Annotated in this window: 55 protein-coding genes (2 of these 55 running past the window's edge); 26 read left to right on the top strand and 29 right to left on the bottom strand. The window is 68.5% G+C overall.

The features are described 5' to 3' along the window. From BN1186_RS09235 to BN1186_RS09250, 4 genes are all read right to left on the bottom strand, one after another. Positions 1-41, bottom strand: partial view of a GntR family transcriptional regulator gene (locus tag BN1186_RS09235; protein ID WP_040283725.1) — the 5' end (the start) only. The gene continues 331 nt to the left of window position 1, outside the view; only the first 41 of its 372 coding nucleotides appear in the window; the start codon lies at positions 39-41; its stop codon lies beyond the left edge, outside the window. Beyond that, a complete protein-coding gene (locus tag BN1186_RS09240) occupies positions 38-748 on the bottom strand; it encodes a type 1 glutamine amidotransferase domain-containing protein (RefSeq protein WP_040283726.1) in 711 nt (236 codons plus the stop codon). Before BN1186_RS09240 ends, BN1186_RS09235 begins: the two co-directional genes overlap by 4 nt. Positions 749-838: 90 nt before the next feature. Next, positions 839-1,897: an Ltp family lipoprotein gene (locus BN1186_RS09245; protein WP_052459991.1), complete on the bottom strand. Its 1,059-nt coding sequence runs from the start codon at positions 1,895-1,897 to the stop codon at positions 839-841. Positions 1,898-2,253: 356 nt separating this feature from the next. After that, the gene (locus BN1186_RS09250) at positions 2,254-2,766 is read right to left on the bottom strand and encodes a GNAT family N-acetyltransferase (protein WP_040283727.1); all 513 of its coding nucleotides are present in this window, start codon (positions 2,764-2,766) and stop codon (positions 2,254-2,256) included. Positions 2,767-2,772: 6 nt separating this feature from the next. On the opposite strand from BN1186_RS09250, the gene BN1186_RS09255 reads away from it, so the two are divergent. From BN1186_RS09255 to BN1186_RS09300, 10 genes are all read left to right on the top strand, one after another. After that, positions 2,773-3,081, top strand: coding sequence for an ACT domain-containing protein (locus tag BN1186_RS09255; protein WP_139651040.1), 309 nt, complete (start codon positions 2,773-2,775; stop codon positions 3,079-3,081). A 25-nt stretch (positions 3,082-3,106) separates the two neighbouring features. After that, positions 3,107-3,478 (top strand): nuclear transport factor 2 family protein, encoded by a 372-nt coding sequence (locus tag BN1186_RS09260; RefSeq protein WP_040283728.1) that lies wholly within the window; start codon positions 3,107-3,109, stop codon positions 3,476-3,478. A gap of 32 nt (positions 3,479-3,510) precedes the next feature. Beyond that, entirely contained in the window at positions 3,511-3,828 is a 318-nt protein-coding gene (locus BN1186_RS09265; RefSeq protein ID WP_052459993.1) for a P-loop NTPase family protein, read from the top strand. A gap of 27 nt (positions 3,829-3,855) precedes the next feature. Beyond that, positions 3,856-4,452: an alpha/beta hydrolase family protein gene (locus tag BN1186_RS09270; RefSeq protein WP_040283996.1), complete on the top strand. Its 597-nt coding sequence runs from the start codon at positions 3,856-3,858 to the stop codon at positions 4,450-4,452. Positions 4,453-4,508: 56 nt separating this feature from the next. Then, positions 4,509-4,784 (top strand): hypothetical protein, encoded by a 276-nt coding sequence (locus BN1186_RS09275; protein ID WP_040283729.1) that lies wholly within the window; start codon positions 4,509-4,511, stop codon positions 4,782-4,784. Next, positions 4,781-6,514 carry a thiamine pyrophosphate-binding protein gene (locus tag BN1186_RS09280; protein WP_082031219.1) on the top strand — a complete coding sequence of 578 codons (1,734 nt, stop codon included), beginning with the start codon at positions 4,781-4,783 and terminating at the stop codon, positions 6,512-6,514. The genes BN1186_RS09275 and BN1186_RS09280 overlap by 4 nt, the downstream gene beginning before the upstream one ends. A 158-nt stretch (positions 6,515-6,672) precedes the next feature. Then, positions 6,673-8,196: a hypothetical protein gene (locus tag BN1186_RS09285; RefSeq protein WP_040283730.1), complete on the top strand. Its 1,524-nt coding sequence runs from the start codon at positions 6,673-6,675 to the stop codon at positions 8,194-8,196. A 9-nt stretch (positions 8,197-8,205) separates the two neighbouring features. Then, the gene (locus BN1186_RS09290; protein ID WP_040283731.1) at positions 8,206-8,844 is read left to right on the top strand and encodes an NUDIX hydrolase N-terminal domain-containing protein; all 639 of its coding nucleotides are present in this window, start codon (positions 8,206-8,208) and stop codon (positions 8,842-8,844) included. Between the two features lie 104 nt (positions 8,845-8,948). Continuing rightward, entirely contained in the window at positions 8,949-9,515 is a 567-nt protein-coding gene (locus BN1186_RS09295) for a DUF2332 family protein (RefSeq protein WP_040283732.1), read from the top strand. Continuing rightward, positions 9,512-9,742, top strand: coding sequence for a hypothetical protein (locus tag BN1186_RS09300; RefSeq protein ID WP_139650995.1), 231 nt, complete (start codon positions 9,512-9,514; stop codon positions 9,740-9,742). Before BN1186_RS09295 ends, BN1186_RS09300 begins: the two co-directional genes overlap by 4 nt. 85 nt (positions 9,743-9,827) lie before the next feature. Here BN1186_RS09300 and BN1186_RS09305 read toward each other — a convergent pair whose 3' ends face one another. The 3 genes from BN1186_RS09305 to BN1186_RS09315 form a co-directional block, all read right to left on the bottom strand. Further along, the gene (locus BN1186_RS09305) at positions 9,828-10,664 is read right to left on the bottom strand and encodes an ERCC4 domain-containing protein (protein WP_218975443.1); all 837 of its coding nucleotides are present in this window, start codon (positions 10,662-10,664) and stop codon (positions 9,828-9,830) included. 133 nt (positions 10,665-10,797) lie between these two features. Continuing rightward, a complete protein-coding gene (gene scpC / locus BN1186_RS09310; RefSeq protein WP_040283733.1) occupies positions 10,798-12,294 on the bottom strand; it encodes a succinyl-CoA:acetate CoA-transferase ScpC in 1,497 nt (498 codons plus the stop codon). A 91-nt stretch (positions 12,295-12,385) separates the two neighbouring features. Continuing rightward, a complete protein-coding gene (locus BN1186_RS09315; protein WP_218975444.1) occupies positions 12,386-13,660 on the bottom strand; it encodes an MFS transporter in 1,275 nt (424 codons plus the stop codon). A gap of 237 nt (positions 13,661-13,897) precedes the next feature. On the opposite strand from BN1186_RS09315, the gene BN1186_RS09320 reads away from it, so the two are divergent. Further along, positions 13,898-14,335: an Hsp20/alpha crystallin family protein gene (locus tag BN1186_RS09320; protein WP_040283734.1), complete on the top strand. Its 438-nt coding sequence runs from the start codon at positions 13,898-13,900 to the stop codon at positions 14,333-14,335. Positions 14,336-14,450: 115 nt separating this feature from the next. Beyond that, complete coding sequence (locus BN1186_RS09325) at positions 14,451-15,011, top strand: protein-L-isoaspartate O-methyltransferase family protein (protein ID WP_040283735.1); 561 nt, start codon at positions 14,451-14,453, stop codon at positions 15,009-15,011. A gap of 4 nt (positions 15,012-15,015) precedes the next feature. Here the strand turns inward: BN1186_RS09325 and BN1186_RS09330 are convergent, their stop codons facing one another. Further along, a complete protein-coding gene (locus tag BN1186_RS09330) occupies positions 15,016-15,951 on the bottom strand; it encodes a sugar-binding transcriptional regulator (protein WP_040283736.1) in 936 nt (311 codons plus the stop codon). Between the two features lie 196 nt (positions 15,952-16,147). On the opposite strand from BN1186_RS09330, the gene BN1186_RS09335 reads away from it, so the two are divergent. Continuing rightward, on the top strand, positions 16,148-17,758 hold the full coding sequence (locus tag BN1186_RS09335) for an alcohol dehydrogenase catalytic domain-containing protein (protein WP_040283737.1): 1,611 nt from the start codon (positions 16,148-16,150) through the stop codon (positions 17,756-17,758). A 516-nt stretch (positions 17,759-18,274) separates the two neighbouring features. Here BN1186_RS09335 and BN1186_RS09340 read toward each other — a convergent pair. Continuing rightward, positions 18,275-18,640, bottom strand: coding sequence for an RNA-binding S4 domain-containing protein (locus BN1186_RS09340; RefSeq protein ID WP_040283738.1), 366 nt, complete (start codon positions 18,638-18,640; stop codon positions 18,275-18,277). A 34-nt stretch (positions 18,641-18,674) separates the two neighbouring features. Here BN1186_RS09340 and BN1186_RS09345 point away from each other — a divergent pair, with 34 nt between their 5' ends. After that, the gene (locus BN1186_RS09345) at positions 18,675-19,373 is read left to right on the top strand and encodes an SDR family NAD(P)-dependent oxidoreductase (RefSeq protein WP_052459994.1); all 699 of its coding nucleotides are present in this window, start codon (positions 18,675-18,677) and stop codon (positions 19,371-19,373) included. A gap of 99 nt (positions 19,374-19,472) precedes the next feature. Here the strand turns inward: BN1186_RS09345 and BN1186_RS09350 are convergent, their stop codons facing one another. Together BN1186_RS09350 and BN1186_RS09355 are read right to left on the bottom strand one after the other, a co-directional pair. Further along, complete coding sequence (locus BN1186_RS09350; protein WP_040283739.1) at positions 19,473-19,802, bottom strand: hypothetical protein; 330 nt, start codon at positions 19,800-19,802, stop codon at positions 19,473-19,475. A gap of 166 nt (positions 19,803-19,968) precedes the next feature. Continuing rightward, complete coding sequence (locus BN1186_RS09355) at positions 19,969-20,871, bottom strand: oxygenase MpaB family protein (protein WP_052459995.1); 903 nt, start codon at positions 20,869-20,871, stop codon at positions 19,969-19,971. Positions 20,872-20,957: 86 nt separating this feature from the next. Between BN1186_RS09355 and BN1186_RS09360 the strand changes: the two genes are divergently transcribed. The 5 genes from BN1186_RS09360 to galE all read left to right on the top strand — a co-directional run bounded on the left by BN1186_RS09360 (position 20,958) and on the right by galE (position 27,068). After that, on the top strand, positions 20,958-21,434 hold the full coding sequence (locus tag BN1186_RS09360) for a cupin domain-containing protein (protein ID WP_040283740.1): 477 nt from the start codon (positions 20,958-20,960) through the stop codon (positions 21,432-21,434). A gap of 1,212 nt (positions 21,435-22,646) precedes the next feature. Then, the gene (locus BN1186_RS09365) at positions 22,647-23,108 is read left to right on the top strand and encodes a MarR family winged helix-turn-helix transcriptional regulator (RefSeq protein ID WP_218975445.1); all 462 of its coding nucleotides are present in this window, start codon (positions 22,647-22,649) and stop codon (positions 23,106-23,108) included. Next, positions 23,101-24,399, top strand: coding sequence for an MFS transporter (locus tag BN1186_RS09370; protein ID WP_052459996.1), 1,299 nt, complete (start codon positions 23,101-23,103; stop codon positions 24,397-24,399). The genes BN1186_RS09365 and BN1186_RS09370 overlap by 8 nt, the downstream gene beginning before the upstream one ends. A gap of 38 nt (positions 24,400-24,437) precedes the next feature. Further along, on the top strand, positions 24,438-25,817 hold the full coding sequence (locus tag BN1186_RS09375) for an L-serine ammonia-lyase (RefSeq protein ID WP_040284003.1): 1,380 nt from the start codon (positions 24,438-24,440) through the stop codon (positions 25,815-25,817). Positions 25,818-26,051: 234 nt separating this feature from the next. Further along, positions 26,052-27,068, top strand: a complete 1,017-nt coding sequence (gene galE / locus BN1186_RS09380; protein ID WP_040283742.1) for a UDP-glucose 4-epimerase GalE — start codon at positions 26,052-26,054, stop codon at positions 27,066-27,068. Between the two features lie 75 nt (positions 27,069-27,143). On the opposite strand, the gene BN1186_RS09385 is transcribed toward galE, so the two are convergent. Then, a complete protein-coding gene (locus BN1186_RS09385) occupies positions 27,144-28,025 on the bottom strand; it encodes a hypothetical protein (RefSeq protein ID WP_040283743.1) in 882 nt (293 codons plus the stop codon). A 172-nt stretch (positions 28,026-28,197) separates the two neighbouring features. Here BN1186_RS09385 and BN1186_RS09390 point away from each other — a divergent pair, with 172 nt between their 5' ends. Further along, on the top strand, positions 28,198-29,388 hold the full coding sequence (locus BN1186_RS09390; protein ID WP_052459997.1) for a leucine-rich repeat domain-containing protein: 1,191 nt from the start codon (positions 28,198-28,200) through the stop codon (positions 29,386-29,388). 35 nt (positions 29,389-29,423) lie between these two features. Here BN1186_RS09390 and BN1186_RS09395 read toward each other — a convergent pair whose 3' ends face one another. Both BN1186_RS09395 and BN1186_RS09400 read right to left on the bottom strand, forming a co-directional pair. Then, a complete protein-coding gene (locus BN1186_RS09395; RefSeq protein ID WP_040283744.1) occupies positions 29,424-30,596 on the bottom strand; it encodes a glycoside hydrolase 5 family protein in 1,173 nt (390 codons plus the stop codon). Then, positions 30,593-33,613 carry an alpha-mannosidase gene (locus BN1186_RS09400; RefSeq protein ID WP_040283745.1) on the bottom strand — a complete coding sequence of 1,007 codons (3,021 nt, stop codon included), beginning with the start codon at positions 33,611-33,613 and terminating at the stop codon, positions 30,593-30,595. The genes BN1186_RS09395 and BN1186_RS09400 overlap by 4 nt, the downstream gene beginning before the upstream one ends. A 114-nt stretch (positions 33,614-33,727) precedes the next feature. Between BN1186_RS09400 and BN1186_RS09405 the strand changes: the two genes are divergently transcribed. Continuing rightward, a complete protein-coding gene (locus tag BN1186_RS09405; RefSeq protein WP_040283746.1) occupies positions 33,728-34,735 on the top strand; it encodes a LacI family DNA-binding transcriptional regulator in 1,008 nt (335 codons plus the stop codon). 6 nt (positions 34,736-34,741) lie between these two features. Here the strand turns inward: BN1186_RS09405 and BN1186_RS09410 are convergent, their stop codons facing one another. From BN1186_RS09410 to BN1186_RS09420, 3 genes are read right to left on the bottom strand one after another with little or no spacing between them, the layout of a single operon-like run. Continuing rightward, a complete protein-coding gene (locus tag BN1186_RS09410; protein ID WP_040283747.1) occupies positions 34,742-35,617 on the bottom strand; it encodes a carbohydrate ABC transporter permease in 876 nt (291 codons plus the stop codon). Further along, positions 35,614-36,516 carry an ABC transporter permease subunit gene (locus BN1186_RS09415; RefSeq protein WP_040283748.1) on the bottom strand — a complete coding sequence of 301 codons (903 nt, stop codon included), beginning with the start codon at positions 36,514-36,516 and terminating at the stop codon, positions 35,614-35,616. The genes BN1186_RS09410 and BN1186_RS09415 overlap by 4 nt, the downstream gene beginning before the upstream one ends. An 18-nt stretch (positions 36,517-36,534) precedes the next feature. Continuing rightward, a complete protein-coding gene (locus BN1186_RS09420) occupies positions 36,535-37,857 on the bottom strand; it encodes an ABC transporter substrate-binding protein (RefSeq protein WP_040283749.1) in 1,323 nt (440 codons plus the stop codon). Positions 37,858-38,111: 254 nt separating this feature from the next. On the opposite strand from BN1186_RS09420, the gene BN1186_RS15515 reads away from it, so the two are divergent. Beyond that, positions 38,112-43,970: a family 20 glycosylhydrolase gene (locus BN1186_RS15515; RefSeq protein ID WP_082031223.1), complete on the top strand. Its 5,859-nt coding sequence runs from the start codon at positions 38,112-38,114 to the stop codon at positions 43,968-43,970. Positions 43,971-45,040: 1,070 nt separating this feature from the next. Here BN1186_RS15515 and BN1186_RS09445 read toward each other — a convergent pair. Beyond that, entirely contained in the window at positions 45,041-46,687 is a 1,647-nt protein-coding gene (locus BN1186_RS09445; protein WP_180349053.1) for a beta-N-acetylhexosaminidase, read from the bottom strand. Positions 46,688-46,733: 46 nt separating this feature from the next. Further along, positions 46,734-46,913, bottom strand: coding sequence for a hypothetical protein (locus BN1186_RS15520; protein WP_040283751.1), 180 nt, complete (start codon positions 46,911-46,913; stop codon positions 46,734-46,736). Positions 46,914-46,948: 35 nt separating this feature from the next. Here BN1186_RS15520 and BN1186_RS09450 point away from each other — a divergent pair, with 35 nt between their 5' ends. Further along, the gene (locus BN1186_RS09450) at positions 46,949-48,001 is read left to right on the top strand and encodes an adenosine deaminase (protein WP_040283752.1); all 1,053 of its coding nucleotides are present in this window, start codon (positions 46,949-46,951) and stop codon (positions 47,999-48,001) included. 111 nt (positions 48,002-48,112) lie between these two features. On the opposite strand, the gene rplI is transcribed toward BN1186_RS09450, so the two are convergent. The 9 genes from rplI to BN1186_RS16275 all read right to left on the bottom strand — a co-directional run bounded on the left by rplI (position 48,113) and on the right by BN1186_RS16275 (position 52,353). Next, complete coding sequence (gene rplI, locus BN1186_RS09455) at positions 48,113-48,559, bottom strand: 50S ribosomal protein L9 (RefSeq protein WP_040284006.1); 447 nt, start codon at positions 48,557-48,559, stop codon at positions 48,113-48,115. A gap of 22 nt (positions 48,560-48,581) precedes the next feature. After that, positions 48,582-48,821 (bottom strand): 30S ribosomal protein S18, encoded by a 240-nt coding sequence (gene rpsR, locus BN1186_RS09460; RefSeq protein WP_040283753.1) that lies wholly within the window; start codon positions 48,819-48,821, stop codon positions 48,582-48,584. 84 nt (positions 48,822-48,905) lie between these two features. Then, complete coding sequence (locus BN1186_RS09465) at positions 48,906-49,448, bottom strand: single-stranded DNA-binding protein (protein ID WP_040284007.1); 543 nt, start codon at positions 49,446-49,448, stop codon at positions 48,906-48,908. A gap of 147 nt (positions 49,449-49,595) precedes the next feature. After that, positions 49,596-49,883 carry a 30S ribosomal protein S6 gene (rpsF, locus tag BN1186_RS09470; protein WP_040283754.1) on the bottom strand — a complete coding sequence of 96 codons (288 nt, stop codon included), beginning with the start codon at positions 49,881-49,883 and terminating at the stop codon, positions 49,596-49,598. Positions 49,884-50,016: 133 nt separating this feature from the next. Next, positions 50,017-50,397: a rhodanese-like domain-containing protein gene (locus tag BN1186_RS09475; RefSeq protein WP_040283755.1), complete on the bottom strand. Its 381-nt coding sequence runs from the start codon at positions 50,395-50,397 to the stop codon at positions 50,017-50,019. A 51-nt stretch (positions 50,398-50,448) separates the two neighbouring features. Further along, positions 50,449-51,213 carry a hypothetical protein gene (locus BN1186_RS09480; protein ID WP_040283756.1) on the bottom strand — a complete coding sequence of 255 codons (765 nt, stop codon included), beginning with the start codon at positions 51,211-51,213 and terminating at the stop codon, positions 50,449-50,451. A gap of 180 nt (positions 51,214-51,393) precedes the next feature. Further along, entirely contained in the window at positions 51,394-51,720 is a 327-nt protein-coding gene (locus BN1186_RS09485) for a hypothetical protein (RefSeq protein WP_040283757.1), read from the bottom strand. Further along, positions 51,720-52,139 carry a hypothetical protein gene (locus BN1186_RS09490; protein ID WP_040283758.1) on the bottom strand — a complete coding sequence of 140 codons (420 nt, stop codon included), beginning with the start codon at positions 52,137-52,139 and terminating at the stop codon, positions 51,720-51,722. Before BN1186_RS09490 ends, BN1186_RS09485 begins: the two co-directional genes overlap by 1 nt. A 91-nt stretch (positions 52,140-52,230) precedes the next feature. Next, positions 52,231-52,353 carry a hypothetical protein gene (locus BN1186_RS16275; protein ID WP_281278459.1) on the bottom strand — a complete coding sequence of 41 codons (123 nt, stop codon included), beginning with the start codon at positions 52,351-52,353 and terminating at the stop codon, positions 52,231-52,233. Between the two features lie 201 nt (positions 52,354-52,554). Here BN1186_RS16275 and BN1186_RS09495 point away from each other — a divergent pair, with 201 nt between their 5' ends. Beyond that, a complete protein-coding gene (locus tag BN1186_RS09495) occupies positions 52,555-54,255 on the top strand; it encodes a fumarate hydratase (protein ID WP_040283759.1) in 1,701 nt (566 codons plus the stop codon). A gap of 446 nt (positions 54,256-54,701) precedes the next feature. Here BN1186_RS09495 and BN1186_RS09500 read toward each other — a convergent pair whose 3' ends face one another. After that, complete coding sequence (locus BN1186_RS09500) at positions 54,702-55,382, bottom strand: tyrosine-protein phosphatase (RefSeq protein WP_180349054.1); 681 nt, start codon at positions 55,380-55,382, stop codon at positions 54,702-54,704. A gap of 90 nt (positions 55,383-55,472) precedes the next feature. On the opposite strand from BN1186_RS09500, the gene BN1186_RS15525 reads away from it, so the two are divergent. Together BN1186_RS15525 and BN1186_RS09510 are read left to right on the top strand one after the other, a co-directional pair. After that, positions 55,473-55,778: a hypothetical protein gene (locus BN1186_RS15525; RefSeq protein ID WP_040283761.1), complete on the top strand. Its 306-nt coding sequence runs from the start codon at positions 55,473-55,475 to the stop codon at positions 55,776-55,778. An 18-nt stretch (positions 55,779-55,796) separates the two neighbouring features. After that, positions 55,797-56,554 carry the 5' portion of a 3' terminal RNA ribose 2'-O-methyltransferase Hen1 gene (locus BN1186_RS09510; RefSeq protein ID WP_074436989.1) on the top strand. The gene runs 784 nt beyond the window's last position, so the window shows 758 of its 1,542 coding nt (coding positions 1-758); the start codon lies at positions 55,797-55,799; the stop codon falls past the right edge of the window.

Consider the following 56,554-nt stretch of genomic DNA (forward strand, 5'->3'; position numbering starts at 1 on the left):
AACGGCGGCTCGCCGGAGACCGCATCGATGGCGAACGTCACTTCCGGCGGCCCAGCAGCTTCGCGACGGCCTTGCCGACGCCCTCGGCGCTCATCGGGTTCTGGCCTGTGACGAGGTTGCCGTCGCGCACCACCTTCTCCGCCATGGGGCGAAGCGCCTTGGTGTACCTCGCGCCCTCCTCCTTCAGCGCCTCGTCGAGCCGGAACGGCACGGCCTTGTCGCGGCCGGCCAGCTTCTCCTCGGGCCACGAGAAGCCCGTGAGTTTCCGGCCCTCCACCAACGCGGAGCCGTCCGAGAGCGTCACGCCCAGGAAGCCCGCCGGGCCGTGGCAGACGGCCGAGACCAGGCCGTCGGCCTCGAAGGTCTGGGCGAGGATGTCGGCTAGGACGGGGTTGTGTGGGAAGTCGAACATGGTGCCGTGGCCGCCGGTCAGGTAGACGGCATCCCACTCGTCGGGCGCGATCCCATCGAGCGGCACCGTGTCGTCGAGGAACGACATGAACGACGGATCCTCGTAGCGCTTCTTCGTGCCACCCATGGCGAGCATCAGGGTGCTGAGGCTCTCCGGGTCGAGCGGCACCTGGCCCCCGTCGACGCTGGCGATGGTGAGCTGGTGGCCCTCCTTCTCCAGCACGTCCCAGAAGTGGGTGAGTTCCCCGAGCCACAGGCCCGTGCGGTAGCCGGCCCGTTCGTAGGACGGGGTGCTCGTCGTGACGATCAGCACGCGTGCAGGTGTGGTTCTGGCCATGGCGCCTCCATATTTCGTGTTGCCCCCACTGTGCCACCTCCGGCGCTGGTCACGGCGCTTCGGCGCCTGACCGGCAGGCGCCGTCGCGGCTCACAACCCGACGGCGGTGACCCCGGCCTCGGCCTCCTCCGGCGTGAAACCGTCGTACTCCAGCTGACCGAGCAGTTCCTCGCGGGTAAACTCCCTGAACTCCATGTAGTTCTCCGCCCGGCGTGCGGCCTGCTGGCTCCAGTCCACCTCAATGTTGTCTGCGCCGTAGGCGGCCTCCTCCGGCGTGAAGCCGGTGCTCTCGAGGAGGCGGGCCAGCGCCGACTTCGAATCGGCCGTGATCTCGATGAAGCTCTCGGCCTTCTTGACGGCCTGCGCGTTCCAGTCGATATCCATGCTGTCCACCGCGGCGGTGGCCTCTTCGGTGGTGAAGCCATCGTACTCGAGTTGGTCGATCAGCCCTGACTTCGAGAAAGACGTGAACTCCAGGTAGGACTCGGCCTTCTCCACCGCCTCGGCCACGCCTCCCGCAGCCTCACTCGCAGGGGGCTCCTCCGACGGCTGCGCGACCGGCTCCGTGGTCTCGACGGGGGGCTCAGTCTCCGTGGGGACGACACCCGGTTCGGTGGTCACCGGGGGATCGACGTCCTCGCTGGGCGGCGGGGCGGGCTCCGTCGATTCGACGGTGATGCTGGGCGACGGCGACACCGGCGGCTCGGCGACCTGGCCGCTGTCATCCCGCAACAGGAACCACCACACGCCGAACCCGATGAGCGCCACCAGGGCGATGATCAGCGGAATGAACACGGCCTTCTTCGCATACCAGGGGGTGGGGTTCTCGTGGGGGCCTGCGCCGTAGCCCTGCTGACCCTGGTAGCCGTAGCCACTCTGCTGGCCGTAACCCTGCTGGCTCTGCTGACCGTAGCCCTGCTGGCCATAACTCTGCTGGCCCTGCCCGTATCCCTGGCCCTGCTGGCCAGGCGCCTGGTAGTGGGGATACCCCTGCTGTCCCTGGCTCTGCCCCGAAGGCTGGCTGTTGGCGGAGCGCTGCGAGCCGGGCTGGCCGCCTCCCTGCCTGATCTGGTCGGTCCACTGCCGGCCGTCCCAGTAGCGCTGGCTTCCGTCGGGCTGGGGGTACCAGCCAGCAGGATGTTCGGTCATCGCTCTCCCCGTTCTCGTGATCCCGGCCCCGCTCCGCGTGCAGTCCAGACTCATCGCAGAGTAACAGCTAGCCCCGGCCAGTTCGGGCTTCTCTCGGCGCTCAGGCATCAATTGGCACCGGGGGTCTCCGGCCCGCGCCGGACGGCTGCCTATCTCCCGGGGAACCCGGCGATGAGGAGGGCTGATGCGCATAGCGTTCGTGCGGCCCGGCATGACCAGCCGCCCCACGGATCAAGGTGTGGTCCATCGGATACGGGTCGCGGCTGTACGACGTCACCTTCGACGAGCGGTGCCTCCAGTTGGACGGCCGCCCGGTCGCCTTGGATGTCGCCTATCTGTGAGGGCGCCGGTCTGTCTCATGCTGCTCCTCCTGCTGTTCGGCTGTAGACGACCACGGGGTGGCCGCACTTGTCGCGGGTGGCTCGTTCGAGGCTCATGCCGATGCGCTCGGCCACGCCGCGGGAGGCGGCGTTGTCGGGGTGGATGATGGCCACGACTTGGTGCGCGCCCACCTTGTCGAACGCGTGCTCGACGCAGGCCCGCGCCGCCTCGGTGGCATAGCCGCGGCGCTGCTGGGCCGGGCACACGTGGTAGCCGACCTCGAGGCGCTGTTCGTCGCCGAGGGGCTGCCAGGTGAGGCCGCAGTCGCCGACGAATTCGCCGTCGTGGGTCTCGATGATCCACAGCGCATGCCCGTGTTCGGCGTAGCCGCGACGCGACCAGTCGATCCAGCGTTGCGCCTCCTCGCGCGTCTTGGGGCGGGGGTAGTAGCGCATCACCTCCGGGTCGCCCAGGAGCGCGGCCATCCGGTCCAGATCCCCGTCGGTCATCTCCCGGAAGCGGAGCCGCAGGGTGGGTTCTGGAAGCACGCAGCCATCTTAGGAGACGAGTCCGGCGCCACTCCGCTCGCCACGGTGGCTGAGGAGGAGAGCCTCACCGTTGTCCTCCCCGTGGCGCAGGCCGAAGAGCTGGGCCTCGCCGTCGAGGCGGTGTTCACCTGCATCACTCTGGGGGTGCACTCCGCGCTGGATTCCGTGGGGCTGACTGCAACCGTCTCCACTGCACTGGCTGAGCGGGGGCTCTTGTGCAACGTGATCGCCGGCTACCACCATGACCACCTCCTGGTGCCCGCCCACCAGGCGGAGACGGCGCTCGGCCTCCTCGAGGGCCTCGCGCAACGCTGAGCCCCCAGCCGGTAACGTCTGCCCCATGACGAGCCTCGACCTCCATCGTCTCCTTGCCATCGAGAACTGCGGCTGGCACGCCCTCACAGAAGGAACCGGAAGCGACTTCTACGATGCCCTCATGGCCGACGACTGCGTGATGGTCCTCGCCGGAGGCATGGTGCTCGAGCGGGACGAGGTGCTCATCTCCATGGCTGCGGCAGAGCCGTGGGCCCGCTACGACATCCGCAACCCAGAGGTGATCGAGCTGGGAACCGACACCGCCGCGTTGGTGTACCGTGTCAGCGCGATGCGCCCCGGCGAGGACACCTTCCGCGCCATCAACACCAGCACCTACCGGCTGGTGCGCGGGCACCCCAGGCTGGTGCTCTACCAACAGACGCACATCACGCAGTGACGTGGCTATAGCCAGCGTCAACGACCTCCGCAGTGCCCGCCGCATCCTCATCCACCACGGGCTCCGAAAAATCCACCGCCGCAGAGCAACTGGTGGCGACGCTCGGCCTGCCGGTGCACCTCGTCGATGAGGAGATCGGCTGGGTGCCCGGCTGGGTGCAGCGCCCCGTCGAGGACATGCGCAGGATCGCCGCCGGAACCGTGGAGGAGCCGGAATGGGTGTTCGACTCGGCCCACGGTTTCCTTCCGCGACCTGATCGAGCCGCGCGCCGACGTGATCGTCGGGCTGGTCCGGCAACACCGCCGTGGTGCGGGTGGGCGAAAAGCTGGGCTGGCGCCCCCGCCTCCTGAGCGGGGCGACCCGGCATGATGGCGACCATGCGAACCGTCACCATCGAGACCAGCCGCGGGCCGGCGACCGTGGACCTGCGCACGGCCGAGCCCAGCCGCGCGCTCCTCGTGCTCGGCCCGGGCGCGAGCGGCAAGCCGTTCGACGACCTGTTCGACGTGGCCGCCGCCGCGCAGGCCGCAGGGATCACCGTCGCCATCGTCACCCCTCCCTACGCCGTTGCCGGGCGCAAGGTGCCGCCGCGCGGACCCGCCACCGACGAGGCGTGGGTGGAGGTCATCGACGCGTTGCGTAAGGAGTTCGGGGACCAACCGCTGATCACCGGCGGGCGTTCCTTCGGCAGCAGGGTCGCCTGCCGCACCTCCGCGGAGACCGGCAGCGTCGGCGTGCTGTGCCTCGCTTTCCCGCTGCACCCGCCCGGCAAGCCGGAGCAGACGCGGCTCGAGGACCTTGAGGCCGCCACCGTGCCCACCCTCGTGGTCCAGGGCCGCTCGGATCCGTTCGGGCTCCCACCCGAGGCGACTCACCGGCAGGTGCTCGTCGTCGACGGCGATCACGGCCTGAAGAAGGAACACGACCGCATCGCGGCGGCCGCCGTGGAGTGGATCGACGACCTGCTCGGCTGAGCACCATCACCCGGAAGGGGCTTGCGAAGGCGGCTCGCATCCTGTGAAGGTGGACTATGAGCACTGACGATTTCGCCCCTGAAAACTTCGTTGACCCCGCGGAGGGCAATGAGCTGGACGCGCAGGAGATCGAGGACACCATCCTGGACAACGACGAGGTTTTGCAGGAAGACCTCGGCACCCAGGACCTCATCGACGACGGCGCGGATCCCGCGGACATGACGCCAGATGACCTGCAGGTCGCCGTCGACCGCACGCTCCACGTCGACGAACCGGGCGAGGAGACCATCGCCCAGCGCATGGCGCAGGAAGAGCCAGACGTCCAGGCATGAGCAAGCAGAAGCCCAGGGGCAAGGAGGACAAGAAGGCGGCCGAGGAGCACCTCACCACGGAGACTCAGACCACCACCACCGAGGACCTGGCCCGCGACCCACGCACCGGCGGCGACATCCTCGTCGAGATCATGCGGCAGGCCGGCGTGGACGTGGCGTTCGGCGTGATCAGCATCCACAACCTGCCCCTGGTGGAGGCGGTCGCGCGTGACCTGCGGTTCGTGCCCGTGCGGCACGAGGCCGCTGCAATCAACGCTGCCGACGGCTACGCCCGGGCCACGGGCGGGATCGGCGTGGCCATCACGTCGACGGGCACCGGCGCGGGCAACGCGGCCGGCTCCATGCTGGAGGCGCTCAACGCGCAGAGCCGGGTGCTGCACATCACCGGAAACGTCAACGCCGATCTGATCGGCGAGGGCAAGGGTGCCTACCACGAGGTGCCCCGCCAGCTCGCGATGCTGCAGGCTGTCTCGCATGAGGCGATGCGGATCGAGACGGCGCGGCAGTCACGGAAGGTGCTGAGCGACGCCCTGCGCATGCTCAACACGCCCCCGTTCGGCCCCGTGAGCGTGGACTGGCCCATCAACCTGCAGTACACCGCCGATCCGGAACAGCAGAACAAGGTCCCCGAACGGAAGCCACAGGTGCGCACCGGCGCCCGCCGCGACCTCGAACGCGCCGCAGCCGTCATGGCCGAGGCCCAGCGCCCGCTGATCTGGGCGGGCGGCGGCGCCCGCACCGTCGGCCCGGCGCTGACGGAACTGGCGGAGAGGTGGGGCGCCGGGGTGCTGACCGGCGCGAACGGCCGCGGCTCCGTGCCCGAAGACCACCCGCTGTGCATCGGCAACTTCCCCACACACGAGGCCCTCGACGAGTTGTTGCGCGACGCAGACTGCCTGCTGACCGTCGGCAGCCACCTGCGCGGCAACGAGACCCGCGAGTTCGAACTGCCGCTGCCCGCCAACCACATCCAGATCGACCTCGACCCGGAGGCGCTCGGCCGCAACTTCCCCATCGAGGTGGGGCTGCAGGCCGACGCGGCGAGCGCGGTGCCGGCGCTGCTTGCCGAGTTGGGTGAGCACGCCGTCGACGAGGAGTGGGCGCAGCGCGTCGCCGAGGTCGCGGCCACGGCGCGCAAGGATCTGCGCAAGCAGATCGGCGCCTACGCGGAGATCTGCGACTCGATGCGCAAGCGGCTGCCCAAGGGTTCGCCCATCGTGCGCGACGTCACCATCCCCGGCAGCTCCTGGGGCAACCGGCTGCTACCGATCTTCGAGCCCACCAGCAACGTGCACGCCGCCGGCGGGGGGATCGGGCAGGGGTTGGCGATGGCTGTCGGCGCCGGGGTCGCCCGCCCAGAGGTGCCCACGCTGGCGATCGTCGGCGACGGCGGCCTCGCCGTCCACCTCGGCGAGCTCGCAGTGCTCGCCAATGAGCAGCCACACGTGGTGCTGGTGATCTTCAACGACGGCGGCTACGGCGTGCTGCGCAACCTGCAGAAGGCGCGCGGTGAGAAGAAGCGCGGGGTCGACCTGTTGACGCCGGATTTCGGGTTGCTGGCGGAGTCGTTCGGGCTCAAGCACAAGCGGGTCGAATCTGCCGACGACTTCGATCAGGCGTTGAAGAAGGCCGTCAAGCGCGGCGGCCCGACGGTGATCGAGGTGGCGGTGAAGAAGCTGCGCCCGAAGCCGCAGGCCATGATCCCCGCGATCTCGGTCCCGAACGCCTAGCCGCACCCCGCTCCACTCGCCCGCTCACATCTAGATTTGGGCCTTCAGGGTGCCCACGCGCCCCCTCCGAAAGTAGGAGGCAGAGACCAGACCTCCGTCCGACGACAGCCGTTGCGCCGCCTCGCTACCGTGGAAGCACGGTTCGAGGACGGAGTGCAATGAGCAAGGCGCTGGGTTGGATCATCGCGTTGGTGGTGTTGTTGGGGATCCCGACGGCGTTCTTCGGGCTGGGCTGGATCACCCAGCCCTTGCTGTGGCTGCTGCGCACTCCAGTGCTGCTGCTGGCCATCGTCGCCCTGCTGTTCGTGGGCTGGCACGCCTTTCAGCACACGGAGTTGAAGAACGTGCCCAAGGGGGAGCGGCCAGCCGTCGAGGCGGCCAACAAGCGGCACGTGCGGATCGCGATGCTCACCACCGTCGTCGCCGTGCCCGTCCTGGCCGTGGCGTGGGTGCTGATCTCGTGGAGCCAGCAGACTCAGCTCGTGGGCTCGTTCACCACGAGCGACGAGATCCCCAGCTACGAGTACCGCGCGCCGTTCGTCGTGGCCGAGCAGTTGGCCAACCGCGATCTCGACAACGTGATCGGCGACCGCGTCGGCGCGCACGCCGTCCAATCTGCGGATAACCCCAACCAGTACACGTCCCTGGTGATCCGCCGCGGGTGGCTCGAGGGCTACGCGGCGGTGCAGGTCATCCAGCCGCCGCTGGTGGGCGCCCGGAACCAGACGTCCAACGCCTGCCACTTCGACCCCTCCCACAAGCTCCGCCTCGACGGCTTCGCCCCGAACAACAACCTGGGCTACTCCCTGTCCTTCAAGCGTCCGTTCTCCTTCTGGGACGTCAGCGACTCCTACGGCCTCTGCGACGGCGACGAGCCCGTCGTCGTAGTGCCCCTCAAGAAGCTGGGTGGCTTCTGGCCCGTGGTGACGGCCAGGCCCGACGGGGTCGCCGTCTACCGCGGCGGGGAGCTGAGCGTCTACGGCGCCGACGAGGTGCCCGCCGAGCTCGACGGCCCCACCTACCCCCGCTCCCTGGCCGCGCAGCAGCGCGGCGCCAGCACCGCGTCGGGCTCCTTCGCGGACTGGATCTTCAAGCGCGCCGGGTTCGACACCGCCGGTGGACGTGACAGCGACGACGAGGACGACGAGCAGCAGAGCACCACCGACGAACCCAACGCGGCCAACGCCATCGACTTCTCGCTGATCGACGACGGCGGCGCCGGCGAGTACGTCACCGCGCTCACCCCCGTGGGGGCCTCGGAATCCGTGGTGGCGCTGGGCCACATCAACAACCGGCAGACCGGGGGCGACCTCAACCCGTACGTCGTGTCGCGGTACGAGGAGGCGCTGCCGGCCCTCTCGACCAGCGAGAACCGCATCCGCAGCGACTTCAACCACCTCCCCGGCTGGGCCTCCGGCATGCGGGTGATGGAGATCACGCCGGCTGCAGACGGCAACTTCGTGGCCAGCATCGGGCAGAACCAGGTGGTCACCTACCGGATGCTGGTGGCCACCGATGGCTCGGTGAGCGTCCTCGACCAGGCCGGCGGTGAGGCGCCCGCGGCGTCGGATCCAGCCGCGCCGCCGTCGGAGGGGACGGACCCGGCCACGCTCAGCACGGAGGAACTCCAGCGGCTGATCAAGGAGTATGCGGATGAGTTGGCCGAGCGCGCCGAGGGGTAGCGTGGCGCCATGAATGAGGCGTCCGAGGAGCTGCACGGCATCGCGCGGGAGCTGACCGCCCTGTCGGAGAGCGCGTTGGCGTACTGCACCGACAGGTTCGACATCGAGCGGTTCCACCGGATCGCGGAGATCGCGCGGGACCTGATGCAACTGGTCTCCGCCGATGAGTTGCCGCCCTTCAGCAGGGAGGTGGCGTCGACGGCGGGCTACACCACGCCGAAGATCGACGTGCGTGGCGCGGTGTTCGACGACGACGGGCGCGTGCTGCTGGTGCGCGAGATCCTCGACCACGACCTGTGGACTCTGCCCGGCGGCTGGTGCGACGAGGGCGACACCCCGCGCGGCTCCATCGAGCGCGAGGTGCTCGAGGAGGCCGGGGTGCAGGTGCGCGCCACCCACCTGGCGGCGGTGCTGGACCGCGAGAAGTGGGGGCACCAACCGCCGCTGGACCACCACTGCTACAAGCTGTTGTTCGTCTGCGAGCCCCTCGCCCCCGTCGACCTCACCTACACCAGCGACGAGACCAGCGAGATCGGCTGGTTCGCCGTCGACGACCTGCCGGAGCTCTCCACGGGCCGCATCCTGCCCGCGCAGATCGGGTTGCTGCACCGTCACTGGATCAACCCCACTCCGGCCGATGTTGACTGATCCCCACCCCACTCCCCTGCGCCCAGATCTAGATTTAATGTCGTCTGACGTCCCGAATCTAGATCTGGTGCCGTTGCCGGGCCCCGGGAACCTACGATGCAGGGATGAAGGGCAGCCGCTTCCCGGAGACCGAACCGATCGACCGGCTCTACGAGTGGTTCGCCGACGAGACCGCCGCCACCTCGCCTGTGTGGGAACGGTTGTGCCGCTGGATCGCCCGCACGCCCGAAGTGCACCGTCGCCTCGACGGCCTCCCCGGGCAGGCGCGCCAACCCAACCGGTTCCTCGCCGCAGTCCGCTTCCTCGACGGCCCGACGCGACCCGGCGAGGCCTTCGCAGAGTGGGTCGACGACAACTGGGCTGAGCTGGAGGGAGTCATCCTGACCCGCACCACCCAGACGAATGAGCCGGGGCGGTGCGCCGTCGTCGCGCCTGTGCCCGCGTCGTCCCCGGCATCGACGCGGCGCCTCTGGACGAGCCTCCCGAGGCCGCCACGTTCGTCGTCGCCCTCGACGGCGAACCCCTCGGCTGGGCCCAGGCCCACGGCCGCTCGGTCTCCTGGGCCTGACCTCCGTGAGCAATTGGATGGGGTCGTGGCCCGGATCCGCGATGAGCAATTGGATAGGGTCACGGCGCGACACGCCGGGAAAAATGCCCACGGCGGCCCGTGACCCTATCCAATTGCTCACAGCGCACCCCCGCGGCCTACGCTCCCAACCCGCTCCACGCATGGCGGGCCCGCCAGTTCCTCGCGCGGCTGCACCCCGAGATGGCCGCCAAGCTCGCGCCCGCCGTCGACTACCGGCCACGAGAGCGCTGGTTCCAGAAGTTTGAAACGTCTGTCTACGAGACGGTCGCGCGCTACCGCGAGTGGCGCAACCCTCGCCTTCCCGCCTGAGAGTTCGGGTAGCTGGATTATCTCTACCGATTCAGGGGGTAGGTGTGGATTATCCACACCGAGGCCCCGAATCGGTAGAGATATTTCAGGAGGTCTCGGTGGCCCATCTCTCGCGCGCGGCCTCAGCCTCCAGCGCGTCGCGCACCGCTGCGCCGAGGAAGCGGTAGGCCCACTCCTGCGCAAGCGTGCGGTTCTCCGCGAAGATGATCGGCACCTGCGGGTAGCGCACCTGACACTCACCCAGCATGTCGGCGACCACCGCCGGCTTGACGTGCTTCAGCTTGAAGATCGACGAGTAGCGGTCCTCCACCAGCACCACCGCCCGCGGCACCCCGGCCAACGCCTCCAGCCGGAAGCGCAGCTTGCCCGACGTCAAGCTCCCCGCAAGATCCTCCAGCGACTTCCGCTCGACGACGGCAACCACCTCGTCGTCAACCTTCGCCGCGTAATCACCCACCGGCAGTGCCTCTTTCACGGTGGTCACCTGCTGCTGGGTGAACTTCCAGGCGTAACGCTCGCGGGTGTCGACGGAGAACTGCAGGTCCGCCAGGCCCGAGGCGCGCGCTGTCGGCAGGGCGACGTTGGGCCGGGCAGCCTTCGTGGTGCGCGCCGACTGCCAGAAGATCATCTCCCGCCCCCGCGCCTGGGTGATGACGAACTGGGAGCGTGATTCGCGGGCGCGGTCCACCTCGATCGTGATCGCCGCGCCCCGCTGCACGCAGGAGCGCAGCGGCAGCTCCTCGACGATCTCGACGATCTCGGCGTCCTCCGGCCACGGCAGGCCGTGCCGGTGGCAGTAGATCTTCGACGCCCGGGGCCAGGTGTCCTTGACCCGCAGCACCAGACCGTCACCGATGGGGATCCGCACCAGATACGGCAGCGTCGATTCCTCCGGGTTGCGCGCAATCTGCAGCGTCAGCACCAATCCCTCCTTGACCCCTGTTGGCCCCACCCATGACCTGGGTTAAGCTAGTCGGAACCGCCGGGGCCATGACTCATTCCAAGCGAGCTTGCTCGTTCTGTCAGACCCCGGCGGCCCTTTCAGGTCAAGCGGATCAGCCCTTCATCGACCCCGTCTCGGCCAGGTTCTGGTGGAACGAGAACGCGGTCTCCAGATCGTGCGGCGTGTGCAGTGGCTTGCCCGGCGCCTCGGCCCGCTTCACGTACTCCTCGAGCAGCGGCCGGTACTCCGGGTGCGCGATCTCGATCATCTTGCGGGAACGCTCGCGCGGCGCCAGGCCACGCAGATCGGCGTAGCCGTATTCACTGATGACCACCATGGCGTCGTGCTCGGTGTGGTCGATGTGCGTGGCGAACGGCACGATCGCGGAGATCGCCCCGTCCTTGGCCACCGACGGCGTGATGAAGCTGGAGATCCAGGCGTTGCGCGTGAAGTCACCCGAGCCGCCGATGCCGTTCATGATGCGCGAACCGGACACGTTGGTGGAGTTGATGTTGCCGTAGAGATCCGCCTCGATCATGCCGTTGGTGGCGATCAGGCCGACACGACGGATGACCTCGGGGTGGTTCGAGACCTGCAGCGGGCGGGTGACGATGTACTCGCGGTAGCGCTTCGCCTCGGCGTTCATCTTCTCCGCGTACTCCGGCGACAGCGAGAACGACGTCGCGGACGCGACCGACATCTTGCCGGCGTCGATCAGGTCGACCATGCCGTCCTGAATGACCTCGGTGTAGGCCTGGATGTTGGTGAACTTCGAATCGAGCAGGCCCGCCATCACGGCGTTGGGCACGTTGCCGACGCCAGACTGCATGATGTAGCCGTCGTACGCGAGACGCCCGGCCTTGACCTCACCTTCGAGGAAGTCCAGGAAGTGGCCGGCGATCTGGCGCGACACGTCGTCGATGGGCTTGAACGGGGCGTTGCGGTCCGGCAGGTCCGTCTCCACCACCGCGACCACCTTGTCGAGGTCGATGTCGATGTAGGTGGTGCCGATGCGCTGCCCGGGCTCCTTCAGCGGGATGGGCTCACCCTTCTTGACACGGTAGATGTCCGCCATGCCTTCCAGGTCTTCGGACTGCCAGGAGTTGACCTCGATGATGATGCGATCTGCGAGATCGAGGTACTCCACGTTGTTGCCCACGCCCGACGACGGCACCAGGTGGCCGTCGTCCGTGATCAGCGCGGCCTCGACGATGGCCACGTCGAGCTGGCCGTGGAAGCCGTCCACGACCTGGCGGGCGGAGTGCGACAGGTGCACGTCGACGTACATCATGTCGCCGGCGTTGATGGCGTTACGCATCGCCGGGTCCGACTGGTAGGGGCGACGGTGGCCGATGGCGGCGGCGTCGGTGAGGATGCCGTCGCAGTCAGGGGCGGTGGATGCGCCGGTGAACAGGTCGATCGTGTACTCCTCGCCACGCGCATGGACGTCGATGGCGTGGTTGGCGATGGCGGTGGGCATGGCCTTGGGGTAGGCGGAGCCGGTGAAGCCGGACATGCCGACCTTGTCACCGTTGTGGACGAACTGGACAGCCTCGTCGGCCGACATGACCTTCCCACGTAGCGCGGCTTTGCGGACACGGTTGGACACTTGGGTCTCCTAGGGTTGCGGATTCGCGGCCCATCATAGGCTGAGCGACCCCGCCGCACGCCGGTTGCGCGGGAATGATATAAGACCGATTTCAGGGCGCGATGCGGTAGCGCCGGAACGCCGGGAACGCGGCCGCCGCGACAGCGATGCCGAGCAGCACCAGCAGACCACCGCCGCCGGTGGCCCAGGCCGCCCCAACCATCTCCGCGACACCGCCGTGCACCACGTCCGCGATGCGTGGCCCGCCCGCCACCACCACGATGAACACGCCCTGCAGCCGGCCGCGGCGTGCGTCGTCGGTGGCACTGAGCAGGATGGACTGGCGGAAGGCGGCCGAGGCCATATCGGCCGCGCCACCGATCACGAGCATGCCGAGCGCGAGGCCGAGCATCGCGCGGGTCGCCCACTGCGCCAGCCCGACGGCGAGCCCCATCACCGCCATCGCCCCGCCCCACACCGCGATCGCCCACAGCACCGCGGCACCCTGCCGCTGCACGCGTGAGACCCAGCCGCCGAACACCCCGCCCAGCACGGCGCCGGCGGGCATCGCGGCGTACAGGAGCGCGAACTCCGGCCCACCTTCGGCGGGCCCGCCGAACTGCGCGTGCGCCATCTCCGGGAACAGGGCGCGGGGCATGCCGAACACCATCGCGATGAGGTCGACCACGAAGCTCAGCAGCAGGATCTTGTGCGCCCCCAGGTAGACCAGCCCGTCGACGACAGCGCGCAGCCCCGGGGAACCCTGCGGGTTGTCGACCGGCAGCGGCGGCAGCTTGTAGACCGCGTAGAGGGTGGCGAAGAGGGTGAGCGTGTCGATGAAGTAGAGCCACTCGTAGCCCAGCACCGGGATCAGCGCGCCGCCCACGAGCGGCCCCGCGATCGCGCCGGCCGACATCACCGTCATGTTGAGCGCGTTCGCCGCCGGCAGTTGGTCCTTGGGCAGGAGTTTGGGGAGGATCGCGGTGCGGGTGGGCTGGTTGACGGCGAAGAACGCCTGCTGCACGGAGAACAGGGTGAGCAGCAACCACACGTTGTTCAGTTCGAGGAACGCCTGCAGCCAGAACAGCGCGGTGGTGGCGATCAGCCCGCCGGTGGTGATCTCGAGGAGCCGACGTCGATCCATGCTGTCGGCCAGCGCCCCACCCCAGAGCCCGAAGACCACCAGAGGCACTAGGCCGAAGACGCCGGTAAGCCCCACCATGCCGGAGGATCCGGTGATGGCGTAGATCTGCGCGGGCACGGCGACCACGGTGAGTTGCGCTCCGATGACCGTGACGATGTTGGCGGTCCACAGGCGTCGGAAGTCCGGGGTCCGAAGCGGCCGGGTGTCGGCGAATATCCCGCGCAGCTTGCTGGCGAGGCTCACTCTTCGGCTCCCTGGTGGATCATGACGGTGAGATTACCCCTGTCGCCGGCCCCATCGTCGACCCCGGCGCCTCCCTGCAGGCTTGGCCTTGTGCTGACCTCCTCAACCGAGCTCGTTCACCGACAGCGAAACAGGGTTGAGTCACCCACGCTCAATTCTGACTTGACTTTCTCGGAGCGCGGATTAAAGTTGAGTCCATCAAGCTCAACTTGTAGATGCCTAGTGAAAGGAAACATCATGGCTCGCACCTTTGACCCCTTCCGCGACATGGAGCGCCTCTTCGAGGCCCGCTCCACGCAGCCCGGCATGAACATGGACCTCTACCGCACCGGTGACCACTTCATCGCCGAGATCGACCTCCCGGGCGTCGACCCGTCCAGCATCGACATCGACATCGACGACCGCACGCTGACCATCCGCGCCGAGCGCAAGTCCACGGCCAGCGAAGATGCCCAGTGGCTCGCCCGCGAGCGCTCCACCGGCACCTTCGCCCGCCAGCTCTCGCTGGGCCCCGGCATCGACGCGGCCAAGATCGAGGCGGATTACACCGACGGCGTGCTCACCGTGACCCTCCCGGTTGCGGAGGAGTCCAAGCCGCGCAAGATCAGCGTCGCCCACTCGGGCGGCCAGCGTGAGATCAAGTCCGAAGTCGTCGAGGACGGCCAGGAGGGCTGACCCTCCGTCGCGCTGACCCCACTGAGCCGGCCTCGCAGACAGTGTCTGCGGGGCCGGTTCTCGTCTGCGACGCCGGTTCGGCCCCGGAAACCGCGGCGCGGGGGCACACTGGAGTATGGCCAGGCTCGACGACGCGTTCGACGTGGTGGCGCGCGCCGATTTCCTCCCGCCGCCGGTCAGACCCTTCGCGGATCTCGACCGCGCGCTCGCGATCGGGCATGACGCCACCAACTCCCAACCGTGGACCGTGCGCTACATGCTGGAGCACCTCGACCCTCAGCCCGGCGACAAGGTGCTCGACGTCGGCAGCGGCTCCGGCTGGACCACCGCGCTGCTCGCCTACCTGGTGGGCGAGCAGGGCTCAGTGATTGGCGTCGACATCGTGCCGGATCTGGTGAAGATGGGGCGGGCCCACCTGGGTGACCGCTTCCCCTGGGCGCGCATCGGCCTGGCCGAGGGCGAGGTGCTGGGCTGGCCGGACGAGGCCCCGTTCGACCGCATCCTGGTCTCCGCGGACGGCGGCCGCATCCCCGAGGAGCTCGAGGCTCAACTCGCCGCGGGAGGCCGCATGGTGCTGCCCGCAGCCCAGCGCATCACGATCGTCGACAAGGACGTCGACGGGAGGATCACCCGCAGCGCCGCCGCGGTGATGTTCAGCTTCGTCCCGCTGCGATAGTCGCTCAGGGGCCGAGGAGGGCCTGCGCCGTCGGCTCGTCGGTGACCAGCGCGTCGATCAGGCCACCGCGGACGGCGCCGCGGATGGCCGCCACCTTCTCCACTCCCCCGGCGACCCCCACCACGTTGCTCATCCCCCGCAATTCATCCAGGCCCACGCCGATGCGCCGCTCGGACCAACTGGTCTCCACCACGCGGCCGTTGGCGTCGTACCACTCGCCCAGCATGTCGCCGACGGCGCCGCGGGCCGCGAACTCCGCCACCTCGTCGTCGGTGGTGACGCCGGCGAGCACCGCCGAACCGCCCGGAGTCGCTGAACCCATCCCCGTGAGCGTCACGACGGCGGAACGGGCCAGGTCGAGCACCTCGCGCACTGCATTCTCCTGCGCCAGGGCCTGAGCCATCGAGGCGCTGGAGACCAGCAGCGGCGCGGGCACGGTGCGCAGCCGACGCATCACGCCGGGAGACCGGGTGAGCACCTCGTCAATCCCGCTCAGCTCGCCGGCGCACGCCACAAACTGCACCCCCTCGATGTGTTCCTCCGAGAGTTCGACGAGGGCCCGGGCCACGGAGTCGCCCCAGGAGACGCCGACGACTGCGCCCGGGTGGAGGTGCCGTCGGGCGTAGGCCGCCAGCGCTGCGGCGACGCGCTCGTTGGTGCGCTCGCGGGAGAGTCGCCCCTCGGCGGTGGGCACGACGATCACGTCGCTGAGGCCGGAGGCATCCTTGAGCTGGGTGGCCAACTGCATGGCGGCCAGGTACTGCGTGTCCATCTCGATGCGCACGATGCCGTGCTGCCGCGCCGCTTCCAGCAGGCGGCCCACGGTTTGGCGGGAGACGAACAGCCGCTTGGCCACCTGGGCCTGCGTCAAACCGTCCTCGTAATAGAGCCAGGCGGCGCGCACGACCAGGTCAAGATCGTTCGGCGTGGGCGTCAGCATGTCGCCTCCTTAGATTTGCCGGGAGAATTCACGCACATGAGGCCATATGGGGGCGATGTTGCCGAATTCTCCCTCGAATTCTTGATGCTATGCCCCAGGCCCGCTGAGCATATGCCCACTTGTCCCTCCGCGGGACCCGATTTCCCGGCGCTCGGCCTAGATTGGTGATGTAGCACTCAGAGAAAGGGTGTCCCACGTGACCCAGATCCCCGCCACCCAGCACGCGATCCAGTTCGTCGGCGTCGACGAGATCGTCCTCAACACCGAGAAACCCGTCGACGAGGTCGGCCCGCACCAGATGCTCCTCCAGGTGGAGGCCTGTGGCATCTGCTTCTCCGACACCAAGCTCCTTCACGCGTTCGACTCGCACCCCCGCAAGGCGGAGGTCGTCAGCGGCATCGACCTGGACGCACTCCCCGAGATCCCTTCCTACAAGCCCGGCCCGCAGCCCGTCGTTCCCGGCCACGAGCCTGTCGTGCGCGTGGTCAAGGCCGGCGACAAGGTCACGCACTTCAAGGTGGGCGACCGCCTCCTCGTGCAGGCCGATTGGAAGCACCTGCGCACACCCAAGTCCAACGGCGCGTTCGGCTACAACTTCGACGGCGCACTCCAGGAATACGCGCTGGTGGACGAGCGCTGCGTCGTGGCCCCCAACGGCGAAGAGTTCCTCATCCATGTGACCGACGGCCCGTCCGCCGCCGCCGTGGGCCTCATCGAACCCTGGGCCACCGTCGAAGGCTCCTACGCTTGGGCCGAGCGCAACCACCTCAAGGAGGGCGGACGGCTCCTGGTGATCACCGACGGCGAGACCAACGGGCTCGACGCGCTCACCGCCGCCAACGCTCCGGCCGAGACCGTGCAGGTCCCGCCGGGCGAGGTCGCCTCCGTCGAGGGCCAGGTCTTCGACGACATCATCTACTACGGCGCCGACGCCGACGTCATCGAGGCCACCGCCCCGCTGCTCGGCACCCGCGCCACCTACTGCCTGGTGCTCGGCGGGGAGAAGATCGCCCGCAAGGTGGGCCTCGACATCGGCCGTGTGCACTACGACTTCATCCGCTTCATCGGTACCACGGGCGACGACCCGGCGGATGGCTACGCCTGGGTGCCCGCCAACGGGGAGATCCGCGACGGCGACGACGTCGCGATCATCGGCGCCGCCGGCCCCATGGGCATGATGCACACCATCCGCGCCGTCACCTCCGGCTTCGCCGAGATCAAGGTCACCGGCACGGACCTGTCCGACGACAGGCTCGCGCACCTCGCCAAGACCGTCGACCCCATCGCCGCCGATCGCAACGTCCCGATCACCTACGTCAACACCGGCAATGAGGAACTGAAGCCCGGCTTCACGCACATCTCCTGCATGGTTCCGGTGGCCCCGCTGGTGGCGCAGGCCGTCGACCTCGCCGGAGAGGGCGCCATCCTCAACGCGTTCGCCGGCATCCCGGCGGGCACGCTGGGCGAGTTCGACCTGCAGGGCATCGTCGAGCGCCGCATCTTCATGCTGGGCACCTCCGGCTCGGACGTCTCCGACATGCGCACCGTGCTGCGCAAGATCGAGGAGGGCGTGATCGATACGCACATCTCCCTCGACGCGGTCACGGGCATGAAGGGCTTCCGCGACGCGATCGACTCGGTCATCAACCGCACCAGCGGCGGCAAGATCATGGTCTTCCCGATGCTGCACGACCTGGAACTCACCCGCCTGGTGGACATGGAGGAGAAGCTCCCCCATGTCGCCGCCAAGCTGAACAACGGCATCTGGACGAAGGAGGCCGAGCAGGCGCTGCTCGCCGGCAAGTAGCCGCTTGGGCCGAGGACCCGTCAGGTCCCTGAGCGTCGCGCCCCGCGCGGCGACGAAGGGCCCCCGCAGCATGTCCAGCACCTCAACCACCGCCCCGGTCGCCGTGGGGAAGGGGCCGGGTCCCCAGCGCCCTAGAGCATCAGCCCGGCACCTGTGGCCTCAGCGTCAAGGAGTGGCCGGGGGCGGGGGGGATGCAAGTACACGCGCCGAGCCCGGACCGCACCCAGGTAGTTGTTGCTCGGCAATGGCGAGCGTCCTCGGAGTACCCCGTCACCGGACACGACGGCAACAACAGCGGCCACGGTTTCGGCAACACCCCACACCACCCTCAGTGTTTGAAGCAGTGTCTGAGGGGGGCCTGAGAGGGTGGGTCGGGCGTTGCCGAAGACGGTCACCCCGACCATGGCTCAGAGTGGGCACTGTGTGACCGCCTTCGGCATGGGCGGCGAAGGCCCCCATCAGACACTGCGGCAGCAAGCTGTGGCTGAGGTGTCAGACATGCTCAGGGACCAAGGGTCAGTGGCCGCGTAGCTTCTCGATGGCGCGACGCTCGCGCTTCGTCGGGCGACCGGCGCCGCGGTCCCGCACCGCCACGCGACCCACCATCTCCGGAATGGGCGGGGGCCTCTCGGGTGTGCGGTCGATGTAGGCGGCCTGGGCGAGCGGGGCGCCGACGCGCTTGGCCAGCGACGGGTCCACCACCTCGAGGATCTTCTCCTCCTGGTCCTTCCGCACCCGGATCACCTGCCCGGCGACCACGGGCTGCGAGGCCTTCGGCAGCAGGTCGTTGACGCGCACGTGACCGCCGCGAACCGCCGTCGTGGCGAGCGAGCGCGTCTTGTAGATGCGCACCGCCCAGAGCCAAGCGTCGAGTCGGGTCATGGGAGCGATCCTACGCGCCCGCTACCGTTGTTTCATGAACAACAGCAGCATGAAGGCCGTCGTCACCGGCCACAGCAAGGGCCTCGGCGCCGCCCTCACCGCACAGCTTGAGGCCGACGGCTGGGACGTCCTGGGCGTGTCCCGTTCGGCAGGTGCGGGCGTGGACCTCGGGTCGCCGTCGGCGCTGACCGCATGGCTTGAATCCGGCGGACTCACCGGCTTCCTCGCCGATGCCACCGAGATCATCCTCATCAACAACGCCGGCTCTGTCGCCCCCATCGGATTCGTGGGCGCGCAGGACGCGAGCGCCATCGAGCGCTCCGTCAACCTCAACGTGACGGCCCCGCTGCTGCTCACCGATGCGGTCATCAGGCAGCGCCCCGCTGGCGTGCCCGTGCGGGTGGTACACATCAGCAGCGGCGCCGGGCGTCGCCCCTTCGAGACGTGGAGCACCTACTGCGCCACCAAGGCGGCCGTCGACATGCATGCGACCGCCCTCGCGGAAGAGGGCCTCGAGGGTGTGCGGATCTCCTCGATCGCTCCCGGCGTGGTGGACACCGGAATGCAGGAATCAATACGTGGCGCGGACTTCCCCGGCCGCGATCAGTTCCAGTCGATGAAGGACAACGGGCAGCTCAGCTCCCCGGACGATGCGGCGCGCAGCATCCTCGCGCTCCTGGCACGTGACGACTTCGGCACCAAGGTGCTCGCCGACGTCCGCGACGCCGGGTAGTCGATAGAAGTACCCTCGCGGAGGGCTCCCTGCGAGAATCCGGCAGGGTGCCCTCCGCGAGGGGTAAACCATCGACACCGGGCGGGAGGACCGAGCCGATCAGTCGGCGTCAACCGCTTTCTGCAGCTCGGCCTTGTTCATCTTCGAGCGACCCTCGATGTTCTTGCGCTTGGCCTCTTCATAGAGCTGATCGCGCGTGCGGCCGCCAGCGCCCTTGTGGGAGCGCAGCCCGCCGCGCCGGCTGGGCGGGATGTCCTCCCGCGACAGTTTGCTCGATTCCTTCGCCTCACCCTCCTGGGCGCGCACCTTGTTGACGGTGCGGGCGGCGATCTCCTCCGCGGTCTCCTCGCTCTCACCGCGCTCCTCAAGACCCTCCTTGATGTGCTCGTACTGCCGCTCGCGCTTCGCGCTCCATGCCTTCGGGGTCATCCGAACCACCTCCTTGGAGCTTCCAGGCTACGGCCCCTGGGCGCCGTGGGCCACCCCCCTCGGGGCCACTTCCCTCGCCCTTCGGGCGTCCCACTCGGGGGTGGTTGTCCTCTCGGCTGGGTGTCCCCCCTCGACAACGGGCGGGGTGTATCCGGCGAAAGGACAACTACCCCGCAGGAGCCTCGTTACCCACCTTGAAGTCCTCACGGTCGCGCCGCGACTCAGGCGTCAGTGCCCAGCGCACGATCGCCGTCGAGAACCGACCCAGCGGCCGGCCGATGAGCACGTCGAACCACCGCCCGGCGGGGAGCTTCAGCTCGCGGCGGGCCCAGGCGGGCAGCGTCGCGATCGCGCCTGCGGCCAACATCCAGTAGCCGGGGCGCGCGGGCCAGGGCACGGGCGGGGTCTTGAGGAGGAAGGCTACGGTGTCGAGCGCCGCCTCGGAGGCGTGCAGCTCGGGGCGGTACCTCTCGATGGCGGCGAGCAACTCGGCCTCCGTGCGGGGCAGATCGACGGCGCCCAGCAGCTCACCGACGGGCGCGGCCTGCGCCACGTACTCGTCGGTCTCGGCCTGCGTCAGCTTGCGTTCCCCGAAGCGCTGGTAGCTGGCCAGGAAGCTGTGCGTCTCGGCGATGTGCACCCACTCGAGGAGGTGCGGGTCCGAGGCGCGGTAGGGCGTGCCGTCGTCGGTCTTACCGCGGACGCGCTCGTGCACGGCGCGGATCTTGGCGATCAACGCCTCCGCCGACGGGATGGGGCCGTAGGTGGTCATGGCGATGAACTCGGAGGTGCGCTGCAGCCTGCCCCACGGGTCTGAGCGGTACCCGGAATGACCCGCGACACCGGCCATCGCGGCCGGGTGCAGAGCTTGGAGCAGCAGCGCGCGGATACCGCCTGCGTACATGGCGGCGTCCCCGTTGACGTGCCAGATGACGTCTTCGGGGCTGTGCCACCGCTCGCCGGGCGCGCCCCAGATGAGGAAGGCCTTGGCGTCGGCATCTTCCCCGGCCACCCGCGAGCGCAGTGTGCGCCCCAGGAGGCTGCGGATCGAGGCCACAGGATTGATCATCCATCCAGCGTACGTGGGCCCTACCTAGGGGTGTTCTTCGCCCCAACCCGCCGTCGGGCCGACGGAGCGGGACTAGAGTTGGCAGCATGAAGATCACTGACAACGGACCCAAACCCAACACGTTCGACATCGAAACCGCCACGCGTGAGAACACCAACTACCGCACGGTGGCGTGGACGGGTAAGTACTTCCAGGTCACGTTGATGTCGATTCCCGTCGGGGAGTCCATCGGCCTCGAGGTGCACCCGGAGACGGATCAGTTCCTCCGCATCGACGCCGGCAAGGGCAAGTGCGTGATGGGGCCGGAGAAAGACAAGCTCGATTACGAGCAGGAGGTTGAGGACGGTTGGTCCATCCAGGTGCCGGCAGGCACGTGGCACGACGTGCTCAACACCGGCGACGAGCCGCTGCAGCTGTACGTCGTCTACGCCCCCACGCACCACGCCCAGGGCAAGGTCCACGAGACCGCCGCCATGGCTGAGGCCGATGAAGAGGCCGGCAACGACGAGCCGCCCAGCTGGTCACACCAGCCGGCGCCCGACGTCGAGGACGAGTCCGCCTGAGTCGCTGACCGACGGCGGGTCGCCGTCGTTCCACCAGCCCCCCGCCGCCTTCGCGCCGGGGGGCTGTGACATCTCAGCCGACCTGGCGGGGACAGCGGCCTCATCAGCCACGTCGAGAAGAACGAGGTCGCCTGCCCTGATCAGGACTCGCGACCTCGTCTGGGAAGCGCTGATTAGTTCCCCGTTTCCTGAGTCGGGCGCCCGCACCCTGTCGCTTGTGCTGAGCCAGTCGCGAGGAACGAGCGACTGGTCGAAGTAAAGGACGGGCGAGTGTCGATTCGAGCCCTGGTCACGCTTAGCGCCCTTCGACCAGCCGCGGGCGCCTGGCTCAGGGACGCGATAATCAGCGCTTCCCCAGATTTGGCGGGAGAAAACTGCCATAAGCCTCTATACAGAGGGCATGCGGCTGTTTCCTCCCGCCACATCTCAGGCGGTCTGGCCTTCGTCCTTGCCCTTCCCGATCTCCTCAAAGAGCCAAGGTTTCGGCCCCAGGATCACGCGGCCTGACAGAGAAAGCAGGGGCCGGCCCGCTGGGGATCAGGTGTCAGACCGGCTGCGGGGTCTGGTCCCTGCTCGGCGCTCTGCACGGCGACGCTCGTACTGAGCATGCCTCCGCGCAGAGCGCCGAGCAGGTCGAAGTGAAGGGCGCCCGCAGCATGACCATGAACCTGACCACAGGGTCGACCAGCCAGACTCCAAGGAGGGGCCGGGGTCGGGGGGACGCACGTGCTTCTCCGGCACCGGACCTTCACCCAGGTCCCTAGTTGCCCAGCAACGGCAACCATCCAACACCCACCCCGACACCGGACACTCCGGCAACAACGCCGACAACGGTGTCGGCACAGAGCCCCGGCAGCAGAAACGGTCAAGCCGAGGGTGGGGGATGAAGGACGCGAGTTTCGAGGCCACGCCGAGAAGCGACAACCGAACGTCGCCGCTCATGCGTCAGGGCAACACTCGCGTCCGCCTTCCCCCAGCCTCGGCGGAACACCCCCGCAGTGGAACAGGTGACAGATCGGCTGCAGCAGTTTCGACACGGTCGTGGTCCTCGCATCCTTCGACCAGACGCGCTGCTCGTTCCTCGCAGGCGACTGGCTCAGGACACGCGCTCGGAGGCAACCGGCTCAACCAACGCGGGGCGTGACGCTCTGCCGCATTTTGATTAGCTAAGGTAATGAGCTACACTAACCTTCGGTCACACGAAAGGACACCGTGACGGACACCATCACCTCAACGCCCAGCGCTCCAGACATGCCCCTCGACAAGGCCACCCTCGCCAACGACCTGCGCCTCGCGTGCCAGCGCATCGCGCGCCGCGTGCGCTTCGAGTCGACCTCAGAGCTCCCACCCCACCTCTTCTCCGTGCTGGCCCGCGTCCATCGCGTCGGGCCGCAGACCCCCACGCAGCTCGCGGAACACGACCGCGTCAGCACGCCGTCGATGACCCGCACCCTCAACGCGCTGTGCGAGCGCGGCCTCGTCGAGAAGCAGCCGCACCCCAGCGACGGCAGGCAGGTGCTCATCACCGCTACCGCCGACGGCGCCGCCGTCGTGCAGGAGACCATCGCGCACCGCGACCTCTGGATGCTCACCCACATCGACTCCCTCGACGACAGCCACCTGGCGCTCTTGAGGAAGGCCGCTGATCTCCTGCTGGAGGTCTCGCATGCCTGAGCAGACCCGTTGGCGCATGTTCGCCTCGTTCGCGGTGCGCAACTACCGCTTCTTCTTCTTCGGCGCCCTGGTCAGCAACCTGGGCACCTGGATCCAGCGCATCGGCCAGGACTGGCTGGTCCTCACCGAGCTGACGGACAACTCCAGCACCGCACTGGGTATCGTCACGGCGCTGCAGTTCCTCGCGATCCCGCTGCTGGCCCCATACGCCGGCGCCGTGGTCGACAGGTTCGACAAGCGTCGCGTCCTCGCCGTGACCCAACTCATGCTCGCCGGCACGGCGCTGGGCCTCTGGGCGCTGGTGGCCACCGGCACCGTCCAGCTGTGGCACGTGTTCGTGTTCGCCTTCCTGACCGGCACCATCACCGCGTTCGACAACCCCGCGCGCCAGTCGTTCGTCTCCGAGATCGTGCCGCTGACGCTGCTGCCCAACGCCGTGGGGCTCAACTCCACGTCGTTCAACGGCGCCCGCCTCATCGGCCCCGGCCTGGCAGGGATCCTCGTCGCAGCCGTCGGGGTGGGCCCGACGCTGCTGATCAACGGCTTGAGCTTCTTCGCTTTCATCGGCGCGCTCGCGCTGATGCGCGCCGAGGAGCTCCACCCTGCGCCCCCGGTGAAGGCCCGCGGCGCCGCACGCGAAGGCCTGCGCTATCTGGCGGGGCGGCCCGATCTGCTGGTGGTGCTGGTGCTCGTGTTCGTGCTGGGCACCTTCGGCATGAACTTCCAGATCTTCAACGCCACCATGGCCACGGAGGTCTTCGGCGTCGGCGCCCGCGAGTTCGGCATGCTCGGCACCATCATGGCCATCGGCACGCTCGCCGGCGCCCTGATGGCCACGCGGCGCAGCAAGCCCAACCTCCGCACCGTCCTCGTGGCGCTGATGGGTTTTGCGGTGAGCACGTTCGCGTTGACGTTCTCCCCCAACTACACCGTCTACGCGCTGCTGCTCATCCCTTCGGGGTTCTTCGCCCTCACGGTGATGACGACGGCGAACGCGGCGGTCCAGCTGGCCACGGCCCCGGAGTTCCGCGGCCGCGTGATGGCGGTCTACATGGCGATCTTCATGGGCGGCACCCCGCTGGGCGCGCCGATGATCGGCTGGCTGGGCGAGGTGCTCGGGCCCCGCGCCTCCGTGCTGGTGGCGGCGCTGTCCACCGGCCTGGCCGCGCTGGGCGTGCTCGCCTACTTCATGGTGCACGACGGGCTACGGCTCAATATCGAGCGCGGTCGCCCGCTGCGCATCCGCGCCCGCACCCTCTCCGGCCGCCCGCTCTACGAGGGCGTGCGCTAACCGCAGCACCCCCAGTCGGACGCGGGTATCGTCGGCACATGGCTATCAGTGCGCTGGACCTTTTCAAGATCGGGGTGGGCCCGTCGTCGTCCCACACGATGGGGCCGATGCGTGCGGGCGCCCTCTTCTGCGCGGAGCTTCTCGAGGCGGTCACGGCCGACGATGTGGCGCGGCTGCGCGTCGACCTCTTCGGTTCGCTCGCGGCCACCGGGCTGGGACACGGGACGGACCGCGCCGTGGTGGCGGGCCTGCTGGGTTTCGAGCCGCAGCGCGTGGATCCCGACGCGATGCGCACCGCCGTCGACGCAGTGGTGCGTGGCGAGGGTCTGACGCTCGGGGACCACACCGTCGCGTTCGAGTGGGCCTCCGATCTGCTGTTCCACCACGAATCCAAACCCCACCACCCCAATGCCCTGACGATCACGGCCCTCGACGGGGAGGGCCGCGAGGTGGCCGCCAACACCTACTACTCGATCGGCGGCGGGTTCGTCGTCGACGAGGCGCAGGCGGAATCCGGCGAGACCGGGGTGCAGGACGTGGCCGTGGAGTTCCCGTTCGCCACCGCTGAGGAACTCCTCGCCCTCTGTTCCCGGCACGACCTCTCGGTGGCCCAGGTGGTGGCGCGCAACGAGTTGGCATGGCGCCCCGAGGCCGAGACCCGCGAGGCCCTGCTCGAGGTGTGGGAGGCGATGCAGAAGTGCGTGGAGAGGGGTACGCACCAGGAGGGCCAACTGCCCGGCGGGCTGCGGGTGCAGCGCCGGGCCCCGGAGTTGTACCGCCACCTCAGTTCCCGCGACGGCGCCCCCAACCTGATCACCCGCACCTTCTCCGCCATGGACTGGGTCAACCTCTACGCGCTGGCCGTCAATGAGGAGAACGCGGCCGGTGGATGCGTGGTGACCGCCCCGACGAACGGCGCCGCGGGCGTGATCCCGGCGGTGCTGCACTACTTCATGAAGTTCCAGCAGGGGGCCTCGGACGACGATGTGGTGGACTTCCTGCTGGCCGCCACCGCCGTCGGCATGCTGTTGAAGATGAACGCCTCCATCTCGGGCGCCGAGGTGGGGTGTCAGGGTGAGGTGGGTTCGGCCTGCGCGATGGCCGCCGCGGGCCTGGCGCAGGTGATGGGCGGCTCCCCCGCGCAGGTGGAGAACGCCGCGGAGGTGGGCCTCGAACACAACTTCGGCCTCACCTGCGACCCCATCGGCGGGCTCGTCCAGGTGCCGTGCATCGAGCGCAACGCCATGGCGTCGGTCAAGGCGATCAACGCTGCGCAGTTGGCGCTCAACGGCGACGGTCGGCACCGCGTCACGCTCGACCAGGCGATCCGCACGATGCGCGACACCGGCCGCGACATGCTCAGCAAGTACAAGGAGACCTCCGAGGGCGGCCTCGCCGTCGCCTTTATCGAGTGCTGACCCCGCCGCCCGGCCGTGAGCGCCGTGAGCAATTGGATAGGGTCACGCGCATTTTGAGGCGTTTTCCCCGGCGTGTCGCGCCGTGACCCTATCCAATTGCTCACGGTCCTCCCGGGCGACCCCAGGGAGGGCGACGGAGTGGTTGAGCGTTTCGCTCACCTCGGCCACCCATCCGTTCATGCCCGGAGTGCGCGGGTCTAGAGTGGGAGGCGACCCAGAGGAGGAACCCCGCTCATGCGCGTGCTCGTCACCGGTGGGGCCGGCTACATCGGCTCCCACACCACACTCGCCCTTCTGCAGGCCGGCCACGACGTTCTCGTGGTCGACGACCTGTCCAACAGCTCCGTCGAATCGCTGCGCCGCGTCGCCGATCTCGCCGGCCGCGAGGCCCAGTTCATCGAGGCCAACGTCCGCGACGAAGAGGCCCTCGACAGGGCCTTCGCCGATTTCCGGCCCGATTCCGTGATCCACTTCGCCGGCTGGAAGGCCGTGGGCGAATCCACCGAGATCCCGCTGACCTACTACCGCGAGAACATCGGCTCCACCATCACGCTGCTGGAGACCATGGCCAAGCACGGCTGCAACCGCATCGTGTTCTCCAGCTCCGCCACCGTCTACGGCGAGGAGTCCGAGCCCCCGTTCACGGAGAGCGCGCCCACCGGCGCCACCAACCCCTACGGTCGCACCAAGCACATGCTCGAGCAGATCCTCGAGGACGCGGCCGCCGCCAACCCGGGCCTGGCCGTGGGCATCCTGCGCTACTTCAACCCCATCGGCGCCCACGAGTCCGGCCGCATTGGCGAAGACCCGAAGGGCATCCCGAACAACCTGCTGCCGTTCGTGGCGCAGGTGGCGGCGGGCCGCCGCGATAAGCTGATGATCTTCGGCGACGACTACAACACACCCGACGGCACCGGCCGCCGCGACTACATCCACGTGGTCGACCTCGCCGCAGGTCACCTCGCCGCGCTGAACTACCTCACGGACCGCACCGGCTACCACGTCTGGAACCTGGGCACCGGCCAGCCGTCCTCCGTGCTGGAGATCGTGCACGCGTTCGAGGCCGCCGCCGGCCAGGAGATCCCGTACCGGATCGTCGCCCGCCGCCCTGGAGACGTGGCCGAAAGCTACGCCAACGTGGACAAGGCCCACGAGGAGCTGGGCTGGCGCGCGGAGAAGTCCGTGGCCGATGCCTGCGCCGACACCTACCGCTGGCAGTCCGAGAACCCCAACGGGTTCGCCGACGCCTGATCCCGCGAATTATCTCTACCGATTGAGGGGGCGGTGTGGATTATCCACACCGCCCCCTCATTTCGTAGCGATATTTCAGGAAGCGTCAACAACCCGCTCGCGGCGCCGCCCCTCCACGGAGGCGACCAGGGCCCCCACCAGCAGCGCGATCCCGGCGGGCAGCAGCGAGAACTGCAGCGCCATCTGGAACACGGAACCCACATACTCCGGTTGGCCGCTCGCCAGCGCGAACTCCGCCGTGCTCTGCCCCGCGTAGCCCAGCGTCATCAGTGCCGTGACCGTCGCCCAGGCCGCCAACCGCGGGCCGGTGCGCCAGCCGCACCTGCCGAGGGTCAACCCCATGAGCGCCGCCATCAGGAACGGCGTGTAGGACGCCACCAACGCGCCGGCATCCATCGAGGCCGCCATCGCCAGGCCGTTGAGCCAGTACATCCCAGGCAGGAACAGCAACCCCGCACCGACGGTGAACGCCACCGTGCTGCGCGAGGTCAGCAGCCAGAACACCAGCGCCGCGTAGAGCACGTAGACCACCAGCATCCCCGCGCCGACGGCGGTGGTGGGCCCGGCGGAACTGGGCCGGCCGGTAAGGAAGGTCACAGCAGGCACCACGAGCAGCAGCATGCCCACGGCCAGCACGAAGACGGCCGGCCGTGCCGGCACCTTCTGCCGCCGCCGGGCCCAGCGCAGGCCGAGCGCGGTGAACGCCGCCATCAAGACGAAGGCCGCGAACCTCGTCCAATGGTCGTAGCTGAAGATCTGCACGTCCAACCGGAAACCGTTGGTCAGCTCCGCCTGCTCGATGCCCTGCCGCACCGCGAAGGCCAGCAACGGCACCGTTCCCAACAGAAAGCCCGCCAGCCCGATGGCCAGCGACAACCACCCGCGGTCCTCGCCTCCGGGGGCCCACTCCTCGACGGAGACCTCGGCCGCCACCACCTCATCCTCCACGGCCTGCATGTCGGCTCCCCTCGTCGTTGATGCCAGGCTAGCCACGCGGGGCCCGGCTGTCGTCATACCGAGGTCGTTCCCCGCGAAACCACGGACGTCGTCACCCAAAGCCGTGACACGGAAGCTAAAGCCATTTAGCATGGGTCAGTAAGCAACGATGCTGACACCGGGAGCTCACACCATGGCCGCGAATCCTTCTCTCCCCCGACGACTCGGCGCACTCGCCGCCGGCCTCGCCCTCGCCGCGGGCGGGGTGGCGCTCACCGCCGGCGAGGCGCAGGCCGTGGACGTCTACATCACCGAAGGCACCCACCACGTCAACGGCCGCGTGTGGCGCACGGTCTGCGAGCCGTACTCCCAGACGGAGCGCTGCCGCACCGAGATCCAGGCCACCGTCGTGAAGTTCGAGGACGGCCGGTTCGTGCAGGTCAACGGCTGGGCCTTCAACAACCTCACATACAAGGCGAGCCCGCGCTCGCTCTGGAAGGGCAATCCGCTGGCCGCCGACGGCGTGCAGCGGGGCACCAGCCAGTGGACGGCCCTCGACGGACGCCAGTGGCGCACCGAGTGCGACACAGATGCCACCGGCTTCAACGGCTGCCGCTCCTACATCCAGGCCGACGTGATCGCGGCCACCCCCGCGGGCTACCAGTGGCAGCGCCAGTGGGTCTTCAACAACATGGTCCGCTTCTCGCCGGTTCCCGGCCAGCCCACGCCCACAGCCGCCCCCACCACTCCTGCACTCACCCCCGAGCCGACGGCGACCCCGGAGCCCACCGAGCCGACGTTCACGCCCACCCCGGGCGACCTGTCGTTCATCGACGACGACGCCCTGCGCCAGTGCGTCGATGAGCAAGTCCCCAGCGACGACCTCACCTCGCTCGACGTGCTCGTGTGCTCCGACGAAGGCGTCACCAGCCTCGAGGGCCTGCAGTACCTCACGTCCCTGACCGAGCTCGAGATCGACGACAACGCGGTGACCGACCTCACCCCGCTTGCCGACCTCACCACGCTCGACCTGCTGATCGCCGATTCGAACCGGATCACGAGCGTCGAGCCGCTCACCGATCTCACAGGGCTGTCGCTGCTGTACCTCCGCGACAACGACATCCACGAGGTCGCCCCGCTCTCGGGCCTCACCCAGCTCACCGACCTGGTGCTGGCAGACAACGACATCGCCGACGTCACACCGTTGGCGACGCTGACTCAACTCGTCTACCTGGAGATCGACGGCAACCGCGTCCCCAGCGCCACGCCGCTGCAGCAGATGAGCGCCATCAGCTACCTCACCGTCGGGGGCAACCCCCTCACCAACAGCGAGGTGCTGCAGGGGCTGGCCGACGGCGGGGTCTACGTCGACGTGCTCGGCTGACGCCGCCGCGGTCCGGCCTGGAATCAGGCCCGGATTCAGGCCTCGACGCGGCGCAGACCGGGCCGTTCGCCCGCCATCCACCGCTCGAGCCACTCCGCGAACACCGGCCCGGTGGGGCCGGTCACGGAACGACCGACGCCCGTGGCCCAGTCTGCCCGGAACTCCACCTCGCCCGAGGTGGGCCGGGGCTGCGCTGCGCGTAGCTCGCCGATCCGCTCGGACAGCAGCAGGGCCTCCGGCTTGGGGTCGCCGTCGGCCGTGAACAGCCCCAGCGTGTATTCGAGCACCGGGAAGTCCAGCAGGCTGCGGGCCACGTCGTGGCTGCACCACCAGGTGATCGCCTCCAGGCCGGGGGTGTCGAGCACGCCGTCGAGCACCGCGGAGACGAACGCCGGCGCCTCCTCGTCGGTGGCCTGCGAGCGCGGCACGCCCACCTCCTGGAGCCACACCGCGCGGCGGGGATCCGGGCTCCACGCCCGCGCCAGCTCGAGGAGGTACCGCGAGAACAGCGGCAGCGCCGGGTGCCCGGCCCCGAAGTGCGGCCCCACCTGCATGAACACCCACGCGTGCACCGTCGTGGAGGCCCCTTGCGTGACCGCGTGCCGCGGCGTGAACGGGTGCCGGTCGACGAACCACAGGTCGTCGTCGAAGCTGTGGTGGTGGCGCGCCGGCCAGGCCTGCTCGAGCGGATGCAGCACCGCCTCGAACCACGCGTCGATCTCCGACGGCGTGGCCTCCGAGATGACCGGGTGCCGGTGCGGATCATCCGGCGCGGCGAACTGGGCGAACTCGTTGCCGAGCGTCATGCCGGTCACGGCCGGGTGCCCCCGGAGGGCGTCGCCCAGCGCCGCCACCAGCGCCGCCTGCCCCGCCACTGCGACGGGGTTGGTGAACAGGTTGCGCTGATGCCACGTCACCACCCAACTGGGCAGGAAATCGTAGCTGGACAGGTGCCCGTTGAGGGCGTCGACGCTGACGTCGAGCCCGAATTCGCCGGCGATGTCGCACACGGTGAGCACGTCGTCGATCGCGGGCTTGCGGATCAGCCCGCGGTTGGGCTGCAGCAACGGCCACAGCGGGAAGATCCGCACGTGGTCGAGGCCCAGGCGGGCGAAGGACTCGAAGTCGCGGCGCACGTCGTCGGGGTTGAGGTCGAGCCAGGAGTGGAACCAGCCCACCCGCGGGGTGTAGTTGACGCCCACCTTCATGCCGCCACCACCCTCAGCGTGACCACCTGGAAGGGGCGCAGGGACAGCCGCGTCGGCGACACCAGCGCGCTGGCGGCCACCTGTTGGCCCTCCCTGCCGTCCAGTTCCTCCTCGTGCAGGTCCGTCTCCACCACGGAGGCGACCTCGAAGCTCGCCGTCACGGACGCCTCGGCCCGCGCGCCGTAGGGTTCGTAGAGCCGCACGATCACGTCACCGGAGCCGTCCTCGGCGAGCTTGACGGCCTCCACCAGCACCGGCCCGTCCACCGCGATGAGCGGCTCAACCGGTGAGCCGGTGCGCACCCTCGGGGGCAGGTTGGCCAGGTAGCCGTCGGCAACCGCGTCCTCGACGGTGGCGCCGGGCCGCACGGTGAAGTGGAAGGTGTGCTGCCCGATGTCCTGCCGCGGGTCCGGGAACCGGGATCCCTTCAGCAGCGACGCCCGCACCAGCGAGTACGTGCCGCCGCCCTCGCGGGAGTGCCGCGTGACGTCCCAGCCGTAGGTCTGCGCGTTGGCGAATGCCACCCCGTAGCCCTCCTCACCGACGTGCAGCCAGCGGTGGGCGTGGGTCTCGAAACGCTCGTGGTCCCAGGAGGTGTTGGTGTGCGTGGGCCTACGCAGGTGACCCATCTGGATCTCGGAGACGGCCGAATCGGTGTGCACGTCCACGGGCCAGGCCAGCTTCAGCAGCTTGTCGCGGTCTTCCCAGTCGACCGTCAGGTCCAGCCGGAGCCGGGGTTCACCGGGAAGCAGCGAGTACCGCACGCGGGCACCCACCCGCGGCACGGACACCTCGACGGCGCCCTCCCCCACCTCGGCGACCTCGCCTTCCAGCACCTCGACGGTGTTGTACGCCGTCGAATCGATGTCCCAGGCGTCCCACTGGTTGGGGAAGTCGACGTGCAGGTGCAGCTGACCCGCGGCCTGCCCGGGCGGGATCGATTCGCGCCCCGTGGCCAGGTCCACCAGCGACGTGACGCGCCCGGCCTCGTCCAGCACGGCACGCACCAGGCCGTTGTCGAGCACCGCGCCGCCGCCATCGGCACGCACCTCGACGCCGCCGTCGCGCCGCGCGACGCCCGCGCTGAGCGCGGCCACCCCGTCGATGGCGAGGGGGCCGGCGTTGAAGACCACCTCGTCCTCCCCGTCGCCGGCCAGCGCGGCCTGCGCCTCCTCGATGATGCCGAGCAGCTCCTCCGTGATGCGCTCGTGCCCGGCGATCACGTCGTCGTAGACCCACGAGATGCAGGTGCCGGGCAGGATGTCGTGGAACTGGTAGAGGCACACCTCGCGCCCCAGCTCGCCGAAGCGTGCCAGGGGATACTCCAGCAGGCTGCGGGCCGCGGCGGTCGCGGCCCACAGCTCTGCCTCGCGGAGGAGATGCTCGTTGCGGCGGTTGCCGCGCCTGACGGCCTGCACGGACGTGAACGTGCCGCGGTGCAGCTCCAGGTACAGCTCGCCCACCCACACCGACGGCGACTCGTGCGCCGCCAGCGCCCGCTGGTGGAACTCGCGCGGGGTGCCCACCTCGACGCGCGGCGAGCCCTCCAGGTCACGCACGCGCCGCGCCTCCTCCAGCATCTCCCGCGTGGGCCCGCCGCCGCCGTCGCCGTAGCCGAACGGCACCAGCGAGATGTCCGAGCGACCCTTGTCGCGGAAGTTGCGGGCCGCGTGCGCCATGTTCTCCGGGGACAGGTCCGAGCCGTAGGTGTCCGCCGGCGGGAAGTGCGTGAAGATGCGCGTGCCGTCGATGCCCTCCCACCAGAACGTGTGGTGCGGGAACTGGTTGACCTGGTTCCAGGAGATCTTCTGCGTCAGGAACCATTCGGCGCCGGCGAGCCGCGCCAACTGGGGGAGCCCGCCCGAGTAGCCGAAGGAGTCAGGCAGCCACACCTGCTCGCAGCCGCGCCCGAACGCCCTGCGGAAGTACTGCTGGCCGTAGAGGAACTGGCGGCACATCGCCTCGCCGCCGGGCAGGTTGGCGTCGGCCTCCACCCACATGCCGCCCACGGGCACGATCTGCCCCTTCTCGACGGCGTGCTGCAGCCGCTCGAACAGCTGGGGATGGTCCTCCTCCAGCCACGCCGAGTGCTGCGCCGCGGGGAACGCGAACCGGTGCTCCGGATAGGTCTCCAGCAGGTTGAGCTGGTTGGCGATGGTGCGCGCCACCTTGCGGCGGGTTTCGCGCAGCGGCCACAACCAGGCCGAGTCGATGTGGGCGTGGCCCACCGCCACCAGCGTGTGCGCCGAAGCCGCGGCGGGTGCGGCCAACACCTCCACGAGCTGCTCGCGCGCTGCCCCGGCGGTGGCCGGGATGTCGAACAGGTCGATGCGGTCCAGCGCCCGGTCGAGCGCCCTCCGGATCTCCCAACGCCGCGCCGAGTCCTCCGGCAGTTCGGCGGCCACTCCCTGCAGCGCCGTCATGTCGAGCGCCAGGGCGCGCACCTCGTCGTGCACCACCACCAGATCCGCGGCGCGCAACTCGTAGACCGGCCCGTCCCCTGCCGTGTCCTTGCGACCCAGCGGGGTCTCCATGAAGGGCGGGAAGTGCAGCACGACGGGGTTCGACGCGGCCTCGAGATAGAACTCCACCTCGCCGCCGTCGCCCTGCTCCACGGGGATCCACTTGTTCTTCGGGTTGTGGCCCTTGATCACGCTGCCGTCCGGCCGCAGCACCAGGCCCTCGCACTGGAAACCGGGCGACTCGTACTGCCCGCCCAGGTCGATGAACGCCTCGAGCCGGTCACCGCGGTGGCCCTCAGGCACGACGGCGCGGAAGCGCAGCCAGGTGGTGCCCCACGCCGGGCCCCACTTGTCGCCCACCTCCAACGGCTCGTAGCTCAGCGAGAGGCCCTCGGCCAGCGGCACAGGTTCGCCCTGCCCCACCACCCCGTCGGGATCCGTCAGGGGGGCTGCAGCCACCTCAAGTTGGGAGACGACGGAGGTCTGGGCCGGACGGATTCTCTCGTCGAGCCAGCGGGCGACCCTGCCGTCCAGAATGGCTGCGTTGTCGTGCACGGCGCACCTTTCGATTATCGTGTGAAAATCTGCAGCATTGCGGATTTCGTCACCATCCTAATGCGGTTTAGTTAGGCTAACAAGAACTACCACTGACTGGAAGAAATCACGCCCATGGCCCGGCCCACCATCAAAGACATCTCCCGCATCGCCGGCGTATCGCCGACGGCGGTGTCCTTCGCGCTCAACGACCGCCCCGGAGTCTCCGACGCCACGCGGGCGCGCATCGAGCAGGTGGCCCGGGAACTGGGCTGGCAGCGCAGCGTCGCCGCCGCCGCGCTCTCGGCCGGCCGCGCCCAAGCCATCGGCCTGATCATCGCGCGGCCCACCAGTTCGTTCACCGGCGAGCGTTTCTTCATGTTCCTGCTGGCGGGCATCGAACAGGTGCTCACGTCGCGCTCGCTGGCGCTCGTGCTGCAATTCGTCGACACCCCTGAACAGGAGTTGGAGGCCTACCGGCAGTGGCACTTCGAATGCCGCGTCGACGGGGTGGTGCTGATCGATCCACGCGCCGACGACCCGCGCCCGGCCATGCTGCAGGAACTGGGGCTGCCCGCGGTGTTCCTCGGTGCCCAACGCGAGACCGAGCTGCCGGGGGTGCGCGTCGACGACGCGGCGGCCATGCGGATACTCGTCGACCACTTCCACGAGCAGGGCCACCAACGCCTGGCCCACGTCCCCGGCACCGCGGATTTGGTGCACACGCAGGAACGCGTGGCGGCCTTCGCTGCCCGCTGCGGGGAGCTGGGCATCGAGGTGTGCCCGGTGGAGGCCACCGACTACACAGAGGCCGCCGGCCGGGCCGCCACCCGCGGGCTGCTCTCGCTGCCCACGCCGCCCACCGGGATCATCTACGACAACGAGGTACTCACCTTGGGCGGCCTCACCGCGATCGCGTCGCTGGGCGTGAAGGTGCCCGACGAGGTGGCGGTGGCGTCGTTCGAGGATTCACCGCTGTGCCGCATGGTGCAGCCGCCGGTCACCGCGCTGAAGCGCGACCCCTCGGAGCTGGGTGCTCACGCGACGAAGCTGCTGCTCGACGTGCTGGACGGAAAGGACTCCAGCGGGGTCGTGGAGCCGGCGCCCCGGCTCGAGGTCCGCGGATCCACGCAACGCGCCTGAGCATCCTCAGCCCTTCACCCCGCCGGATTCCACGCCGCGGAAGAACACCCGCTGCATGAAGGCGAACACGATGATGATGGGCACCAGGGCGATGACGGTGCCGGCGGCGATGACGCGCGGGTCCGCGCTGAAGGTGGACTGCAGGTAGCTCATCCCGACGGTGAGCGTGTACTTGGCGGGATCGCTCAGCACGATCAGCGGCCACAGGAAGTCGTCCCAGGCGCCGATGAAGGAGAACACGGCCACCACGGAGGCCATGCCGCGCACGTTGGGCCACACCACGTGGCGGATGCGCTGCCAGGTGTTGGCGCCGTCGACGATGGCGGCGTCGAGCACGGATTCCGGCACGCCCCGGCAGGCCGTCCACATCAACAGCACGTTGATGGCGCCGACGATGGTGGGCAGCGCCACGCCGGCCAGGGTGTTGGCCAGGCCGAGGGACTGGATGATGAGGTACTGGCTCATGAGGGTGACCTCGCCGGGCAGCAGCAGCACCGAGAGCAGGATGGCCATCACGACGGCCTTGCCGCGGAAGCGGATGCAGCCCAGGGCGTAGCCGGCGAGGGTGGCGAAGATGAGGTTGCCGAGCACCACGGCGACGGCGACCAGCAGCGAGTGCCAGGCGTACTGGTAGATGGGGATGACGTCGGCGACGCGGCCGTACGCATCCAGCGTGGGCTCCTGAGGCAGCAGGTTGGCGCCGTAGATGTCCTCGGTGCGGCTCTTGAGCGAGGTGCTCAACTGCCACAGGAACGGGCCGACGGACACGGCCATCACCAGCAGGAGGAGCAGGTAGCGCACGACGAGCCCGCCGAAGGTGGGGCGGCTCGGGTCGAATGCGCTGGCCGAGCGCCAGGGGCGCTGCCTGGTCTGGGTGCTCATTTCGCGGCCACCGCCTTCTTGGGCCCGCGGTTGCCGGCGTGGTTGACCCAGCCGATGAAGGCCAGCGGGACGAGCGTCAGGAAGAACAGCACCACGGAGATGGCCGACGAGTAGCCCAGGTTTCCGCTCAGGCCGGTGCCCACCTGACGGATCAGCATCACGATGGAGGAACTCTCGCCGCCGGGGCCGCCGGTGCCCTTGGTGAGCATGTAGAGCTCGGAGAACACGCGCATGGCCGAGACGCTGATCAGCGCCATGATCAGCAGCATCGCGCCCCGGACGCCGGGAATGGTGACGTGGAGGAAGCGCTTGAAGGCGCTGGCGCCGTCGAGCGCGGCCGCCTCGTGCAGTTCGTCGTTGACGTTGGCCAGCGCGGCCAGATACACCACCATGTAGTAGCCGAGGCCGCGCCACACCGTCAGCCCGATGGAGACCGCCAGCAGCTTCCAGCGGTCCACCAGGAACGGGATGGGCGAGTCGATGGCGCCCATGGCCGTCAGGGCGTAGTTGATGATGCCGCGGGAGTCGAACATCCAGCTCCACACCAGCGACACGGCCACCACCGAGGCGATCACGGGGAAGTAGGCCACCGTGCGGAAGAAGCCCATGCCGGGGATGGCGCGCTGCATGAGCAGGGCCATCCCCAGCGGGAGCAGCGTCAGGAGGGGAACGCACCCCAGCACGTAGAGGAACGTGGTCTGCATCGCCTTCCAGAACTGGGGGTCATCCACCAGTTGCCGGTAGTTCTGCAGCCCAGTGAAGGTCCCACCGCGCAACGGGCGCGCATTGGTGAAGGACAGCAACACCGTGTTGAAGAACGGGTACAGCGCGAACACCACGGTCCAGATGACGGCAGGCGCCACCAGCAGCCAGGGTGTGTACCACTTGTGAGTTCTCATGATGGGGTGCGATCAGCCTCAGGCGATGTTGTCGTTGCAGTACTTGACGGCCGCGTCGAGGGCTTCCTTGGCCGTGATGTCGCCGCGCATCGCGGAGGTGAACTGCTGGCCGACGTAGGTCTTCATCGCGTCGGTGTACTGCACCGGCTCCTGGATCTGCGCCGTCTGCATCTGCTCGGCGAGCATGTCAGCGGCTTCCTTCATCTTGGGATCCTCGATCACGCTGGTGAAGGAATCCGGGTTCTCGTTGCCCTCCTTGATGCCGGGCAGGAAGCCCTGCGCCAGCTTGACGAACTCCACCTGGTTCTCGTTGTTGGTGGAGTACTGCGCAAACGCCAGGGCGAGCTCGGGGTTGTCGGACTCAGCCGCGACGGAGACGCCCTGCACGAACAGCGGCGGGGTGCCGATGCGAGGCGAGGCGACGGCGGACTCGGCGATGGTGGGGTTGTTCTCGGCCAGGTTGACGGGGAAGCTCGCCGAGCCGGTGGTCCAGGCCACCTTGCCCTGCATGAACAGCTCCGAGTTGCCCAGGTAGCTGTCGGCCAGCACCTCCGGCGGCATGGCCTTCTTCTGGTAGAGGTCGACGTAGCGCTGCAGCACGGCGACGCCCTCGTCGGTGTTGAAGACGAACTTGCCGTCCTTGAACAGCTCGACGTCCGCGGCGGCGAGATCTGCCAGCGCGGGCGGGCTGGAGAGCAGCGGCATCTGGCCGTTGGACTTCTCCGCCATGGTCTCCGCCGCGGCGAAGAGCTCATCCATCGTGCTGGGCAGCTTGTCCTTGTCCAGGCCGTACTCGTCGAACGCGGCGGTGTTCCACCAGTTGAGGTCCGTGCCGAGGTACCAGGGGTAGCCGTAGGTGCCCTCCACGTCGTCGTACTCATAGGCCGAGATGCCGCCGTCGGTGTAGAGCTCGATGGCCTCGGGATCCGCCTTGCGCAGATCGACGACCTTGCCCGCCTTGGCCAGCTGGTAGGCCATGCCCTGCGGGATGTTGACCACATCCGGCAGGTCGCCGGCGGTGACCTGCTGCATGATCTTGTCCTCGTAGCCGTCGCCCGGCTGGTCGACCCAGTTGATCTTCGTGCCGGGATGCTCCGCCTCGAAATCGGCCACCAGCTTCTCGAAGTAGGGGGTGAACTTTTCGTTCTTCAGGGACCACGTCTGGTAGGTGATCTCACCGGAGAGCTCGCCGCTGGCGGCCGCGCTCGTCGCGTCACCGGTGGCCGGATCCGCCGGCGCCCGGGTCTCGGTCTCTGCGGGATTCAATCCGCACGCGGATAGGCCCAACGCCAGGGCTGCGGCGATCGATGTCGCCAGGAGGCGACGGCTGGAAGTCTGCATTGGCTTCTCCTTTGAAGTGGTAACTAATGCGCTTTAGTGAACAGTAGCGCGCTCCGCGGGCCAGCGCTAGAGAGAGGTCTACGCAAATGTGTTTGGATCGAACAACTCGCCTCCCCCACGCAAGCGCAACGGGCTGTGAACGTTAACTCGCTCATTTTGGCTGAGCGTTTCGGGGAGACCCTCGGTTCGGACGCTTAACCGGTTTAGATTCGGGTCGCAAGCGCTTTGCCCTCTTCAAGGACGAAAGGACAGCCATGAGACGTCTACTGGCGGCGACCGCCGCCCTCGCTCTCGCAGTGTCAACGGCGGTGCCTGCGTTGGCCGCAGATTCCATCGCCCCCATCAACGAACAGGAGCTGGCCTCGGCCCAGCCCCGCTTCTCCGGCTACCGGTTGCAGGAGATCCGCGACTGGTCCCCGGAGACCGATCCGTACGCCGAGTTCATGCGCGCCGAGATCCCGCTCCAGGAGCGCAACGCCCCCCTGGCCGCCACGCAGGCGGATCCGTCGCTCGACGGCAGGGCCGAGGTCATGTTGATGCAGGGCGACTACGGCAACGCCTTCTTCGACACCCCCATGGTCAACAACGACTTCTCCAACAACACGCTGAACTTCTGGCAGTACGTGGACTACTTCAGCCCGTGGCACGGGGCCGCGACGGCGAGCACGCCGTCGTCGCTGTACGACCCGGCCACCAGCGACTGGCGCAACCGCGGCTTCGAGTTCGGCATCGTCAACATCCCCAACCCCGCCTACACGAACGCGGCGCACCGCAACGGCGTCAAGTCGATCGCGACGATCTACTTCGACCCGGCGTTCCGCCCCGGCCTCACGTTCAAGGAGTCGTTCGAGAAGAACCCCGAATCCGACGGCTACATCATCGCCGAGCAGTTGATGGCGATGGCGGACTACTACGGCTACGACGGCTACTTCCTCAACCAGGAGGAGGGCGGCGACGATTCGGAGTTCAAGCCGTTCATGGCCCACCTGACCGAGCAGGGCTATTACACGCAGTGGTACGACACGAACTCGACCTTCAACGCATCGAAGATGGAGTGGCTGAAGGACTCGACGCACGGCCAGATCCACGATTCCGTGTTCGTGAACTACGGCTGGCCCTACTACGTCGACAGCGCGCTCGCCTTCGCCGAGGCCAACGGCGTCGACCCGTACACCGAGACGTTCTTCGGCGTGGAGGCCAACCAGGGCAAGTTCAACGGCGGGCATGGCTCCGCGCGCGACCTGCCTCGCCTCTACGAGCCCGGCACGACCAACCCGCGCGCGGCGGTGGCGCTGTTCACGCCGTCGGACTACTACCAGCGCGGGCTGGACGACGACGTGAAGATCCCGGCGCTGACCACCGAGCTGCCGCTGATGCAGCAGCCCGAGTTCCAGTGGATGATCGCCGAGCGCGAGCGGATGTACTTCTCCGGCGTGCTCACTGACCCGCAGCGCACCGGCAAGCAGGCCGGCCACGCCCGCGCCGACGTCGGCCTCACCGACGCCTCCGGCTGGGTGGGTGTGGCGGACTTCACGCCCGAACGCTCCGTGATCAACGGCACGCAGTTCTCCTCCACGTTCAACACCGGCCGCGGCATGCAGTACTTCGACGCTGGCGCCGTCTCCAACCCGGGCGAGTGGACCGACATCAACACCCAGTCGCTGCTGCCGAGCTGGCAGTGGTGGATCGACACCACCGGCACCCGCCCCGGGGTCGACTTCGACTACGGCCCCGCCGAGGAGCGCCTCGACACCGCAGGCAACCCCGTCGAACTGCCCTACACGCAGGTCGGCGCCTGGCGCGGCGGCTCCTCCCTGGTGGTGCACGGCGAGCTGACCGCCGACGCCACGCTGCGGCTGTTCAAGACCGATCTCGCCGTCGGAGCCGACAGCGACCTGCAGGTCACGTTCAAGAAGACCTCTGCCGACGACGCGCAGCTGAAGGCCGCGCTCATCTTCGCCGACGCCCCCGAGACCGTGGTCACCGTCGACGTGCCGGGCAGCGCCGCCGCGGGCGAGTGGCGCACCGAGCACCTGGATCTGTCGGCCTACGCGGGCCGGAAGCTGGCCACCATCGGCCTCCAGTTCGGCGCCGCCGCCGATTACCAGATCAACATCGGCGAGATCGCCGTGACCGACGGCGCCGCCGCCCCCGCTGCCCCCAGCGGCGTGCAGTTGCGCGATGTCTACGCCGACGGACAGGCCGTGGTGAAGTGGACCAAGGCCGCGTTCGACGCCGTCGACGGGTACGCCGTCGAGGCCGTCTACGGCGACCGCACCGAATGGGTGGCCGGCGGCTACACCGACATCGCCTACGTCAAGAACCTGGACACGGACGGGCTCGTGCGCATCGACGTGCGGGCCATCGGCAAGGACGGCCAGCTCTCCGAGGCCGCCTCCACGTCGTTCGACTTCGGCGCCCAGGTGGCAGACATCAAGGTCGTTGAGGCCAAGACCGCCTCCGGCCTGCTGACCCATGCCCGCGACGCCGGCGAGCTCGCCGTCACGTGGGACCCCGCCGGCGCGGCGGGCGGGAACTGCACGATCGACGTGCGGCTCGCCTTCGTCGCCGCCGACAACCCGGACAACAAGGACTACTCCATGACGGTTCCCTGCTCCGACGGCGCGGCCACCGTGCCGCTGCCCGTCGAAGAGGGATACGCCTACGACCTGACCATCACCCCCGAGGGCCGGGACCTCGGCGTGTCCTACCGCGGCCGCAGCCACGACTCCCACGCCGCTCCCATGCTGGAACGCGACCTGCGCCTCAGCGGCGGGCAACTGGTCATCGGCTCCCCCACCACGCTCGACTGGTGGAAGCTGAACGCGAAGTTCACCCCCACCGATGGTGCGGAACAGGCGCTGGTGAACGTCACCCGCGGCGACATCTCCAACCGCGGGCTGCAGAACCCCCGCACCCTGTCGGGAACCGACGGGATGCTCACCATCACGCTGACCGACTACTCCGGCAACGTGACAGTGCAGGAGATCGCCGTGGTGGACGGCGCGCTGCAGTTCACCCCGGTGGACCCGCAGCCGGGCCTCGACGGCGTGGGTCTGCCCGCCGTCGTCCCCGAGGTGCGCGAGTTCACCCCCGGCGACGGCGCGGACTTCTTCGTCACCGGCAGCACCCGCATCATCGTGGGCGACGAGTCGCTCACCGATGAGGCCAACCTGCTGGCCGACGAACTGGTCGCCGTCGACCTGGAACACAACCTGGGCCTGGGCGTCCGCCCCGAGGTCGTCACCGGCGTGACCCCCGCCCCCGGCGACATCGTCCTGAACGTGGGCTCGGTGGACACCGTGACCTCCGGCCAGGGCTACTCGCTGGTGGTCGACGGCCACGTCACCATCACCGGCCCCACCGATCAGGGCACGTTCTGCGGCACGCGCACGCTGCTGCAGTCGCTGGTCCTGGCGGGCGGCGCCGAGGCGGGCACCGTCCTCGACGAGCCCACCGTCGAGTTGCGCTCCCTGCACGTGGACGCTGCGCGCAAGTACTTCTCCCCCGAGTGGTTCAAGGACCAGTTCCGGCAGATGGCGTGGGTCAAGCTCAACCAACTGCAGTACCACTTCTCGGAGAACGAGGGCTTCCGCCTGGAATCCACCTCGCACCCGGAGATCGTCTCGTCGCAGTACATCACCAAGGATGAACTGGCCGAGTTGATCGCCTACGCGGCGCGCTACCACATCGAGATCGTGCCGGCGCTGGACGTGCCCGGGCACATGGCGCAGGCGCTGCGGGCACACCCCGAGTGGCGTGCGTCCACCACCAGCGAGGGCAGCAAGATCCTCGACTACTCCAAGCCCGAGGTGCGGCAGTTCGTCTTCGACCTGATCGACGAGTACGCGCCGTTGTTCCCCTCTTCGGCCTGGCACCTGGGCGGCGACGAGGTCTTCGCCCTCGACCAGGGCTCGGTGGAGGCCCGCTTCCCGAACCTCCACCAGTACGCCAAGGACAACGTCGGCGCGGACGCCACGATCATGGACGGCTACGTCCACTACATCAACACCGTCGCCGAGTACCTCAACGAGAAGGGCAAGGAGGACGTCCGCGCCTGGAACGACGCGGTCTACACCCCCGGCAGCAGCGTGGCGCTGAACTCCAACGTCGACATCGCGTACTGGACGAAGTGGCATCGCTCGATGCCCACGGTGCAGACGATCCTGGACAACGGGCATGACCTGATCAACTTCAACGACGCCTACTTCTACTACGTGCTGACCTACCCGGGTTGGGCGTACTCGACGAAGCCGACGGCGGACAAGATCTACAACGAGTGGACGCCGGGCCGTTTCCCGAGCATCTCGTCCACGCAGCAGCAGATCATCGCCAACGATCATGACCAACTGCTGGGCGCCTCGTTCGCCATCTGGGCCGACAAGCCCGAGGTGGAGACGGAGCAGCAGGTGGCCTCGGGCATCAAGTACCTGCTGCGGGCCATGGCGAGCCGCTCCTGGAACGCCGGTTCGACGGCGACCTACGCCGAGTGGAATCAGCGCGCCACCGCCATCGGTGACGCCCCGGAGCCCACCATCCCGGTGGCGCCTGAGCTGACGGCGTCGCTGACGGTGGACCCGTCGGGCGAGGTGGCCCCCGGCACCGAGCAGGCCTGGACGCTGGACGTGCCCAACGCGGGCGCCTCCGAGGCACAGGCTGAGGTGTCGGTGGATCTGGCCGAGCTCGCCGCGGTTGCCGATCTCGGCACCGCCACGGCCGTCCTGCTCGACGGCGAGGGCAAACCCGTGGGCGAACCCGGCAGCAACGTGGCAAGGGGTGCGGCGGTACGCGCCTCCGGCCAGGAAGTGGCCGGCCAGTGGGGCCCGGACCAGGCCATCGACGGCGACCGCACCACGCGGTTCTCGTCCAACGAGTCCGACAACGCCTGGATCGACCTGCGGCTGGCTGAGCCCACCGTCGTCGACCACGTGACCATTCACTGGGAGCTTGCTGCGGCACGTTACAAGCTGCAGACCTCGGCCGACGGCGTGACGTGGACTGACGCCACCGATGAACTCCGTGGCGCCGTGGGCGGCACGTCACGGGTGGAGCTGAACCCGACCGGGCCCGTGCAGTGGATCCGCATGCAGGCGCTGCAGCGCTCCGCTGCCGAGAACGGCGGCCTCTACGGCGTCTCGCTGTACGAGTTCGAGGTGTGGACCGGCGCCGAATCCGGCGTCGACCTGCCTGCGGCTGAGTTCGACGGCACGACGCTGACGTGGGCGGGCCCGATCCCGGCCGGCCACACGCTGCGCCTCGAGTGGGGCTCCACCATCAAGGCCGACGCGGTTGCGGGGACCGAGTTCACCGTGACCGCGACGGTGGACGCGCCGTTCTTCCCAGGCGTCGCCACCGACGAGGTGACCGGCACGGTCGCCTCGGAGGATCCCGGGACGCCGGAGCCGACGGTTGACCCGACCGTCGGCCCCACGGTCGATCCGACCGTCGATCCTACGGACGAGCCCACGGTGGACCCGACCGTCGATCCCACGGTCGACCCGACAGATGAGCCCACCGTCGATCCGACAGATGAGCCTACGGTGGACCCGACCGTCGACCCCACGGACGAGCCCACGGTCGACCCCACGGTGGATCCGACTGATGAGCCGACGGACGCTCCCACCACAACCCCGCCGACGAAGCAGCCCACCGCGCCGGCCAAGCCGAAGTACGAGCGCACCGCCCCGTACACCCAGCCTGGCCTGCACAAGCTGCTCAACGCGCGCGACTGGTACACCGTCTGCGAGCCGTACTCGCAGACGGAGCGCTGCCGCACCGACATCTGGGCGACGGTCGTGGTCAAGGAGGAAGGCCGGTTCGTCCGGAAGGACGGGTGGACGTTCAACAACCTCACCTACCTGCCGTACATGACCCGCGCCGCCTGGGGCGCCAACCCGTTGGCGAACACGGGCGCGTGGACGGCGGAGACGGACGGGCGCCAGTGGCGCACCGAGTGCGACACCGCTCGCACCGGCCGCGACGGCTGCCGCTCGTACGCCAAGGTGACGGTCTACCTGGCCAGCGCGAGGCCCGAGGGTGGCTACATCTTCAGCCAGCGCGACGAATGGGTGTTCAACAACATCGTGATGTTCGGAGGCCCCGAACTCAGGTAGTCATGGCTGGTCCCTGAGCGTCGCCCTGCGAGCTTGCGAGCCTGGCGACGCTCAGGGACCAGCCAAGCGTGAAGGGGTGGCCGGGGTCGGGGGGACGCAAGTGCTTCTCCGGCACCACGCCCCACCCAGGTCCCTAGTTGCCCGACAACGGAGACCATCCAACACGCACCCCGACACCGGACACTCCGGAAACCACGCCGACAACGGTGTCGGCACTGAGCCCCGGCAGCAGAGGCGTTGAAGCCGAGGGTGGGGGATGAAGGACGCGAGTTTCGAGGCCACGCCGGGACGCGACAACCGAACGTCGCCGTCCATGCGCACGGGCAACACTCGCGTCCTTCTTCCCCCAGCCTCGGCGGCGCACCCCCGCAGTGGAACAGGCGCTGAACTGCCTGCGGCGTCTTAGCTGAAGGGTTTCGTACCGTAGTCGGTACCAAACCCTTCAGCTAAGCCAGACAGACACGCTGCGGGGGTTTCGACACTGCTCGTCGAACTCGCGGGCTCAACCAACGCGGTGTGCGACCGGCTCAACCAGCGTCAATGGCGGGCGCGACGCTCAGACCCCCGTGCCAAGCGTGAAGGGGTGGCCGGGGTCGGGGGGACGCAAGTGCTTCTCCGGCACCACGCCCCACCCAGGTCCCTAGTTGCCCGACAACGGAGACCACCCAACACGCACCCCGACACCGGACACTCCGGAAACCACGCCGACAACGGTGTCGGCACAGAGCCCCGGCAGCAGAGGCGTTGAAGCCGAGGGTGGGGGATGAAGGACGCGAGTTTCGAGGCCACGCCGGGACGCGACAACCGAACGTCGCCGTCCATGCTCATGGGTAACACTCGCGTCCTTCTTCCCCCAGCCTCGGCGCCACACACCCGCTGTGGAACACAGTGATAGACCGGCTGCGGGGGTTTCGACACGGTCGCGGTCCTCGCATCCGTCGACCAGACGCGCTGCTCGTTTACTTCGACCATTCGTTCGTTCCTCACGAATGGCTCAGCACGGCGCCTCGCAGGCGCCTGGCTCAGGACACGAGCTCGGACGCAACCGGCTCAACCAGCGCGGGGCACCCTCAGGGAGCGGTGCCGACGACGCTGAGCACCTCGTCGCGCAACTCAGCCAGGGTGGGCACCGGCTTCGGCGTGCCCCACAGGTGCTGGCTGAACGTCTGCATCCACTCCTGGAAGTTCTCCAGCACCTCGTCCTGGGTGAGGGCATCGGCGTTGTCTGCCCAGATGCTCAGGTGGGCGCCCAGCATGGGGTACTGGGCGGGGAGGTCGAAGTCTCCCGCGCTGCCGGCGGCGCCCATGAAGCGACGGGCGTGCCAGCGCTCGTAGATGCCCTGCGGATGCTTGTACGGACCGGTGCCCACGCCGTCGCTGGTGAGGATGAAGTACAGGTAGTCCCCGTTGGCGTTCATCACGTCGTAGCCCGCGTTGATGTAATCCAGCGCGGTGGGTTTGGACGTGTTCCAGCGGATCCACACGTCGAGTTGCGTGCGCTTGTCAATCTCCACGAGGCCCTGGCCCGGGTAGACGTCGTCGTTCCACTGGCGCACGGTCTTGCCCTTGGAGCGCACGAAGTCTCCGATCTCGTTCATGTACAGCACGTAGGCGTCGTGCAGGGTGGCGCTCTGGTTGTTCAACTGCGTGCGGGCCCAGCTGACCAGCTGCGGCGCGCGGGCGTCGGTGACGGCCGACTCGCCCCACATCTCCCACGGGGCGGGGAGGTATTCGTCGCCGCCGATGTGGACGATGTCGGTGTCGAACAGGTCGATCATCTCGCCCAGCAGCGCCTTGACGAACTCGCGCGCCTCGTCGATCGAGAAGTCGATCTTGCTGGTGGCCAGGTGCCCGTTGCTGAGGCGCAGCCGCCACTGCGGGTAGACGTCGAGGATGTGGCGGAAGTGGGCCGGCGAGTCGATGTCGAGGATGATCCTGACGCTGCGTTGCTTCGCGTAGGCGATGATGTCGCGCACCTCGTCCTGCGTGAGGTGCTGCTCCGAGACGATCTGCGGGAACAGTTTGGACTCGACGCGGAAGCCTTCGCTCTCGTTGATGTGCATCTGCAGCGTGTTGAGCTTCAGGTACGACATCTGGCGGATGAGCTTCTTGAGGGTCTCTGGCGAGTAGTACTTGCGCGCGCAGTCGATCATCACGGCCCGCTCGCCGTAAGCGGGGGCGTCGACGATGGCGGCGGACAGTTCGACGGAGCGCGGCCCGGCCGCGGAGCGCTGCGCGCCGCGTACCAACTGGAGCAGTGTCTGCGTACCCCAGTAGACCCCGGCGAGCCCGGTGCCGGTGATGGTGGTGGCCTTGTCGGTGACGAGAGTGTAGGCCTCCGGGTTGTCGCCAGTGCCGCCGAGCCGCAGCCCCACGTCGTGCGGGGTGGGCTGGCCGGCGCGCACCTGTGGACGGCGGAGGCCGGTGAGGGCGGCGAGGTCGTCGGCCAGAAGTTCGGCGGTGATGCGGAGGGCAGCGGCATCCTCCGCGGAGGCACCGTCGGTCACCGCGACGATCTTGGTGGCCGGCGTGATGCGCGCCTTCCGAGGGCCGGGGGCGAACTCGGCGACGGCGGGGAGCGTGGGCAGGCCTGCATCGAGCTGCGGCAGTGCAGCCCGGAGATCCGCGCGTGACATGCAGGTGGGGATGAAGGCGACCACCGGGATCGCGGCCATGGAGCCCATGACACTTCGTCGGGTGAAAGGCGTCTTTACCATGGTCCACCCTAGGCATGTAGAGCGCGGCCTGGCAAGGACTAAACCGTTATTGCTCAGACTGCTCAACCGGCGGTGCGGGCACATCGGTGGTGCGCTCATTGAGCTCGATCCAGGTGGTGTCGCAGCCCGGGCAGCGGTAGACGGGGGCGCCCTCCACCCGCTCGTCGGTCTCGACGGTGCCGCAGGCATCCTGACACGGCCAGGTGGTGAGGAATCGGGCGCTCATGGGCTCCCAGAGTACTCGCCGCTAGGATCGCCGGCATGGTGAGGGACGGCGGCACGGAGCGCGATCTCGCCGCGTTGCCCAAGGCACACCTTCACCTCCACTTCACCGGGTCGCTCAGCATCCCGGCGCTGGAGCGGCTCGCCGCCGCCCGCGACATGGAGCTACCCGCCAAGCTCGTCGACGGCGTCGCTCTCGACGTGCCCTACAACAAGCGCGGCTGGAACAGGTTCCAACACCTCTACGACGTGGCCCGCGCCGCAGTCCGGGGAGAGGACGCCCTGCGCACGGTGGTGCGCAACGCCGCCGCGGAAGACGCGGCTGAAGGGTCCCGGCGGCTGGAGCTCCAGGTGGACCCCACGTCGTACGCCTCCTCCGTGGGTGGGATCCAGGAGGCCCTCGAGATCGTGCTGGACGAAGCGAAGCTCGCCTCGTCGACCTCCGGGGTGCAGATCGGGGTCATCGTGGCCGCCTCCCGCGTGCGGCACCCGCTCGACGCCCGGACGCTGGCCAGGTTCGCCGCTCGGCGTGCGGGGCAGGGGCCGGGCGAGGTGTGCGGCTTCGGCCTGAACAACAACGAGCGGGAGGGCAGCACCGCCGAATGGGCGGGCGCCTTCCGGATCGCGCGGCGCGCCGGGCTGCCCGGCGTCCCGCATGGCGGTGAACTGCGCGGCGCCGCCCACCTCGAGGAGGTCGTCGAGCACCTGCAGCCCACGCGGATCGGGCACGGGGTGCGCGTCGTCGAGGATCCCGACCTGCTCAGCAGGATGGTGGACAAGGGCATCACCTTCGAGGTGTGCCCCGCGTCGAACGTGCAGTTGGGTGTGTTCCGGGAGCACGACGACGTACCGCTGGGCACGCTCCTCGACGCTGGCGCACGCGTGGCCCTGGGCGCCGACGACCCCCTGCTGTTCCTCTCGCGGCTGACCGATCAGTACGCCACCGCGCGCGAGGTGCACGGGCTCGACGACGCGGCACTCGCGGGGCTGGCGAAGTCGTCGATCGAGGCGAGCTTCGCCCCCGCCGAGGACAAGCGCCGCTGGCTCGCCGAGGTCGACGCCTGGCTCGCCGCCTGCCCCTCCCAAATCTAGATTTGGGGTCGTCCGCAACATCAAATCTTGATGTGGGGTCTCCCACTCTCCCACGGGCAAGAGAAGAGCCCCGGCCGAAGCCGGGGCTCTTCAGATGATGCGATCAGGCGATCACTGGGCGACGACCTCGAAGGGGACGTGCGCGGTGATTGCCTGGTGCAGCTTGACGGCGGCGGTGTGCTCGCCCACCGACTTGACCGGCTTCGGGAACGACACCGTGCGCTTGTCGACGGTGGGGCCACCGGCCTTCTTGATGGCGACGGCGAGCTCGTTCGTCGTGACGGAGCCGAACAGGGCGCCCTGCTCCGACGCGCGTGCGGTGACGGACACCTTCAGGTTTTCGAGCTGCTCGCGCAGTTCCTGCGCGTGCTCGACGCCGCGCACCTCGCGGGCGTCACGGGCGCGCTTGATGCCTTCGATCTGCTTCTCGTTGCCGCGGGTCCAGCGGATGGCCTTACCCGAGGGGAGGAGGAAGTTGCGGCCGTAGCCGTCCTTGACCTCGACGACGTCCCCGGCGATGCCGAGCTTGTCAACGGTGGCGGTCAGAATGAGCTTCATCATGTGTTCTCATCCCTCCTGATCAGCGTGCGGTCGACGCGTAGGGCAGCAGGGCAACCTCACGCGCGTTCTTGACGGCGAGGGCGACCTTGCGCTGGTCCTGGACGGAAAGCCCAGTGACGCGACGGGCGCGGATCTTGCCACGCTCAGAGATGAACTTCTTGAGCGTGTTGATGTCCTTGTAGTCGATGTTGGCGACGCGAGTCTTCTTCACCGGCATGATCTTTTTCTTGTTCACAGACTTGCGCTGTGGACCGGCCATTGTGGTGCTCTCTTTCTTAGAGTTGAAAGCCCGTCTTGCGACGGAATGTGCCAGCTAACCCGGGCGGGTTAGATAAGCGATGGATCAGAACGGGGGCTCTTCCGGCTGCGACTGCGCCCACGGGTCATTCCCGCCGCGGTTGCCGCCGCCGGTGTTACCGGAGCTGGCCCACGGATCGGCCTGCTGGCCGCCCTGCTGACCACCGCCGGCGTTGCCGCCGCCCTGGTTGCCCTGCCACTGGCCGCCACCGCCGCCGCCTCCACCGCTGGAGCGGTTGACGGTTGCGGTCGCGAAGCGCAGGGTGGGTCCGACGTCGTCGACATCGATTTCGAACACGGTGCGCTTGACGCCCTCACGGTCGTCGTAGGAGCGCGACTTCAGGCGGCCCTGCACGATGACCTGCATACCCTTGCGCAGGGTTTCGGCCACGTTCTCCGCGTACTGGCGCCACACCGAGCAGCTGAGGAACAGCGCCTCGCCGTCCTTCCACTCGTTCGACTGCCGGTCGAACACGCGGGGGGTCGATGCGATCCGGAAGTTGGCCACCGCTGCGCCGTTGGGCGTGAAGCGGAGCTCGGGATCTGCGGTGAGGTTGCCCACCACGGTGATCTGGGTTTCGCCTGCCATGTTTCTGATGCCTCCGATTGATTCGGACTTGAGGCGGCGCGGCATGGGCCGCGAGCCGCCTGGGGGTCTGAGTGAAATCTATCTGTCACCACCACTGTGGCCGGTGGGACCGACAATTTTCCCTCAGTTGGTTTTGCTGTGGATAACTCAGTCCTCGAGTCGCAGCACCTTGGTGCGCACGATCCGCTCGTCGATGGTCATCAGACGATCCATCTCAGCAACGGTCGCGGGCTCCGCGGTCACCTGCAGCACGGCGTAGATCGCCTCGGACTTCTTGTTGATGTCGTATGCGAGCCGGCGACGACCCCAGATGTCCTGGTTGTCGACGGTGCCACCACCCTTGGTGATGACTTCGAGATGCTTCTCGACCAGTGCGGGGACCTGACGCTCGTCGACGTCAGAGTCGATGAGCACCATAATCTCGTACTTGCGCATGCTTCAGCCCCACCTCCTTCGGACTAACGGCCACGGGTCGATCCCGTGGCAGGAGGGCATAACCGTCCCGGGGGACAGTCAAGTGGCCACACTACCGGGTGCGGGCGGCTCCACCCAAACCGACGGCCACGGGTCAGCGGCGACCGCGGTACGGCCCGGGCAACACGGGGTTGCCGTCCCTGGCCCAGGCCCGCAGCCCGCCGGCCAGCGATTCGGCGAGCAACCCCTGCTCGCGCAGCGTCGCGGCGGCGAAGGAGGAGCGCAGCCCGGTGTCACACATGACGACGATGGCAGCATCCCGCTCCGCGAGCGGGTCGTCGCCGTGGATGGCATCGAGCGGGTCCGCCGTCAGCGCCTTGATCTCGACGGGGCGCGCTCCGGGGGCGTGACCGGCCTCGTACTCCGCCTTGGTGCGCACGTCGATCAGCACCGCGCCCTTACTCAGCGCCATGAGCGTCTCATCGATGCTCAGGCCCTCGTCGGAGCGCTTCCCCAGGAAATCCAGCAAACCCATGCCTCTATTGTGGCCCAGCTAGAGAGGAATCAGCGCCGCGACCGCGTCTGGTCAGCAGGACTGCGTTCGGACGCAGGAGACGATCCTCGGTGTGACACGCCAGTCGTCGTTGTTCTGATTGCTGAACTGAGTTTTGCTGAAATTACTCGCATTACCAGCCTTCGTGACACGTGCGTGGGGGTAGGCCGTGAACTTGAGTTCGAGTTGCCCAGTTGTCACGCTACCGCACGGCACGTGGAACGTGATGTTCTCATTGGGGAACGACCGCCAGACTGCCGGCCGATTTGTCACAGGCCCTGAGCAGTTGACTGTGGGCTCAAACAGCTTGTGACCGGCGGTCTCCTGCGTGGCGCCCCTTAAGAGGATCTGCCGCTCGCCTCCCGCGGGGATCCACGCGACCTCCAGTGTGGTGTTGTTGGTCTCACACGTTTCGGGGGTCCCGGGGCCGGGCCAGTTGTACCCCTTGGCCGTCTGCAACCCGAGGTTGATCGTATACGTCATGCCGGGCTGGACCCTCAGTGGGGTGCGCGCATAGCCGTAGCCGAACGCTGGCCTCGGCCTCCCGGACCACCAGGCCCAGTCGATGATGGCCTCAAGCGTGGTGTCGTTATTGATCAGGCGGAAAGGCTTCTCGTTCACGTCCACGTCACTCCGCGTCCACCTTCCGATCCGGGGGACATCCAGGCAGGGTGCCGAGACGGCGAAGGCAGGGGCCGCCGAAGTCAAGGCGACGGCGGGGGCCGCCCACGCCGCGCCCTTGGCCACTGTGCGGCGTGAAATTTGGTGCCGGGGCGTGGCGGTCAATTGCTGTTCCATTTCGATATGTTCTTTCGCTCTGGACTACGTGTGGACGCAGCATAACCCGAGCGGGGACACAGACCAAGCCAGTTTGTCGAATCATTTGCAACAGTGTGTTGCGTTAATGTGTTTCTGCGAGTTGATTCGGGGGTAACACCATGTGGCTGGTGGAGGGCATCTCACCCAGTCAAGGCAGGATCAGAGGATGCCGAACAGCCCCAGCCCCACCGCGCCCACCAGGAAGCTCAGGGCCGAGCCCAGCAGCACGTAACCGAGCCACGCCTTGCGGGCCCAGCGGGTGGTCAGGATGGGCAGCACCACGACGGCGACCAGGGCGATGACGGCGAAGATCCGGTGCCAGAGCGGGATGTCGTCGACCTGGAAGTCGACGCCGGCACCGCCGGTGTCCGGGATGGTCAGCACGATCAGCCCGGCCAGGGCCCCGGGCAGCGCCAGGAGCAGCGACAGGAGACCCAGCGCCAGCGCGCCGGGCCAGGTGCCCCACCAGATCTTCTGCGCCGCCATCAGTCTTGCGGGATGTGGCCGTCGAGCACCCAGGCGAGGAACTCCTTGAGGTCCCCGGTCTCGCCGTCGCGGCCGCCTCGCCCGACGACGAGCGGCGCCAACTGCGGCTCCAGCTTGACGCCCGTGAACCGGGACATGAACCCGCCGGGCACGGTCAGGGAGTAGTAGTTGCCCTCGGTGTCGATGGCGATGGAGTGGTTGGTGCGCAGGTACCAGCCGGTCTTGTCGGTCTTGACGACGTGCCCGTCGAGCGTGGTCGCCTTCAGGGGGCGGGGCTGGAGGCCCTTCTCCTTCGCGGCGGCGAGGAACCCGTCGATCAGCACCTTGGCGCGCGCCGCCTCGTTGCGGGCGCTGCTCTCGTTGAGCTGTGCCCGGATGCGGGCGGCCTTCTGGCGCTCGGTCAGCTGCTCGTCGTCCATGGCCCCAGCTTAGAGCCCCGGCCGCTGGCAGATCAGCCCTGGCAGGCCACCTCGCCGTCGGCCACCTCGCACTGCTGGAGCGTCATCCGGCTCAGCACATCAGCAGGCACCTCGTCGACCAGCTCGCGGTCACCCGCTCGCTGGTCTCCACATCCAGCTCGGGGGAGACGTCCCGCTCCCCGACGACGGTGCCGCCCTCGGGGTCGATCAGCAACCGGTCGGTGTTCCCATGGGTGTCATCGATGGCGCGCAGGGCAGCGCCGGTTCCAGGACGTGCCGACGGCGGCGTCTGTGCCGCGGGGCGCAGATCGTTGTGCCGGCCATGCGTGCAGCATAGGTACAGGGAGCAGACCCCGGCGTTCGGGCGCGGAGGGGGCGTGGGAAACTAACCGCGTACGGCTTACAAGGAGGTCTGATGCCGGAGTTTCGCTACGCAGACATGCTGCCCATCGGTCACGACGAGACGCCCTATCGGCTGCTCACCACCGAGGGTGTGGAAGTGGTGGACGGGCCGGACGGCCGTAAGTTCCTGAAGGTCGCCCCGGAGGCGATGACGCTCCTGGCAGAGACCGCGATGCACGACATCGCCCACTACCTGCGCCCCGCCCACCTGCAGCAACTGCGCAACATCATGGACGACCCCGAGGCCTCGCCCAACGACAAGTTCGTGGCGCTCGACCTCCTGAAGAACGCCAACATCGCGTCGGGCGGCGTGCTGCCCATGTGCCAGGACACCGGCACCGCGATCATCATGGGCAAGCGGGGCCAGCAGGTGCTGACCGAGGGCGTCGACGAAAAGCCTCTGTCGATGGGCGTGTTCAACGCCTACACCAAGCTGAACCTGCGCTACTCGCAGAACGCTCCCATCACCATGTGGGAGGAGAAGAACACCGGTTCCAACCTGCCCGCGCAGATCGAGCTGTACGCCGACACCGCGGTCGGGCATGAGAACGCCTACAAGTTCCTGTTCATGGCCAAGGGTGGCGGCTCGGCGAACAAGAGCTACCTGTACCAGGAGACGAAGGCGGTGCTGAACCCCTCGTCGATGATGACGTTCCTGGAGGAGAAGCTCCGCAGCCTGGGCACCGCGGCCTGCCCGCCGTACCACCTGGCGATCGTCGTGGGCGGCACGTCGGCCGAGTTCGCGCTCAAGACGGCCAAGTACGCCTCCGCGAAGTACCTCGACACACTGCCGACGACCGGCTCCATCGAGGCTCACGGCTTCCGCGACCTGGAGCTCGAGGAGCGGGTGCTGGAGCTGACCCGCAACCTGGGCATCGGCGCCCAGTTCGGCGGCAAGTACTTCTGCCACGACGTGCGCGTGATCCGCCTGCCGCGCCACGGCGCGTCGCTGCCCATCGCCATCGCGGTGAGCTGCTCGGCGGACCGGCAGTGCCTGGGCAAGATCACTCCCGACGGCGTGTTCATCGAGCAGCTCGAGACGGAGCCGGCGCGCTTCATGCCGGATCACGTCGACGCGGACCTCGACGCCGAGACCGACGGCATCACCGGCACCGGCAAGGGCGCCGTCGTCAAGATCGACCTCAACCAGCCGATGGACGCCATCTTGGCCGAGCTGTCGAAGCATCCGGTCAAGACGCGGGTGTCGCTGACGGGACCGCTGATCGTTGCCCGCGACATCGCCCACGCCAAGGTCAAGGAGCGTCTCGACGCCGGCGAGGACATGCCGCAGTACCTCAAGGACCACCCCGTCTACTACGCCGGCCCTGCCAAGACGCCCGACGGCATGGCCTCGGGTTCGTTCGGCCCGACGACGGCCGGGCGGATGGATTCTTACGTCGACCAGTTCCAGGCGGCCCGCGGCTCCATGGTGATGCTCGCGAAGGGCAACCGCTCGCAGGCCGTCACGGACGCGTGCAACGCGCACGGCGGCTTCTACCTGGGCTCCATCGGCGGCCCCGCGGCTCGCCTGGCGCAGGACTGCATCAAGAAGGTCGAGGTGGTCGAGTACGAGGAGCTCGGCATGGAGGCGATCTGGAAGATCGAGGTGGACGACTTCCCCGCGTTCATCATCGTCGACGACAAGGGCAACGACTTCTTCGCCGAGGTCAACAAGCCCGTGATCAGGAACATCCCGAAGCGGGAGGGCCTCTAGCCGGCCCCTGAGCCCGGACCACCGACAGCGGCCCAGTACCCGGGTCCCGAGTGCCTCGCGGCCGCCTCGACTGACACCTGACAAGGCATTCCGCGAGGTGTATCGAGGGACGAGAAGACCTCAACGCGGTCACCTCGGACAAGGTGCAGGTTGTTTGTCCTTCGATACACCCCGCGAGACAGCCCGGGAGGTGGTGCAGTCCGCTGTCGCGGGGCACTCAGGACCCGGAATCGGGCCGCTTGATACTGAAACGCATCGGTGGATCCGGGCTGAGCGTGGCGCGTGCGAGGAACGAGCACCGCGTCACGACGAAGGGCCGCCGCAGCGTGATCGGAACCTCGGCCACCGGCGGTTGCGCTGTCGGACCGGCTGCGGGCGCCCTTCGTCGCCGCGCGGGGCGCGACGCTCAGGGACCAGAGCGATGCTCAGAGACCGGGGCGAACGGCTCAACCAGCGGGGGCGAAGCGGGCGACGACGGCGGCGAGGTCGCCGTCGTCGGCCCCGTGTGACCGGAGGAAGGCGACCGCATCCGTCGACGCCAGGAACTCGCGGAGCGCATCGACGCGCTCATCCAACCACGCCTCCCACTCCTCGCCGGTCTTGTGAGTCTCCTTCGGGTGCGGGTTGTGGGCCTGGAACGCGTTGATGCCCTCCGCGGCAATAATGTAGCCCTCGACGATCCGCTCGTGGTCCCACCCGGCGACCAGCTGGCCCAGGGCCAGGACGAGCCCCGTCCGGTCGCGACCCGCGGAGCAGTGCACGATCACCGGCCCGTCGGCATGCGCGACGGCGAGCACCGCCCGCGCCACCTTGTCCCCGAACATGTCCAGATACCCCGGGTAGTCGCGGGGGTGGTCGAGGTAGCCCATCGGGTAGTCGAAGCCGGGGTGGTCCGGATCCTCGGTCGGGCAGTGCACGACGGTGAGCTCGCCCAGCACGTCCGCCGGCACCTCGGCGTCGCCCCGGCGCCGCACGTCGAACTCGAACGCGGATCGCAGGTCCACCACCGCGCGGTAGCCGTCCCGGAAGGCCTGATGCCATCCCTCGGCTGTGACCCATTCCCGGCGACCCATGCGCAGCAGGCCCGGTACCACCAGATGCGCATTGACCGCGCCGTCGAACACCATGACTCTGACCCTATTTGATGAGAGTCCTCTCATGTTTGCTTGTTCGGCGCTTCATGTTGGCACCCTTCACTGGAGGAAGGAGGCACGCGTATGACCAGGAAGCACGGGGCGACAGCCGGGCTCGTCGCAGTGGCGGCGATCATCGGCCTGCTCGTCGGCTGGCTGATCGTCGCCGTCGCCGCGCCTGACCGCTCGCCACCGGCAGAGCCCGCGATCATCGTGACCGCCGTCCCCTCCCCCTCGCCGACGCCCAGCCCGGCACAGAGCCCCACGCCGCCGGTCAAGCCCGCCCCTCCGCCGCCCCCGCCTGTCGTCGATGATGACGACGACGATGACGACGATTGGGATGACGACGATGACTGGGACGACGACGATAACGACGATGACGATGACTGAGGCTGCAACAATGACGGGATGCTGCTGACCCTCACCTCGACTGCCCCGCACGCGACGGACCTGGGCTACCTGCTGCACAAGCATCCGGACCGGGTACAGAGTTTCCAGCAGAGCTTCGGAACCGCCGTCGTGTACTACCCGGCGGCGAGCGAGGAGCGGTGCACGGTGGCGCTGCAGGTGGACGTCGACCCCATCGCTCTGGTCCGCAGACGCGGCTCACGCGGGGAGCAGGGCAGCCTGGCGCAGTACGTCAACGACCGCCCGTACGCGGCCGGCTCCATGCTGTCTGTGACGATCGGCCGCGTGTTCGGCACCGCGCTCGCCGGGCGTTGCGACGCGCGCCCCGATCTCCCGGACACGCCGCTGCCCCTCACCGTCCGGATCCCCGCGGTCGCTGCCCGCGGCCGTCACGAGGACGCGCGCGGCGCCGCGCTGGTAGGCAGGCTGTTCGAGCCGCTCGGCTGGTCGGTCACCGCAGCCGAGACCCCACTGGCGGAGGGCTTCGACTGGGGACGCTCGCCGTACCTCGACGTCACCCTCACGGCGACGCTCCCCCTGGCGGATGCGCTCAGCCACCTCTACGTCCTGCTTCCGGTGCTCGACGACGCCAAGCACTACTGGATCTCCTCCGACGAGGTGGACAAGCTCGTGCGACGCGGCGAGGGCTGGCTCGCCGCCCACCCTGAGCGCGGCTTCATCACCCAGCGCTACCTCGGCTCCCGGCGTAGGCTCATCGAAGACGCCACCGCCCGTCTCAACGAGCTCGACGGCGAGCT

It is taken from the genome of Tessaracoccus massiliensis, assembly GCF_000826065.2.
Classification (GTDB): domain Bacteria; phylum Actinomycetota; class Actinomycetes; order Propionibacteriales; family Propionibacteriaceae; genus Arachnia; species Arachnia massiliensis_A.

Coding starts and splice junctions, on each gene's coding strand:
- BN1186_RS09340 (WP_040283738.1), bottom strand. CDS start 18,640: ATGACCCGACTCGACGCTTGGCTCTGGGCGGTGCGCATCTACAAGACG.
- BN1186_RS09270 (WP_040283996.1), top strand. CDS start 3,856: ATGCGAACCGTCACCATCGAGACCAGCCGCGGGCCGGCGACCGTGGAC.
- BN1186_RS09410 (WP_040283747.1), bottom strand. CDS start 35,617: ATGAGCACCCAGACCAGGCAGCGCCCCTGGCGCTCGGCCAGCGCATTC.
- BN1186_RS09480 (WP_040283756.1), bottom strand. CDS start 51,213: ATGGAACAGCAATTGACCGCCACGCCCCGGCACCAAATTTCACGCCGC.
- BN1186_RS09420 (WP_040283749.1), bottom strand. CDS start 37,857: ATGCAGACTTCCAGCCGTCGCCTCCTGGCGACATCGATCGCCGCAGCC.
- BN1186_RS09295 (WP_040283732.1), top strand. CDS start 8,949: ATGAAGGGCAGCCGCTTCCCGGAGACCGAACCGATCGACCGGCTCTAC.
- BN1186_RS15515 (WP_082031223.1), top strand. CDS start 38,112: ATGAGACGTCTACTGGCGGCGACCGCCGCCCTCGCTCTCGCAGTGTCA.
- BN1186_RS09450 (WP_040283752.1), top strand. CDS start 46,949: ATGGTGAGGGACGGCGGCACGGAGCGCGATCTCGCCGCGTTGCCCAAG.
- BN1186_RS09330 (WP_040283736.1), bottom strand. CDS start 15,951: ATGCTGACGCCCACGCCGAACGATCTTGACCTGGTCGTGCGCGCCGCC.
- rplI (WP_040284006.1), bottom strand. CDS start 48,559: ATGAAGCTCATTCTGACCGCCACCGTTGACAAGCTCGGCATCGCCGGG.
- BN1186_RS09405 (WP_040283746.1), top strand. CDS start 33,728: ATGGCCCGGCCCACCATCAAAGACATCTCCCGCATCGCCGGCGTATCG.
- BN1186_RS09355 (WP_052459995.1), bottom strand. CDS start 20,871: ATGATCAATCCTGTGGCCTCGATCCGCAGCCTCCTGGGGCGCACACTG.
- BN1186_RS09500 (WP_180349054.1), bottom strand. CDS start 55,382: ATGGTGTTCGACGGCGCGGTCAATGCGCATCTGGTGGTACCGGGCCTG.
- BN1186_RS09385 (WP_040283743.1), bottom strand. CDS start 28,025: ATGCAGGCCGTGGAGGATGAGGTGGTGGCGGCCGAGGTCTCCGTCGAG.
- BN1186_RS09375 (WP_040284003.1), top strand. CDS start 24,438: ATGGCTATCAGTGCGCTGGACCTTTTCAAGATCGGGGTGGGCCCGTCG.
- galE (WP_040283742.1), top strand. CDS start 26,052: ATGCGCGTGCTCGTCACCGGTGGGGCCGGCTACATCGGCTCCCACACC.
- BN1186_RS09395 (WP_040283744.1), bottom strand. CDS start 30,596: ATGAAGGTGGGCGTCAACTACACCCCGCGGGTGGGCTGGTTCCACTCC.
- BN1186_RS09390 (WP_052459997.1), top strand. CDS start 28,198: ATGGCCGCGAATCCTTCTCTCCCCCGACGACTCGGCGCACTCGCCGCC.
- BN1186_RS09345 (WP_052459994.1), top strand. CDS start 18,675: ATGAACAACAGCAGCATGAAGGCCGTCGTCACCGGCCACAGCAAGGGC.
- BN1186_RS09485 (WP_040283757.1), bottom strand. CDS start 51,720: ATGGCGGCGCAGAAGATCTGGTGGGGCACCTGGCCCGGCGCGCTGGCG.
- rpsR (WP_040283753.1), bottom strand. CDS start 48,821: ATGGCCGGTCCACAGCGCAAGTCTGTGAACAAGAAAAAGATCATGCCG.
- BN1186_RS09495 (WP_040283759.1), top strand. CDS start 52,555: ATGCCGGAGTTTCGCTACGCAGACATGCTGCCCATCGGTCACGACGAG.
- BN1186_RS09445 (WP_180349053.1), bottom strand. CDS start 46,687: ATGGTAAAGACGCCTTTCACCCGACGAAGTGTCATGGGCTCCATGGCC.
- BN1186_RS09280 (WP_082031219.1), top strand. CDS start 4,781: ATGAGCAAGCAGAAGCCCAGGGGCAAGGAGGACAAGAAGGCGGCCGAG.
- BN1186_RS09240 (WP_040283726.1), bottom strand. CDS start 748: ATGGCCAGAACCACACCTGCACGCGTGCTGATCGTCACGACGAGCACC.
- BN1186_RS09360 (WP_040283740.1), top strand. CDS start 20,958: ATGAAGATCACTGACAACGGACCCAAACCCAACACGTTCGACATCGAA.
- BN1186_RS09370 (WP_052459996.1), top strand. CDS start 23,101: ATGCCTGAGCAGACCCGTTGGCGCATGTTCGCCTCGTTCGCGGTGCGC.
- BN1186_RS09325 (WP_040283735.1), top strand. CDS start 14,451: ATGGCCAGGCTCGACGACGCGTTCGACGTGGTGGCGCGCGCCGATTTC.
- BN1186_RS09475 (WP_040283755.1), bottom strand. CDS start 50,397: ATGGGTTTGCTGGATTTCCTGGGGAAGCGCTCCGACGAGGGCCTGAGC.
- BN1186_RS09260 (WP_040283728.1), top strand. CDS start 3,107: ATGACGAGCCTCGACCTCCATCGTCTCCTTGCCATCGAGAACTGCGGC.
- BN1186_RS15520 (WP_040283751.1), bottom strand. CDS start 46,913: ATGAGCGCCCGATTCCTCACCACCTGGCCGTGTCAGGATGCCTGCGGC.
- BN1186_RS09285 (WP_040283730.1), top strand. CDS start 6,673: ATGAGCAAGGCGCTGGGTTGGATCATCGCGTTGGTGGTGTTGTTGGGG.
- rpsF (WP_040283754.1), bottom strand. CDS start 49,883: ATGCGCAAGTACGAGATTATGGTGCTCATCGACTCTGACGTCGACGAG.
- BN1186_RS09245 (WP_052459991.1), bottom strand. CDS start 1,897: ATGACCGAACATCCTGCTGGCTGGTACCCCCAGCCCGACGGAAGCCAG.
- BN1186_RS09320 (WP_040283734.1), top strand. CDS start 13,898: ATGGCTCGCACCTTTGACCCCTTCCGCGACATGGAGCGCCTCTTCGAG.
- BN1186_RS09490 (WP_040283758.1), bottom strand. CDS start 52,139: ATGGACGACGAGCAGCTGACCGAGCGCCAGAAGGCCGCCCGCATCCGG.
- BN1186_RS09290 (WP_040283731.1), top strand. CDS start 8,206: ATGAATGAGGCGTCCGAGGAGCTGCACGGCATCGCGCGGGAGCTGACC.
- BN1186_RS09415 (WP_040283748.1), bottom strand. CDS start 36,516: ATGAGAACTCACAAGTGGTACACACCCTGGCTGCTGGTGGCGCCTGCC.
- BN1186_RS09275 (WP_040283729.1), top strand. CDS start 4,509: ATGAGCACTGACGATTTCGCCCCTGAAAACTTCGTTGACCCCGCGGAG.
- BN1186_RS09350 (WP_040283739.1), bottom strand. CDS start 19,802: ATGACCCCGAAGGCATGGAGCGCGAAGCGCGAGCGGCAGTACGAGCAC.
- BN1186_RS15525 (WP_040283761.1), top strand. CDS start 55,473: ATGACCAGGAAGCACGGGGCGACAGCCGGGCTCGTCGCAGTGGCGGCG.
- BN1186_RS09465 (WP_040284007.1), bottom strand. CDS start 49,448: ATGGCAGGCGAAACCCAGATCACCGTGGTGGGCAACCTCACCGCAGAT.